Source organism: Thalassospira marina (assembly GCF_002844375.1).
Classification (GTDB): Bacteria; Pseudomonadota; Alphaproteobacteria; order Rhodospirillales; family Thalassospiraceae; genus Thalassospira; species Thalassospira marina.
Map to the genome: position 1 here is coordinate 1,007,350 of NZ_CP024199.1, position 57,671 is coordinate 1,065,020.

At 56.0% G+C, this 57,671-nt stretch carries 45 protein-coding genes (2 of these 45 only partly in view); 19 read left to right on the top strand and 26 right to left on the bottom strand.

Going from position 1 to position 57,671, the window contains the following annotated elements:
- The 3 genes from CSC3H3_RS04475 to CSC3H3_RS04485 all read left to right on the top strand — a co-directional run.
- On the top strand, nt 1-730 hold the final stretch of the coding sequence (locus CSC3H3_RS04475) for a WecB/TagA/CpsF family glycosyltransferase (RefSeq protein WP_101283977.1). It extends 1,034 nt beyond the left edge of the window; only the last 730 of its 1,764 coding nucleotides appear in the window; its start codon lies beyond the left edge, outside the window; the stop codon is at nt 728-730.
- A 92-nt stretch (nt 731-822) separates the two neighbouring features.
- Entirely contained in the window at nt 823-3,192 is a 2,370-nt protein-coding gene (locus tag CSC3H3_RS04480; RefSeq protein ID WP_157831826.1) for a GumC family protein, read from the top strand.
- Nucleotides 3,192-3,677: a hypothetical protein gene (locus CSC3H3_RS04485; RefSeq protein WP_101283981.1), complete on the top strand. Its 486-nt coding sequence runs from the start codon at nt 3,192-3,194 to the stop codon at nt 3,675-3,677. Before CSC3H3_RS04480 ends, CSC3H3_RS04485 begins: the two co-directional genes overlap by 1 nt.
- Here the strand turns inward: CSC3H3_RS04485 and CSC3H3_RS04490 are convergent.
- The gene (locus tag CSC3H3_RS04490; protein ID WP_101283983.1) at nt 3,652-4,977 is read right to left on the bottom strand and encodes an O-antigen ligase family protein; all 1,326 of its coding nucleotides are present in this window, start codon (nt 4,975-4,977) and stop codon (nt 3,652-3,654) included. The two genes, CSC3H3_RS04485 and CSC3H3_RS04490, sit on opposite strands and share 26 nt — an antisense overlap.
- A 268-nt stretch (nt 4,978-5,245) precedes the next feature.
- Between CSC3H3_RS04490 and CSC3H3_RS04495 the strand changes: the two genes are divergently transcribed.
- From CSC3H3_RS04495 to CSC3H3_RS04515, 6 genes are all read left to right on the top strand, one after another.
- Nucleotides 5,246-6,310, top strand: a complete 1,065-nt coding sequence (locus CSC3H3_RS04495) for an O-antigen ligase domain-containing protein (RefSeq protein WP_157831827.1) — start codon at nt 5,246-5,248, stop codon at nt 6,308-6,310.
- Nucleotides 6,303-7,523 (top strand): prenyltransferase/squalene oxidase repeat-containing protein, encoded by a 1,221-nt coding sequence (locus tag CSC3H3_RS04500; RefSeq protein ID WP_245881267.1) that lies wholly within the window; start codon nt 6,303-6,305, stop codon nt 7,521-7,523. The genes CSC3H3_RS04495 and CSC3H3_RS04500 overlap by 8 nt, the downstream gene beginning before the upstream one ends.
- Nucleotides 7,523-7,762: a hypothetical protein gene (locus CSC3H3_RS24965; protein WP_245881268.1), complete on the top strand. Its 240-nt coding sequence runs from the start codon at nt 7,523-7,525 to the stop codon at nt 7,760-7,762. Before CSC3H3_RS04500 ends, CSC3H3_RS24965 begins: the two co-directional genes overlap by 1 nt.
- Before the next feature lie 96 nt (nt 7,763-7,858).
- Complete coding sequence (gene hrpB / locus CSC3H3_RS04505) at nt 7,859-10,378, top strand: ATP-dependent helicase HrpB (protein ID WP_101283987.1); 2,520 nt, start codon at nt 7,859-7,861, stop codon at nt 10,376-10,378.
- Nucleotides 10,379-10,544: 166 nt separating this feature from the next.
- Entirely contained in the window at nt 10,545-11,228 is a 684-nt protein-coding gene (locus tag CSC3H3_RS04510) for a VIT1/CCC1 transporter family protein (RefSeq protein WP_425444972.1), read from the top strand.
- Nucleotides 11,229-11,417: 189 nt separating this feature from the next.
- Nucleotides 11,418-11,867 carry a VOC family protein gene (locus CSC3H3_RS04515; RefSeq protein ID WP_101283991.1) on the top strand — a complete coding sequence of 150 codons (450 nt, stop codon included), beginning with the start codon at nt 11,418-11,420 and terminating at the stop codon, nt 11,865-11,867.
- A gap of 62 nt (nt 11,868-11,929) precedes the next feature.
- On the opposite strand, the gene greB is transcribed toward CSC3H3_RS04515, so the two are convergent.
- The 7 genes from greB to CSC3H3_RS04550 form a co-directional block, all read right to left on the bottom strand.
- On the bottom strand, nt 11,930-12,406 hold the full coding sequence (gene greB / locus CSC3H3_RS04520; RefSeq protein WP_101283993.1) for a transcription elongation factor GreB: 477 nt from the start codon (nt 12,404-12,406) through the stop codon (nt 11,930-11,932).
- A gap of 130 nt (nt 12,407-12,536) precedes the next feature.
- Entirely contained in the window at nt 12,537-13,781 is a 1,245-nt protein-coding gene (locus CSC3H3_RS04525; protein WP_101263984.1) for an MFS transporter, read from the bottom strand.
- Nucleotides 13,782-13,871: 90 nt separating this feature from the next.
- Entirely contained in the window at nt 13,872-14,813 is a 942-nt protein-coding gene (locus tag CSC3H3_RS04530) for a LysR family transcriptional regulator (RefSeq protein WP_101283995.1), read from the bottom strand.
- Nucleotides 14,814-14,970: 157 nt separating this feature from the next.
- Nucleotides 14,971-16,131 (bottom strand): DUF3095 domain-containing protein, encoded by a 1,161-nt coding sequence (locus tag CSC3H3_RS04535; RefSeq protein ID WP_101283997.1) that lies wholly within the window; start codon nt 16,129-16,131, stop codon nt 14,971-14,973.
- A gap of 54 nt (nt 16,132-16,185) precedes the next feature.
- Nucleotides 16,186-16,404: a SlyX family protein gene (locus CSC3H3_RS04540; RefSeq protein ID WP_101286093.1), complete on the bottom strand. Its 219-nt coding sequence runs from the start codon at nt 16,402-16,404 to the stop codon at nt 16,186-16,188.
- Between the two features lie 195 nt (nt 16,405-16,599).
- Entirely contained in the window at nt 16,600-17,550 is a 951-nt protein-coding gene (locus CSC3H3_RS04545) for an NAD(P)-dependent oxidoreductase (RefSeq protein ID WP_101286094.1), read from the bottom strand.
- Between the two features lie 144 nt (nt 17,551-17,694).
- Nucleotides 17,695-18,108, bottom strand: coding sequence for a tellurite resistance TerB family protein (locus CSC3H3_RS04550; protein WP_101263988.1), 414 nt, complete (start codon nt 18,106-18,108; stop codon nt 17,695-17,697).
- 466 nt (nt 18,109-18,574) lie between these two features.
- Between CSC3H3_RS04550 and CSC3H3_RS04555 the strand changes: the two genes are divergently transcribed.
- A complete protein-coding gene (locus tag CSC3H3_RS04555) occupies nt 18,575-21,586 on the top strand; it encodes a sensor domain-containing protein (protein WP_245881369.1) in 3,012 nt (1,003 codons plus the stop codon).
- Between the two features lie 84 nt (nt 21,587-21,670).
- Here the strand turns inward: CSC3H3_RS04555 and CSC3H3_RS04560 are convergent, their stop codons facing one another.
- The 4 genes from CSC3H3_RS04560 to CSC3H3_RS04575 all read right to left on the bottom strand — a co-directional run bounded on the left by CSC3H3_RS04560 (nt 21,671) and on the right by CSC3H3_RS04575 (nt 25,948).
- The gene (locus tag CSC3H3_RS04560) at nt 21,671-22,330 is read right to left on the bottom strand and encodes a Crp/Fnr family transcriptional regulator (protein WP_101263990.1); all 660 of its coding nucleotides are present in this window, start codon (nt 22,328-22,330) and stop codon (nt 21,671-21,673) included.
- A gap of 59 nt (nt 22,331-22,389) precedes the next feature.
- Entirely contained in the window at nt 22,390-23,772 is a 1,383-nt protein-coding gene (locus CSC3H3_RS04565) for a PepSY-associated TM helix domain-containing protein (RefSeq protein WP_101284001.1), read from the bottom strand.
- Between the two features lie 690 nt (nt 23,773-24,462).
- A complete protein-coding gene (locus CSC3H3_RS04570) occupies nt 24,463-24,909 on the bottom strand; it encodes a DUF2946 family protein (protein WP_245881270.1) in 447 nt (148 codons plus the stop codon).
- 121 nt (nt 24,910-25,030) lie between these two features.
- Nucleotides 25,031-25,948 carry an SMP-30/gluconolactonase/LRE family protein gene (locus CSC3H3_RS04575; protein ID WP_101284003.1) on the bottom strand — a complete coding sequence of 306 codons (918 nt, stop codon included), beginning with the start codon at nt 25,946-25,948 and terminating at the stop codon, nt 25,031-25,033.
- Between the two features lie 241 nt (nt 25,949-26,189).
- Between CSC3H3_RS04575 and CSC3H3_RS04580 the strand changes: the two genes are divergently transcribed.
- Complete coding sequence (locus CSC3H3_RS04580) at nt 26,190-27,944, top strand: YaaW family protein (RefSeq protein WP_101284005.1); 1,755 nt, start codon at nt 26,190-26,192, stop codon at nt 27,942-27,944.
- 80 nt (nt 27,945-28,024) lie between these two features.
- Here CSC3H3_RS04580 and CSC3H3_RS04585 read toward each other — a convergent pair whose 3' ends face one another.
- Entirely contained in the window at nt 28,025-29,266 is a 1,242-nt protein-coding gene (locus tag CSC3H3_RS04585) for a hypothetical protein (RefSeq protein ID WP_101284007.1), read from the bottom strand.
- An 86-nt stretch (nt 29,267-29,352) separates the two neighbouring features.
- Nucleotides 29,353-31,068, bottom strand: coding sequence for an ABC transporter ATP-binding protein/permease (locus CSC3H3_RS04590; RefSeq protein WP_101284009.1), 1,716 nt, complete (start codon nt 31,066-31,068; stop codon nt 29,353-29,355).
- Nucleotides 31,069-31,163: 95 nt separating this feature from the next.
- On the opposite strand from CSC3H3_RS04590, the gene fhuF reads away from it, so the two are divergent.
- Together fhuF and CSC3H3_RS04600 are read left to right on the top strand one after the other, a co-directional pair.
- Complete coding sequence (gene fhuF, locus CSC3H3_RS04595; RefSeq protein WP_245881271.1) at nt 31,164-31,958, top strand: siderophore-iron reductase FhuF; 795 nt, start codon at nt 31,164-31,166, stop codon at nt 31,956-31,958.
- 228 nt (nt 31,959-32,186) lie between these two features.
- Nucleotides 32,187-34,265, top strand: coding sequence for a TonB-dependent receptor (locus CSC3H3_RS04600; protein WP_101284011.1), 2,079 nt, complete (start codon nt 32,187-32,189; stop codon nt 34,263-34,265).
- A 137-nt stretch (nt 34,266-34,402) separates the two neighbouring features.
- Here CSC3H3_RS04600 and CSC3H3_RS04605 read toward each other — a convergent pair whose 3' ends face one another.
- Nucleotides 34,403-37,207 carry an ATP-dependent DNA helicase gene (locus tag CSC3H3_RS04605; protein WP_101284013.1) on the bottom strand — a complete coding sequence of 935 codons (2,805 nt, stop codon included), beginning with the start codon at nt 37,205-37,207 and terminating at the stop codon, nt 34,403-34,405.
- A gap of 455 nt (nt 37,208-37,662) precedes the next feature.
- On the opposite strand from CSC3H3_RS04605, the gene CSC3H3_RS04610 reads away from it, so the two are divergent.
- Both CSC3H3_RS04610 and CSC3H3_RS04615 read left to right on the top strand, forming a co-directional pair.
- Nucleotides 37,663-39,042 carry an MATE family efflux transporter gene (locus CSC3H3_RS04610; RefSeq protein WP_101284015.1) on the top strand — a complete coding sequence of 460 codons (1,380 nt, stop codon included), beginning with the start codon at nt 37,663-37,665 and terminating at the stop codon, nt 39,040-39,042.
- Between the two features lie 147 nt (nt 39,043-39,189).
- Complete coding sequence (locus tag CSC3H3_RS04615; protein WP_101284017.1) at nt 39,190-40,086, top strand: AraC family transcriptional regulator; 897 nt, start codon at nt 39,190-39,192, stop codon at nt 40,084-40,086.
- 66 nt (nt 40,087-40,152) lie between these two features.
- On the opposite strand, the gene CSC3H3_RS04620 is transcribed toward CSC3H3_RS04615, so the two are convergent.
- The 3 genes from CSC3H3_RS04620 to CSC3H3_RS04630 all read right to left on the bottom strand — a co-directional run bounded on the left by CSC3H3_RS04620 (nt 40,153) and on the right by CSC3H3_RS04630 (nt 43,154).
- On the bottom strand, nt 40,153-40,752 hold the full coding sequence (locus tag CSC3H3_RS04620; RefSeq protein ID WP_101264001.1) for a LysE family translocator: 600 nt from the start codon (nt 40,750-40,752) through the stop codon (nt 40,153-40,155).
- Between the two features lie 180 nt (nt 40,753-40,932).
- Complete coding sequence (locus CSC3H3_RS04625) at nt 40,933-41,916, bottom strand: alpha/beta fold hydrolase (RefSeq protein ID WP_101284019.1); 984 nt, start codon at nt 41,914-41,916, stop codon at nt 40,933-40,935.
- 32 nt (nt 41,917-41,948) lie between these two features.
- A complete protein-coding gene (locus tag CSC3H3_RS04630) occupies nt 41,949-43,154 on the bottom strand; it encodes an MFS transporter (RefSeq protein ID WP_101264003.1) in 1,206 nt (401 codons plus the stop codon).
- A gap of 104 nt (nt 43,155-43,258) precedes the next feature.
- On the opposite strand from CSC3H3_RS04630, the gene CSC3H3_RS04635 reads away from it, so the two are divergent.
- Complete coding sequence (locus tag CSC3H3_RS04635; RefSeq protein WP_101284021.1) at nt 43,259-43,858, top strand: TetR/AcrR family transcriptional regulator; 600 nt, start codon at nt 43,259-43,261, stop codon at nt 43,856-43,858.
- Between the two features lie 61 nt (nt 43,859-43,919).
- On the opposite strand, the gene CSC3H3_RS04640 is transcribed toward CSC3H3_RS04635, so the two are convergent.
- From CSC3H3_RS04640 to CSC3H3_RS04655, 4 genes are all read right to left on the bottom strand, one after another.
- Nucleotides 43,920-44,390, bottom strand: coding sequence for a YqaA family protein (locus tag CSC3H3_RS04640; protein ID WP_245881370.1), 471 nt, complete (start codon nt 44,388-44,390; stop codon nt 43,920-43,922).
- A gap of 69 nt (nt 44,391-44,459) precedes the next feature.
- Complete coding sequence (locus tag CSC3H3_RS04645; RefSeq protein WP_101284025.1) at nt 44,460-45,206, bottom strand: Fic family protein; 747 nt, start codon at nt 45,204-45,206, stop codon at nt 44,460-44,462.
- A 239-nt stretch (nt 45,207-45,445) separates the two neighbouring features.
- Nucleotides 45,446-45,871 carry an organic hydroperoxide resistance protein gene (locus CSC3H3_RS04650; protein WP_101264006.1) on the bottom strand — a complete coding sequence of 142 codons (426 nt, stop codon included), beginning with the start codon at nt 45,869-45,871 and terminating at the stop codon, nt 45,446-45,448.
- A 103-nt stretch (nt 45,872-45,974) separates the two neighbouring features.
- On the bottom strand, nt 45,975-47,009 hold the full coding sequence (locus CSC3H3_RS04655) for an alpha/beta hydrolase (protein ID WP_101284027.1): 1,035 nt from the start codon (nt 47,007-47,009) through the stop codon (nt 45,975-45,977).
- A gap of 180 nt (nt 47,010-47,189) precedes the next feature.
- Here CSC3H3_RS04655 and CSC3H3_RS04660 point away from each other — a divergent pair, with 180 nt between their 5' ends.
- Nucleotides 47,190-47,633 (top strand): MarR family winged helix-turn-helix transcriptional regulator, encoded by a 444-nt coding sequence (locus CSC3H3_RS04660; protein ID WP_101284029.1) that lies wholly within the window; start codon nt 47,190-47,192, stop codon nt 47,631-47,633.
- Nucleotides 47,634-47,834: 201 nt separating this feature from the next.
- Here the strand turns inward: CSC3H3_RS04660 and CSC3H3_RS04670 are convergent, their stop codons facing one another.
- The 4 genes from CSC3H3_RS04670 to CSC3H3_RS04685 all read right to left on the bottom strand — a co-directional run bounded on the left by CSC3H3_RS04670 (nt 47,835) and on the right by CSC3H3_RS04685 (nt 54,261).
- Nucleotides 47,835-48,221, bottom strand: coding sequence for an MAPEG family protein (locus tag CSC3H3_RS04670; RefSeq protein WP_101284033.1), 387 nt, complete (start codon nt 48,219-48,221; stop codon nt 47,835-47,837).
- A 246-nt stretch (nt 48,222-48,467) separates the two neighbouring features.
- Nucleotides 48,468-50,543 carry a methyl-accepting chemotaxis protein gene (locus CSC3H3_RS04675; protein ID WP_101284035.1) on the bottom strand — a complete coding sequence of 692 codons (2,076 nt, stop codon included), beginning with the start codon at nt 50,541-50,543 and terminating at the stop codon, nt 48,468-48,470.
- Nucleotides 50,544-50,710: 167 nt separating this feature from the next.
- A complete protein-coding gene (locus tag CSC3H3_RS04680) occupies nt 50,711-53,197 on the bottom strand; it encodes an EAL domain-containing protein (RefSeq protein WP_101284037.1) in 2,487 nt (828 codons plus the stop codon).
- Nucleotides 53,194-54,261 carry a sensor histidine kinase gene (locus tag CSC3H3_RS04685; RefSeq protein ID WP_101284039.1) on the bottom strand — a complete coding sequence of 356 codons (1,068 nt, stop codon included), beginning with the start codon at nt 54,259-54,261 and terminating at the stop codon, nt 53,194-53,196. Before CSC3H3_RS04685 ends, CSC3H3_RS04680 begins: the two co-directional genes overlap by 4 nt.
- 500 nt (nt 54,262-54,761) lie before the next feature.
- Between CSC3H3_RS04685 and CSC3H3_RS04695 the strand changes: the two genes are divergently transcribed.
- Nucleotides 54,762-57,353, top strand: coding sequence for a methyl-accepting chemotaxis protein (locus tag CSC3H3_RS04695; protein ID WP_101284043.1), 2,592 nt, complete (start codon nt 54,762-54,764; stop codon nt 57,351-57,353).
- 160 nt (nt 57,354-57,513) lie between these two features.
- On the top strand, nt 57,514-57,671 hold the beginning of the coding sequence (locus tag CSC3H3_RS04700; protein WP_157831828.1) for an HNH endonuclease. The gene runs 235 nt beyond the window's last position; the window shows 158 of its 393 coding nt (coding positions 1-158); the start codon lies at nt 57,514-57,516; its stop codon lies beyond the right edge, outside the window.

The following is a 57,671-nucleotide window of genomic DNA, read 5'->3' on the forward strand; positions in this document are numbered from 1 at the left end:
GGCGGAAAAACAGGCGGTTAAAGGTGATGGCGGGGAACTGGCAAAAACCGCAGCGGGCATTGTTGCTGGTTTTTTGGGCGGGCTGGTGCAAATCACCCATCCCGGCCCGTTGCCAGCCATGGATGGGCAAACGCTGACATCGGTATTGGCGGCCTTTTTTGGCCAAAACCAGAAAGCCGAAAACGACGAATGGCAACGGGAAAATACCACAATTGATAGGGCGCAAAGCCCGGCAGGCGACGCATTTGGCGATGGTGAAAATGCCATTGCGGCGGGTGATACGGCTGTTTCGCGGCAGCAAATCGCCATTCGCATTATGTCAACGCTGGAACAAACATTCGCAGGCCTTCTGGTGCAGCAATTTATCCCCGCCACATTGATGGGCGGGTTGCAGGGCTTGCTGGCAAATGCCCTGTTAATTGCGATTTTGCGCTATGGTGATGGCGGCGGGGACCCGGCACGCCTGGCATTTCAATATGCACCGGGTTTGTCTGCTGCGGCCTTTGGCGATACCGGCGACGGGTTTGACCGTTATTCGCCGGTATTGTCCCCGGTTGATACTGTTGTGAATGAAGGTGTTTTTGCCAGGCCCGGCGTGGTGACGCAGGTTTTTGCCGCGCCCGAGGCCGGGGACCACGACATTCCACCACCCTTTGCACCAGAAACGCCCGTTGTGCAAAACCCCAACGGAAATGATGACTGGTGGCCCGATGATGCCAGCCCGCGATAAGGATGGTTTCCATCGTGCCTAACCATGTTTCCCCGTTTTTCCGGTATGCCGGATCATTCCATGGCGATGATGTTGAGATTTGATTGGGTATCATGACGCAGCGTTTTTCCGAAAACCGGGCAGGCGGGCAGCCTGTGACGCTGGCGGATCTGGTGCCGGTCATCTGGCGGCGGCGGGGTGTCGCCCTGCTGGTTCTGGCCCTGTTACTGGCGGTGCTGGGTGTGGTGGTGCCATTATGGCAGCCTGATTATCAGGCGCGTGCGCAAATCGGTTTTCTGCCTGCTGCGCCCGCGCCACTTGCCAGCCGTGAAAACGCCCAGCCAGCGGCAGGCTTTCAGATTTCCGATCTTGATACGGAAATGGCGGTTTTGCGCGGAACGGCGGTGCTATCAGCGGCCCGGTCGGTTTTGCAGGGCGAAGGGGTGGATTTTGACCCCAAACCATCCAGACTGGCCCAATGGTTCGGGGCGGAGCGCGCAGTGCGACCCGCTGCCCCAGCCGGAAGTTTCCCGGCAGAAAGTGTGGAAACAATACGCGAAGCACGCGATATCGCGATTTTGCGCGGGAAAATCAAAACCGCGCAAATCGATAATGCCCGCGTGATTGAAATTTCCCTGTTTGACCCGGACCCGGTTTTGGCCCGCCAGATGCTGGATGCCGTGGTGAACAGTTATGTCTGGAAACGGCAAAATGATTTGCGCCAGAAACTGGCCGACCAATATGCCGAAACCCGGCGCCAGCATGAAGCGGCCCTGACCAACCAACAGCAGCACCAGCAGGCCCTGCTGGACTGGCAGGACGACCATCCCCTTGCCACAGGCACCATCAATGGCGCGGTTGGGCCGGGCCGGGGCGATGATGGAACGGGTCGCAACCTTGAAACCATTCGCCAGCAACGCGAAGCCGCCCGGATCGATTTTGTAACCCTGCAATCGCGCCAGCAGGCCATTGCGGATGCGCAAGGCAATATGGGCGCGCTTTTGCGTCTGCCGGAAATTGCCAATACTGAAAGTGTGCGTGAACTTAATTTACGCTTGGCCGATTTGCGCAGCAAAGCCGCCGATCTGGCCCGGCGCTATGGCGCGCGCCACCCGCTGGTATTGGCAAATGACGCCCAAATTGCCGAGGCATTGGCCGACCTTGATAGTGCCATTACCGCACAGATTGCAGCCGTTAACCGTGATTTTGAAAATGCCCGGACCCGTATTGAAATTTATGACGGGGAATATCGCCGCATCATGGATGAAATGGCAGGCAATAACCGGGACCGTCTGGGGTTTGCACAATTGCAGCGCGCGCTGGACCGTTCCAGCGACGAAGTCGCCCTGCTGGCCGACCGGGCACGATTGATGCAATCCCAACTGGCCGCCCTGCGCCCGGATGTTGAAATTTTGCAATCCCCGGAATTACCCGGAAAACCGGTATTTCCATCGCGCCGGCATATTGCAATGATCGGGGGCTTTTTTGCCATTCTGCTGGCGATGGCCGCCGCCGTTTTGCGCGAATATTTTGACCGTGCCCTGCACCGCGCCAGCGATGCCGAAGCCCTGACCGGCCTGCCGATATTTGCCGTGTTGCCGCATGTGGCATATGGCGATGGTAAAGGCCGGGCGACGGACGAAGAAAACGAAGCTATCGGCCATTTGCAAACCATCATCCGGCTGCGCAGCGAGGCAGGTCAGACCGGTGCGGATGGGGACATGCCGGGGGCCACATCCTCCCAACCCCAACCCCAACCCCAACCCCAACCCCAACCTCATCCCATTTCCAATACGGGTGCCGATGCCGCAACCCCAAAGGATGCAGGCCGCGTCATTTGCGTAACCTCGCCAATGCCCGGCGAGGGTAAAAGCCGCCTTGCACGTATAATTGCCGCCCGTTTCGCCCGCAATGGTCAGCGTGTTTTGCTGCTTGATGGCGATTTGCGAAGGCCAGCCCTGGTGATGGATGGTGCCTTCGCCCGCCAAAGGGCCGTGCGGAAGGGGGCCTCGGTTGAGGGACAGGAGGCAGCGGAAAATATGCCCGATTTGCAACTGGTTCTGCAGGGCGATTGTGCCTTTTCCAATGCGGTATTTCCGGTTCATGCGCCTGAATTGGCAGAAGGCGAAACCGGCACTCACCCGGGATACGATTTTCTGGGGGCGGAAAACCCGGTTTCATCGGCATTGGCCGGGCAATTGATGGCCGAAAAACTGGGCCATGTGATTGCGGTCCTGAAAGCCAAATACGATTTTATCATTCTTGATGCGCCGCCGGTCCTGGCCGTGGCCGATGCGATATGGCTGATGCGCGCAGCAGATGACCGGTTATTGTTGCTTCGGGCGGGTAAAAGCCGCCGGGATGACATTGTCGATGCCTGTAATCGCCTGGCGCAGGCGGGCTGTGCGGCGGATGGCATTGTCTTTAGCGGTGTGTCACGGCGCGGGGCCTATTATGGCAGCCGCAAAAGGCGCAGGGCGTAATGGCAGGGGAACGCCGTTTTTTCCGCCTCAATCTGCGGAACCGGGCAGGCAGGCAGTTGGCGGGCATCGCTGCCATCACGCTTTCCCTGCTGGGGCTGGCAACGGCCCGTTTATGGCAGGATGGCCTTGCTTTTGCTTATGCGCCAGACCAGCAGGAAACCCTAAAGGCGGGCGATGGTATTGTGCCCGCATCTTTGCGCCAGAAAATCAATTACGCCCTGGCAAAGCAGGATTATGCCGCCGCCAGCGCCGCCATGGCCGATTTGCGGGGGCTTTATCCCAATGATGTGCATATTGGTTTGCGCGATCTTGAAATCCGGATCGGGCTATTGCGTGGCCAGCACCAGTTAAATGCCGATAAACGGGCTGATCTGGCCGGTGAAATCCGCCATCTTATGGTCCGTGCAGGCAATGACCAATTGTTGCAGCAACGTGCGCAAACCCTGCTGGCAGAACTGATTATTGCGGGGCATTCGGGGCAATAGCTGTATTTGATGCCTGTTTTTGGCCTGGGGCCAGACAGCCCAGCAAAATAACAAGCGGCATGATAACGGCTGGCAGTGCACCAATGCCATCAAGGCCCGATTGCACCAGAAATGCCACCAAAACGGCCATGAACAGGGCGCGTTTGGCAGGTGTTGTGTCGTGATGGATGCTACGTAAAACCGCAAGGCCCCCCTTAACCAGAAATGCCAGCACCAACAGAAATACCGGCAGGCCCAGCACCAGGACCATATCAAGCCACAGATTATGGCTGCTGACCCAGCGCACTGCATCATTCATGCCCGGCGTGGCGGCATATTGCAGGGCAGGGGCAATGCCCTGTGCGCCATAGCCGGTATAGGGGCGGGCGATAATGGCGTTTAGCGCACTTTGCCAGACATCATCACGTTGCAGCCAGTCCGGCCGGGAAAGCCCGGCAAAACGGGCCAGCAGATCGGGGGTTAGCAGGATAGCAACAATCATGGCCGCAAGGGCAAGAAAGGCCGTGATCAGACGGATGCTAAATGCATGGCCCCCCGCAAGCTCGGCACGCCCGCCCGCGTGCAGGATAAAAACAAATGTTCCCGCCATAAGGGCCAGCATCCCGGCGCGCGAATGGCTGCCAAGGGCGGCGATAAACAGCAAAATTGCCAAAGCCAGCCAGCCGCCATGCGGGTCAATTTTCTCGCGAAAACTGCTACCGGGGCGCTGCCACATGTAAAGGCAGGCGAAAAAGCCGGCTGTTATAAAGGCACAAAAGGCATTGCGGTTGGCAAATGTGCCGGTGAAATCACTGATATGTGCGGTTTTGACAAACCATAAGGTCGATGGGATTGCCGCAACATCAAGGATCATGGCAATTGCCGTCTGCAATGCGGCACTGGCCGCCAATGCCCGGCACAGGGGCGTTATTTCGTTGCCTGCTTCGCTTTGAAGGGCGGATAAAGCCAGCATGGCAGCCAGCCATAACAGATAAAGCACCTGATCGGGAAGCTGTGCCGGGGCAAGGGCAAGGCTGCTGCCACTAAAGGGCGCGATCATGGATTGCGGCCAAACAGGCAGGGCCTGAGCAATCAGCCAAAGGATTGCCAAAATCAGCGCAAGGAAAAAGGGCGAAAGCGCGCTTAAACGCCCTTCCGTTTGCCCTGTGCCCTGCTGTTGCGCCTTAAAAAAGGCAATCGGCAATGCCAGGGCAAGGGGCAGCGCCAATATTGCCAAGGCCCATGGTCGCCCCCCGCCCAGCAGCAGGGGGGCGGCAAAAATTTCAAAAATCAGGGCCCAGCGGGCGCAGGTGGCAATCATGACGGGATTTGACCCAAAAGGATGCAATGCCTAAGTCTTATCGCGCTATACCCTGGAATAAGCCAGACGCCGTGTCATGGTTTTTTGAAAATGAGCATGAATGATTTTCCCTTCCGGCCCTGATCACTCGCCCGAACCCGCCAGATCGCCGGACAAAACCGCCCGCACTGAAAGTGTGCATTCCCGTGCTCCTGCCCCGTTACTGCCTCAAACTCCGCGTTCTTTCGGCCCGCTTTCGCTTTTGGGCTCCCTCTTTGGGATGGGTCTTTTGGGGCTTTCGCTGTGGCTGTTGCCAATGGGCGGGACGCTCAGTAAAGCCATTATCGTTCTGTGGGCGGTTCTGGGTATTTTGCCGCTACTGGGCCAGCGTGGTTTTGCTGTGGATGGGATATTGGCGTTTCTGCTGTGGCTGGCTTTGCTGTTCTGGGTGCTGGTGGTGGGGCATTTGGGAACGGCCGCCTGGCGGCTGGCAGGCAATCTGGCAATTTTGCCACTGGGGCTGATGCTGGGCAGGATGCAGGGGCGGGCGGTCCTGGCACCCATCATGGTGCCGGTTCTGGTTTACGTGCTGGTCGATAGTGAATTTCAACTGACCAGCGAGGGTTGGCGCCTGAACAACCCGTTTTTGTTTTTATCCCTGTTCGTGCTGGCAATGGTGGCCTGGCAAAATGTGCGTAAGCCACAACCAAATGCTCCATTGTATCCGCGTTCCGCCCAGCCGGTGATGAATGCTGTATTGCCCGTTCTGATCGCCGGTATTGGCATGGCCGGGGTTGTCGCCAGTCAGACGCGTATTGCCATTCTGGCGATGGGGTTGGTGGCAATAACGCGCATTCCGGCTACCCGCGCATGGGTTTGGCTTATCGGGCTACCGCTGGCCGGGGGCAGCCTCTGGCTGATCGCGGATTATCTGCCGCGCATCCTGTTTACCCATGCCAGCGGCAGGCTGGCCTATTGGCAGATGTTCTGGCAGCAATGGCAGGACGGCAGCAACAGCGAACAGTGGTTTGGCTTTGGCGTGGGGGCGATTGAAGCGCAGCTTTTAAAAATGCAATCCGCCGTATCCTTCGGGGCCTTGCATAATGACCATTTTCATATGCTTTATGAAACCGGCCTGATCGGGGCCGGGTTATGGATGGCAGGATGGGGGATAATGGTCTGGCTGGTTCGGCATTCGGCGCTGGCGGTGGGCATATTGCTGGCGGTGATGGTAACGATGGTAACGGATAACACCCTGTCTTACGGGCATTATCTGCTGGCAAGTGGCGTTGCCGCCGGTGTGGCCTGGCATCGGCGGATGGTGGAAAATACCCCGGCGGTGGATGATGTTTGACCCGGTCCCTTCCACCCCCATATTAACCCCGGCGGAACGGGAAGCGTTGCGCGATATCCTTAACCGCGTATGGCAGCATATGGCCCGTCATGATTATGCCGGGGCGGACCCGTTTGACGGGCTGGAAAGCCGGCTTTTTACGCTAAGCCCCCTTACCTCATCGCGCCTCGCCCGGCTGGCCTGGTTACAGGCGATGAAACATGCCCCGCATATATTGCGCAATTGCGCTTTTATTCCTGCCCGGCAAAATCCCAAAACACTGGCCCTGTTGCTTGGTGCCGGGGCGGGGGTGCCTGTTTGTGACTGGCAATCAGACCCTGCCGGGATTGATGGCAAGGTATTGGCGCAGGATTTAACCCGGCAGGTGTTGGCACTGCAAAATGACGATGGCGGCTGGGGATATCCCTTTGCCTGGCAGGCACGCGCCTTTTATGCCGGGCGTGGGCAATCCAATGCCATTGTTACCTGTTTTGTTATTGATGGCCTGTTGCGTGGCGGCAAATTGCCATCCCATCACCCGGCCTTACAGGCAGGTGCAACATTTTTAAAACGCGATCTTTGGCGGGAGCAAGGGCAGGAACAGGAACAGGAACAGGGCGCGGCGGCTGATACGGGCTTTTTTGCCTATATCGCGCAAAGTGCTGCGGAAATTCATAATGTCAGCCTATGGTGCGCCTGGATTTTGCAGCAATTGCAGCCAGGTAATGACGTAACTGCCCCCGCCTTGCAGCGCGTAATCAACCAGCAACAGCCAGATGGCAGTTGGGCCTATGGCCTGCGCCCGCATCACCGGTTTGTTGATGGTTTTCATACCGGCTATATCCTTGATTTGCTGCATCGCTTTCATGGTTCAGGCAACTGCCCGGTTGATGTAACAGCGGCGATGGATCGGGGCTGGCAATTTTACCGGCGATCCTGCTTTGATGATGATGGCATCCCGCGCAGTTTTGCAGGCAAAGGCGGCTATCTTGACAGCCATGCGGTGGCACAGGCCATGGCGACGCTGCATCGTTTTGGCGATGGGGCGGGGGCGGCTCGCGTTGCGCGCTTTGCCATCAACCGGCTTTTTGATGAAAAGCGCGGTGTTTTTTATGCCGGCATTGGCCTATGGCGGCGGGACAAACGGGTTTTCATGCGCTGGACGCAGGCATGGATGGTGTGGGCCTTCTCGATTATGCTGGCGGCGGACACGGATAATAGCGGCAGGGTGTGATGGTGGATTTCGATGTGCTGAGTTTTGATCATCCCGCCTCGGATCGGGCACAAAAGGAAGCCTTCTTGCGCGATTTATCGCAGCAGGATTTTATCGCACTTTATCAAACTACCCGCACTGCCGCCCGTAATGCCCGGCAAAGCAGCGATATGGAACGGCTTTATGGGCTGACACGCGGGCTTAAGACCCTGCAACGCATCAGTGGTGAACGTGGCTTTTCGCTTGATGCACGATCCTGACCATACCCAGGACCTAATCTGTCCGGGGGCTTGTCATGTGGCGTGGAATAGCCAATAACTCGCACAGCCTGATTTACCGGTATGTTACGGGGTTTTATGCGTTCCGATTTTCCCAGTTTGCCGATCAATGCCGTTCTGGCCGATGTAAAAGCCGCACTTGATGGCGGCACCAACGCGGTTTTGCAGGCCCCGCCCGGTGCGGGTAAAACAACGATGGTGCCCCTGGCCCTGCTGGGTGAAAACTGGCTGGCAGGCCGTAAAATCGTGATGCTCGAACCCCGCCGCCTGGCGGCACGCGCCAGTGCCCGGCGCATGGCGCAATTGCTGGGCGAAAAGGTGGGCGAAACCGTGGGCTATCGCGTGCGGTTTGAAAACCGCGTCTCCGCCCAAACCCGGATCGAGGTGGTGACAGAAGGTATTCTGGTCCGCCAGATTCAGGATGACCCCGAATTAACCGGCATTGCCGCCCTGATATTTGACGAATTTCACGAACGATCACTTGATGCCGATCTGGGGCTGGCCCTGGCACTGGAAAGTCAGGCGGCCTTGCGCGATGATTTGCGCCTTCTGGTCATGTCGGCAACGCTGGATGGCGAACCAATCGCCGGGCTGATGGGCAATTGCCCGGTCATTACCAGCGAAGGCCGCGCCTATCCGGTTGAAACCACCTATATGCCCCCCAAACCGCAGGAACGGATTGAACCGGCAATGGTGGCCGCCATTCGCGATGCGCTGGCAAACCAGAAGGGCTCAATCCTGGCCTTTTTGCCGGGGCAGGGCGAAATTACGCGGGTCGAGGGGCTGTTAAAATCGGCCTTATCGGCAGAGGACCGCGTCATTATCGCCCCGCTTTATGGCGCGATGGATGCCAAGGCCCAGGATCTTGCCATTCAACCCGCCCCCGATGGTTTTCGCAAGGTGGTGCTGGCCACCGCGATTGCCGAAACCAGCCTGACGATTGATGGCATTCGCGTGGTGGTGGATTGCGGGTTGCAACGCCTGCCAAGGTTTGACCCGGCATCGGGCATGACGCGGCTGGTAACGGTAAAATCATCCCAGGCCAGCGCCGAACAGCGGCGTGGTCGCGCCGGGCGATTGGAACCGGGGATTTGTTACCGCCTGTGGGGCGAGGCCGAACATCGCGCCCGCCCGCAATTTAGTGCGCCCGAAATTGCCGAGGCCGATTTGGCCCCGCTAACCCTGGAACTGGCGCGCTGGGGTGTTGCCGATGTAACCAGCCTGCCCTGGCTTGATGTGCCCGATGCAGCCAAAATTGATCAGGCCCGTGATGTGTTGCGCCGGTTGGAGGCATTGGATGATGCCGGGCGCATCACGGCGATGGGGCAGGCGATGGCAAGCCTGCCGGTGCATCCGCGTTTGGCACATATGATGGTGCGCGGGCAGGAATTGGGGCTGGCCGATGCGGCCTGTGCGCTGGCAGCCCTGTTGTCGGACCGGGATTTTATGCGCAATGCCGGGGCGGATCTGCGCCAGCGGTTGGAGGCAATGGAGCGTGGTCGCGCACCGGGCATGATGATGGAGGCCAAACGCCAGCTTTCCCGCCGTTTGGCACAAGCAGCAAAGGAACTGGCCTTTGGTGGCGGGCGCGGCAATGGGGACCAGCCCAAACAGCCCGATTTTGCCGATCAGGCCGGGTTGCTGGTTGCCTTTGCCTACCCGGACCGCATTGGCGAACGTCGGCGCGGGGGCGAGGCCCGCTATCGCCTGTCAGGCGGGCGCGGCGGTGTTTTACCGCGTGAAGACCGGCTGGCAAATGAACAATGGCTTGCCGTGGCAGAGCTTGACGGCCAATCGCGCGAGGCAAAAATTTATCTGGCAGCCCCCCTGTCGCAGGCCACGCTGGAAGAATTTTTTGCCAGCCAGATCACCACCGGGACCGAGGTTTTCTGGGACACCCAGAACGATATGGTGGTGGCCCGGTTCCAAAGGCGAATTGGGGCCCTGGTACTGGAAGAAAAACCGGTCCATGACGCCGTCGCGCCCGACAAACTGGCCCAGGCGATGACGGACGGTATTCGCAAAATGGGCCTGTCCTGCCTGCCCTGGGACAAGGAAAGCGAACATCTGCGCGCCCGCCTTGCCTTCTTGCACGGCCAGGAGCCGGAAACCTGGCCGGATATGAGCGATGCCGGGTTGCTGGACCACCTTGAAGACTGGCTGATGCCCTATCTTTCCGGCATTGTGCGCAAAACCCAGTTGCGGCAGGTAAATTTAAGCGAAGCACTGGTTTCCACCATCGACTGGAACCAGCAACAGCAAATTGCCAAACTGGCCCCCAGCCATTGGACCGTACCGACCGGGTCCCACATCCGTATTGATTACCGGCCCGAAGGCCCTGCCTTGCCGGTGCGCCTGCAGGAAATGTTTGGCGCAACCGAAACGCCGAAAATCGCCAACGGTAAAGTGGCTGTCACATTGCATTTGCTTTCCCCCGCTCAACGCCCGTTGCAGGTAACATCCGATCTGGTCGGGTTCTGGCAAGGGTCCTATGCGCAGGTAAAGGCGGAAATGAAAGGGCGTTACCCCAAACATTACTGGCCCGACGACCCCTTGCAGGCCGAACCAACAAGGCGGGTGAAACGGCCCAATCATTAACCCGGTTTGAGATTGCGCAGATGCAAGGTTTCGGTGATGGCGTAATTTGCGGTGGGGCATTGCATATGCCTGCCCGCCGGGCACTGTGATGTGGTGCTGATACAAATTTGATTTCAAGCTGATACATATTTGAATAACAAATGGTGCAAAAAGCATGAAGCAGCGCGTGAAAGAAAAACATCTGGTCGAGCGGGTGGGCTGGTTACGCGCGGCAATCATGGGGGCCAATGATGGCATCGTTTCAATCGCCAGTCTGGTGGTGGGGGTTGCGGCCGCCAACCCTGCGCGGGGCGATGTGCTGCTGGCGGGTATTGCCGGGTTGATGGCCGGTGCCATGTCGATGGCAGCGGGGGAATATGTATCGGTCAGTTCGCAGGCCGATACCGAAAAGGCCGATCTGGCCCGTGAACGCCATGAACACGAAATTGACCCGGAAGGTGAGCTGATCGAACTTGCGGGCATTTATCAAAGCCGGGGCCTTGAAGCGAAACTTGCCATGGATGTTGCCCGGCAGATGATGGCAAAGGACGGCATTGCTGCCCATGCCCGCGATGAACTGGGCTTGTCGCCCGTCAATATCGCACAGCCCCTGCAGGCGGCGGCGACTTCGGCACTGATGTTTGCATTGGGGGCGGCGTTGCCGCTGTTGGCCGTTTTATGGGCGCCGGTAAATGCCATGATCCCGGCTGTTGGGGCGGCTGCATTGCTGGCACTGGCGATTTTGGGGGGCTTTGGTGCCCATATTGGCGGGGCGCCCAAGGTACGCGCCATCACCCGCGTGGTGTTTTGGGGTGTTGTGGCGATGGTGGCCACTGCCCTGATTGGCCGGCTGGTGGGGGCGGTTGTTTAAACCTGCTTTCCGGCGCAAAAGGATTTGCCGTGTGATGGTGATCGCCGGGCATGATAAGTCATTATCATGCTTGATCTGGGGCGGATGTTGGTTGCCCGGAAATGGCAAGAGAATGCGAACCGCCATGGTTTTGCCCGCTATTTTCTGGCAGCATAAAAGTTGTGTTTCACAAACCCGTCAGGCGAATACATGCCCCTTGCCGCGACCCCGTTATTAAGCGTTGCCAGTTTAAAACAAAGCATCGCCTTTTATCGCTGCCTTGGTTTCAGGGTGGTGGCACAAACCGTCGATGAAACCAGCGAAGAGCCGGTTTGGGCGATGCTGGAAAGTGCCAGCGAAAAGACAGGGAATAATGATGGCAACGCACAGCCAGAAACGCCTGAACCCGTTCGCCTGATGCTGGCCGCCCATGGGGGCGTATCGCACGAAGAACGCAAAATGCGCCCGTCTTTTAGTGGCATGGTGTGGTTTCTGGAATGCGATGATTTGCGCACCCTTTATGATGCGCTGGCCGGGCAGGGATATGGACCAGAGCCGATAATGGCGATTGATGACGCCAAAGGGCAGTTTTTCGTACGCGACCCGGATGGTTATGAAATTGCGATAAACGGCCAAGATAGCCGGGATTGGGCGGATTAGGCATTCCAGTCCTGCCCCGTCTCACCTCAGCCCGCTTAATGACATGGCAGCTTTAAAACCGGTTACGGATAGCGGATTGCCAGAACTTCCAGCTCATCCTCGCCCGCCGGGGTCTTAAGCGTAACAACGTCTCCGACCTGGCATTTCATCAGCCCGCGTGCGACCGGTGATACCCAGCTTATTTTGCCCTTCAGGCTTTCGGCTTCGTCCTCGCCAACGATGCGAATGGTTTTTTCTTCATCCCGCGCATTTACATAGGTGACTTCGGCACCAAAAAAGATACGGGAATGATCGGGCTGGTCTTCGGATCGGACAACAACGGCATCCTCGATGCGTTTGCGCAAATAGCGCACCCGGCGGTCAATTTCACGCAGGCGTTTTTTGCCGTAAATGTAATCGCCATTTTCACTGCGATCACCATTGCCAGCCGCCCATGACACAACAGCAACGGTTTCGGGCCGTTCCTTTTTCCAAAGGTGGTCCAGTTCGTTGCGCAGGGCATCAAGGCCTTCGGGGGTGATATATATCGGTTTGTCCATGCCCGGGTTTTTATCGCAAAGATCGGAAAACGAAAAGAGGGTTCAGATACGTAAACGGACGGCGTTTGGGGTAAACGCCGTCCGGTGAAAAAGGTTCTGTTGGGCAGGGCTTTAAAGTTTCAGGTTGGCATTATGCCTTGCTGGTTGCGCCATGTTCGCTGCGAAGGGCAGTGTCGTTGATGGGCAGGTGTACAAGGGCTGCGAAAATGCCAAGGGCGATGGACATGATCCAGACGGCATCGAAACTGCCGGTCATGTCATAAAGCAGGCCGCCAAGCCAGGCGCCGAAAAACGCCCCGATCTGATGGCTGAGCATCACCAGGCCAAACAGGGTTGCCATATAGCGCGGGCCGAAAACCTGGGCGACGATGCCGCTGGTAAGCGGTACGGTCGAAAGCCAGAGTGCACCCATCAGGGCCGAGAACAGCCAGATGGTTTCGGCGGTTTTGGGCGAGATCAGGAAAATGAAGATCACCAGCGCGCGGGTGCCGTAAATCAGCGACAGTCCCCATTTTTTGCGCCAGCGCCCGCCAAACCAGCCCGCCGCCAGCGTACCGACAATGTTAAACAGGCCAATAATGGCAAGCCCGCTGGACGCAACCGATGCCGGAAGCCCGCAAAGCTGGGTAAAGGTTGGCAGGTGGGTGGCGATAACCGCGATATGAAAGCCACACACAAAGAAACCGGCATTCAAAAGCAGGAAACCACGATGTTTGCGCGCCTCGTGAAAGGCATCAATCAGGCTGGTCGGGCCAAGGTCAACCGCCGCGGTTGCACCACCAGCACTGTGGTCGGCACGGCCGGTCAGGGCGAAGGCAGCGGGCATAATGATCAGGCTGATCAGGGCGATCATGGCAAGCGCGCCAACATATCCCAGCCCGGAATTCAGGGCCTGGGTTGTAGGGGCCATCACAAACTGGCCCAGCGACCCACCCGCACTGGCAAGGCCAAGAACAAAGCTGCGGCGATGGGGCGGGAAAACCCGGCTGATGGCGGCAAGCACCACGGCAAAGCTTGAGGCCCCAACACCAATACCAATCATAAGGCCCGCCGTTGCATAAAGGGCAGCGGGCGAGGATGACTGACCCATCAGATACAGGCCCAGGGCATAAAAAACCGTGCCGCCAATGAGGGTGCGGGTGGTGCCGAAACGATCGGCCAGGGCACCCGCGATGGGCGCGGAAATCCCCCACAGCAGGTTTTGAATGGCAAAGGCAAGGCCAAATACAGAGGCGCTCCAGCCGGTTGCGGTTAGCATGTCGGGAATAAAAAGCCCAAGGGCAGGACGAATGCCCAGATTGACCGCCAGAACCAGCCCGCCGCTAAGCAGGACCAGCCAGGGGAACCATTTGGCTGTTTTGATGGAAGGGGACATGGTGCCTCGTTTATTGGAATGATTTGGATATGTCGGGCACTATGCCAAGCAAATTTTCATGCGTCCAATTCATTGGGTTCATGTGGTCGATTACTTTTGTGCATCATTTATGATGGCCGGTTTGCCGGTGGCCGAACAGGCAACGATATTGGCAAAGCAATCAAGCACGGTATGGATATCGGGGCTGGTGACCCGGCGCACCATCACCACCTTCATCGGCCAGCTTGCATCGGCAATATCCAGAAGGGCAAGGTCCGGGGCGGAACGGCTGAGCTTGCAATAGCGTTCCGCCGTGATGCCATAACCAACTCCGGCCGCGACCATTTCAATTTGCAAATCAAGGGCGGAAACTTCGAGGATGGAATGAAAGGCAACGCCCTGGCGCTGTGCCAGCAAATTGCCCATGGCGCGAAAGGAACAGCCTTCGGGCAGCAGCACGATGGGGCGCTGGGCCAGTTCGGCAATGCTTTGGGGCGGGTTCGGGTCGTTGGCGGGGCCAATCGGAATGATCCTGTCATCAAACAGGGCATCAACCTGAATGGATTTGGGGAAATCGGTGCTGGCAACGCCGCCAATGCCGGTTTGCGGGTCGTCTAGCGATAATAATGCATCAATTTCGCCCCGACGCAAAAGCGGCAGCATTTCGCTGGCCCAACCCGATCGCAGGCTAAGCTGGCTTTTGGGGAAGCCGACATGAAGCTGGCGGATGGTTTCGGCCGTAACCAGGGGCGCAACCCCGTGTGAGACGCCAATTTTAACCGGGCCTTGGGGCGATGTGCCGGTTTTGACGATTTCGGTAAAACCGGCAAGACGGCGCAACAGGTCGCGGGCCTCGGCCAGGGCGCGCTGCCCGGCGGGGGTCGGGCGCAATGGTTTCACGGTGCGGTCAAAAAGGGCGCAGCCAGTGCGGGTTTCAAGGCGCTGGACACGGCGGGTAACAGCGGGTTGGGTTAGCCCCAGGCGGCTGGCCGCCCCGTGAAAGGACTGTTCCTCGGCAACGGCGATCAGGGTTTGTAATTCGCGGGTATCCATTACCTACTCCGTTTATCCGTAAAACCGGCAGTCATGGGCAATGATGCAGCAAACTGATCGGTGTTCGCAATATGATTAAATTTGGTAATGGGTTGTTGGTGTGGCGTTAATGCAAGTACCTGATCAAAGGCAAAAAGCCTTAGGAATACGCGCTGCGTTATGCCGTATCGCCCTGCGCCTTGCGCTTGGCTTTGTAGGCGGCGGCTGCGGCGGTATAGCCCCCTTCGCCGCCATCCAGAAAATGGAAATGCGCGTCATGCACGGCCGAGGGGACAATGCAGGTCATGATCGCGGTTTTTTGCTGATGCAGGCCAAATTGGATATGACCGCTGGCTTCGTTTCGCGTCAGGATTTCGCGCAATTGTACCAGTTGCGCTGCGCTGCAACTGACCGTCATGAAAAGGGCGTCGCCGAATTTGCGATAATCGGTGTTTAGCGCGGTATAGCGGCGATAATGCGCCGGATCAAAGGTGCCCAGTTTCCAGCCGGTTTTATCAAGCACAAAGGCAAGGGCCGCCGTCAGAAACACCTTGGCGCGTGCCCCGAAAAGCGAGCCATCCTTGGGCCGGTTCGCGCGGGCTTCAAGGTTCAGTCCTTCGGGGGGAAAGCGAAAAAGCGGGCCGTTTTCGCCCACGGGATGGGCATGGCGCGGATCTTCATCAAGCAGAAACAGGATATCGCGGACTGCGGCATCAAATGCATCGCGATCTTCCATCGGCAGAACGATCAGCGAAACGATCGAGCCATTTTCAGAAGCCGCAATGGGTGACCAGCGGCAGGACAGCCCGGTAAGGTCCGGCTGGGTGCCGGGCGGGGCGGAATCAACATGGTGGTCATTGTGGGTTTTCATCTGGTTTTCGGCCCACTGAATGCCGCGCCCATTAAACATGGCATAGCTGACGGCATCGGAAACGGCATAGCGCGCCACACGAACATCGCGCCCGGCAGCGCGGATTTCAGCCATTTCAAACAGGGCGACACGCAATTCAAGCCCCAGATTTTCGCGGGTCCAGCGCCGGGTGGCCGCCATGGCAACGCGAATTTCATCCATCTGTTCGGGCGCGCAGGCAAAGCTGGCCCCATCGCCACCAAACATGAACGGATAGGCCGAATGCCCCAAAACATTGCTGACCGCTGCAATGACCGCAGCCCCCGCCATATTGACTTCCTTATAGCGCCCCTGTGCAATCGCCTCGGTCGAGGCGACGATATCGGCAATCCCAACATACCAGTTATCGGGCAGGGGGTGATAACTGCCGGGATCAAGGATATTGGCAAAGTCGCTAAAGGTCGGAATGGCAAGATATGAATTGGGCACGGCTTTCTCGTATCAGCGAAAAACAGGGGCATTCAGTGCCCGCTTTGCCCCTGATCAATAATGGGGCGGCGGCACGTCATCTTCGGGGGCGGTCGTTATGAATGAATTCATGCGTTTTATATCTTCACTAAGCAGATGATTACGCCGTTCAAGAATATCAATCCGGTCCCACTGCTGTTTGATCATCATCGACATGTCATTCATCGCGATATCAAAGTGCGACAGGCGGGTTTCAAGTTCAATGATGCGGGCTTCGAGATCTGAATCTGACATGGCGGGTATTTTATCATCCTGCAGGGTGAAACGGGGTGTTGGCCGGTGGTTTAACATGCCTGCCAACAGGGTAAAGTCAAATAGCGGTGAAAGCCGCCTTTAACAGTGCCCTTTGTTATATGGGGGCAAACACAAACCCCCGGCAAGGGCCGGGGGTGCAAAGGGCATTAGTTGCCTGGGTGACCGGCCTTTGGCCTAGTCTTCCTCGTAAACGCGGATCAGGGCGGAATGGTCCAGATGGCCTTCGCCCATATCGATCAGTTCTTCGTAAAGTTCCATTGAAAGACGGGTCATGGGCAGTTCAAGGCCCAGTTCGCTTTCGGAAAATTCAAGCGCCTGATAAAGGTCTTTGCGCTGGGTGGTGGCCTTGCCGCCCGGTTCAAAATTGCGTTCGATCATGCGTTTGCCATGCTGCTGCAAAACGGTGGAATCGGCAAAGCCGCCCGTCAGGGCATCGCGCAGTTTGGCAATATCAACCCCGGCTTCTTCGGCCATGGAAAAGGATTCCGCCACGGCAGCAATGGTGATGCCGACAATCATCTGGTTGGCGGCCTTGGCGATTTGCCCGGCACCGGCCTGTCCGACATGGGTAACACGGTTGCCCAGCACCTTGAAAATACGGTCCACACGCTGGAAAATATCGGCTTCCCCGCCCACCATGATCGACAGGCTGCCATTTTGCGCGCCCAGCGTGCCGCCTGATACAGGGGCATCAAGCCATTCACCGCCCGCATCCTCGACGGCATCGGCAAAGCGGCGGGTCGCATCAACGGCGGTGGTGCCCATATCAATGACGATGGTGTCTTCTTCCAGGCCATCAAGAACGCCGTCTTCACCCATCAGCACATTTTCAACCGCTTCGGTATCGGCCACGCAGATAATGACGATATCGGCATTGGCAACGGCATCGGCCGGGGTGGGCGCGGTTTCAACCCCCAGATCCTCGAACATGTTCAGCGTTTCGGGGTTGCGGGTGGTGACAGTCAGCTTCGCACCTGCCTTTTCCAGATTAAGCGCCATATGGCGCCCCATAAGCCCCAGTCCGATGAAGGCTATGTTTTCGCCTGCCAGTGCAGTCATGACGGTCGTTTCCCTTTGTCGTGCAGTCGTTAGCAATGACGGTATGCCGCGTAAAACACGGCACATGAAATTCACAGCAGCCCGGCGCAAAGAAACCGGACCCGCCACCGGGCCCGGCATATGCGTTGGAAAAAGATGCTGCCAGCTTACGGTTTAATGTGGCAAATCAGCGTCGAAATCCGTGGTTTCCTGCGGCAATGAAAATTGCCATCAGACATCGGCGGGGCGCAGATAACGGGCGGCCATGGCCCGTTCAATAGCAGCGCCAACCAGGCGGTCGATATCCAGACGGTGACGGATCAGTTCGAGAATGCGTAATTCTTCCTGGCTGATTTCACCATCCGACAGGACGATTTCACAGGCAAAAACATAGGCCGTTTCACGCAGCTTTTTGGGCAGGGCATCGCGGATCAGAATCAGGGTGTTATCAAGGCCATCATCTTCGGCCAGCCGTGCGGCACAGTCACGCGTGACCTCGGTCAGGCGTTCGCTGTCGAAACCGGCGAAAATGGGAAGATAACGCACCCGTCGTGCCATTGCGGAAAGTTCGGCATCGGTGATGTCATTGTCTGCAGCCGAGACCATAACCATCGTGTAGATCAAAGCGTCCTGATGGGAAATCACCGTTGTTCTCCTCGATATTCCGGGTTTGACAAGGGCGTGCCTGCCAATCGGCGTGAAGCCTGATCGCTTTTTCAGGGTAGAACGCCAGCCGGTTGCCCGCAACTGTTTAAGGGGGCCACGCGATGAAAATTTTGCACATGGCGGATTTTTACAGTTTTGTTGCCAAAGGGATTTTCGGGATTGGCGCGAAAAATGGCGTAAAACTGCGCTTATCGGCTGTATTGATAAGAAATTTCTAAAATAAGTAAATGTGAAAGTATGAGGAATGCGGGGAATTGCCCAGTAATGCAAAAAGCCCTTTGCAGGGTGTTTGTGAAAAGCTATGTTCGCGCAGCTATAACAAAAACCGATGAACATAGCTGGGTAAATGGGAGCCAATATTTCAACTGACGCCGCTTCGACAGTCGCGGCCCTGATTGCCTGTGACCGAGTGCCAGCGGCAGTCATTGCTCCTGACCGGCAAGAAATGCTGGTGAATGCAGCATGGGCCGGCGTGTTTGACGTGCCCGTGAGCGACAATACCCAGTGGCTGCCAATTGGCGATTGTGTTCGTATTTCCGGTATTATTGACCAGGCGCGCGCATGCAGCGATCGGGTGGAACCCCAGGGCGAGACATTTGTCCTGCCCGTGGCCGAGCGCGACCATAGCTATTTTCTGGGCTGGTGGCTGCCTGCTGATGGCGGAAATCTGATCCGGGTTGTGATGCTGACCCAGGAAGACCGGCTTGTTTCATCGGGTTTGATGATTTCGCCTTTGCCGGTACTGGTATTGGGCCAGCAGGGCGAATTTCGCCATGGCAATGCGGCGGCCGAACTGATTGCGCTAGAGGTGGGATTGCCCAATGTGGCGGCACTGGCAACACCCAATGGCCAGCGTCCCCTGAGCGGCCCGCCCGAAGAAGGCGAACATCTGCGTTCCGTGCATTACGGGCAGCGCATATTCCAGTGGCGACGGACATTTCTGGTTGATAATTGCGGAATTGCGCTGTTCGGGCGTGATTGCACCCGCGAAGAAAGTTATCGCCGGGCATTGGAACATGCGGTGCAGGGGATTGTCGACCTGGCACCGGACGGGCGAATGACATCGGTAAGCGATGCGGTGGCATCGCTGTTTGGCTATGACAATGCAGGTGCGGTCAAGCGCGCCTATCTTGCCAATCCCGAAAGTTTTTATGCCCGCGATGATGACCTGGTTGACCTGCGCCAGCATTTGCGTCGCGGCAACGGCTTTAGTGGCCGCGAAATTGAAATGCGCCGGCACGATGGCAGCCAGGTTTGGGTGCGCATGAATGCCACCGTCATTCATGGCGAAGGCGGCATTTTGCTGGGTTACAGCATTACCCTGATTGACGTGACCAAAAACCGCCAGGCCGAACATGACCTGCGCCGCCGTCAGGAACGTTACCGTGCGCTGGTACAGACGGCAGGCAGCGTGATCATGTTCCTCGATACCGAAGGGCGTATTCTGGAATATAACCGCGAAAGCGAATGGACATTTGGCTATTCGTGGATGGAGGCTGCGGGCCGCAACTTTTTTGATCTGCTGGTGGTAGAACGCGAAAGACGCGCGGTTGCCCAGCGTATCAACCGCATGATCGCCGGTGAAATCATCAAGGACGAAGTGGTTTCGATTTGCCGCAAGGATGGCGAAATCCGGCTTCTGCAATGGAACGTGCGCGCCCATTTTGCCGAAAATGGCAATGTCGCCGGTGTAATTTGCATCGGTCAGGATGTAACCGAGAAAACCGCGGTTGAACGCGCCCTGCGTCTGGCCGAAGAAAAATATCGCGGCATTTTTGAAAACTCGGCCGAAGGGCTATATCAGGCAAAGCCATTGGGGCCGTTACTGTCGGCCAACCCGGCCTTTGTTTCGATCATGGGTTATCGCGATGAACGCGACCTTGTTTTGAAAGAAAAGGCGGTTCGCGACGGGTTTTACCTGCAACCGGGCACGCGCCTGCAATTTACCGGGCGCCTGTTGCGCGATGGATATGTCCAGGGTTTTGAAGCCGAACTGCGCCGGGGTGATGGCAAGATCATCTGGATCGAGGAAAATGCCCGCCTGGTGCGCGATGATCGTGGTGTGCCGGTTCTGATCGAAGGGTCGATCACTGATATTACCGATCGTAAACGTTCGGAAGCACGCATCCAGTTTCTGGCCCATCATGACGGGTTAACGGGCCTGCCAAACCGCACGCTGTTTCAGGAACGGCTGGCTGCCGCTGTTGCGCGGGGCAAACGCGAACATAGCAGTTTTGTCCTGATGCTGTTTGACCTTGATAATTTCAAGGACATCAACGACACGCTGGGCCACCCGATTGGTGATTTGCTGTTGCAGGGTGTGGGCGAACGGATGCGCGTTCGTCTGCGCAACGAGGATGTAGTGGCACGCCTGGGCGGCGATGAATTTGCAGTTTTGCTACATGACCCCGGTTCACCAGAGGAAATAGCCCTGGTCGCACAGCGCCTGATTGAGCGCGTGAGCGAGCGTTTCATGCTGGAAGGCAATGAAGTGCTGGTTTCGACATCGGTGGGGATTTGCGTTTATCCCAAGGATGGACGCGATGAGAAGGACCTGCTGCGCAATGTCGATCTGGCGCTTTATTGTTCCAAGGCCGAAGGGCGCAACCGGTATCATTTCTTTGAAACGCGATTGCAGCTTGAAGTGCAGGAACGCAAAGCCCTGGAACGCGACCTGTCGCGTGCGATTGCCAATAATGAATTCGAACTGTTTTACCAGCCGATCATTGATGTGAAGGATCACCGCATTGTCGGGATGGAGGCGCTGGTGCGCTGGTTCCATCCGTCACGCGGGCTGGTCAGCCCGGTTGATTTTATTCCCGTTGCCGAACGCATGGGCATCATTGCCGAAGTGGGCAAATGGGTGCTGAACAATGCCTGTTTGCAAACCCGCGAATGGAATAATGCCGGGCTGGGCAAGCTTCTGATTTCGGTTAATCTTTCACCGCTTGAACTGGCCCGCCATGAAGACTTGATCGAAAGTGTCGGCGATGCCCTGCAAAAAACGGGGCTGGACCCGCACCAGTTGCAGTTTGAAGTAACCGAAGGGGCAATGATGGATAACCCGCGCGAAGCGGCCATCACGCTGGGCATGTTGCGCAATCAGGGCATTCGTATCGCGATTGACGATTTCGGCACCGGTTATTCGTCGCTGGCCTACCTGAAACGCTTCCCGGTGGATAAACTGAAGATTGACCGGTCATTCATCATCGATCTGGATCAGGAAGATGGTAATTCGGCCATTGTGCGCGCCGTCGTCTTTATGGCGCGGTCCTTTGGCATGTCGGTTAATGTCGAGGGCATCGAAACCGAAAAGCAGTTGGACCGTATCCGGGCCGAAGGTGTGGATGAATTGCAGGGCTTTTTCTTTAGCAAACCTCTGCCTGCCCCGGAAATGGAAGCATTATTGCAAAAACAGATTGGCGCGGGCCTGGTGCCGGGCATGACCACGCATTAAAACCGGGGCAAGGGCTTTAAGCGCCATAGAAAATGCGAAAGGCGGCAAACGGGCCGCCTTTTTTGTGTTTAAGGACAAAGGGTTTTACGCAGCGCGGTCATCCCAGAATTCGCCAGCATGATGAAGCAGTTCCTGCCGGTTGATACGCATTTGAATGCGATGCGGGTTTTCGGGCGGGGTCAGGCACCCCTGTCGGCGCAGGCTGGCAATGGTGCGGCTGGCGGTTTCGGTGGTAACCGAAACGATGCTGCCCAGTTTGTCACGCGGCGGGACAATGCAATGGTCGCGATAGGCCACCCACAATAAAAACCGGCAAATGCGGCGAATGGCCGTGCCGGTGCCGATATTGATTTTCCAGTAATGGCTGGCGATAACTTCGCGGCCCAGCAAATGCGAAATGGCGCGTGCCACCTGCAGGCTGATGGATTGCTGCTGGCGCAGGCGAAACAGCGGAATACGCAAAAGCCGGCTTTCGGCCAACGTTTCGCTGATCAGCGGTGGGCTGGTGGGCGATGACACGGCATCAAGCGCTTCAAGGCCGATAATATCGCCGGGGCGATAAACACGGCAGATTTCGCGTTCCCCATTACGGTTGTAATACCCCTGAAGCACCAGCCCGTCCTTTAACAGATAGGCATGGTTCAGGGTTTCCTGTGCCGGTTCCAAAATGTGGCTGGCAGGCAGGGTTTGGGCTTTGTCATCGGCATAAGGCAGGATTTGGCGCAGGGCGTCGTCCGTGTTCATGGCCGGATCCTTTTGTTTGCGGGAAAGGCGCACGACAGGGCCGTGCGCCCAAACAATGATCAGGCGTTGCGAAGCTGCAGACGCGGACGAACAACCAGCAACATATCAAGTGCCAGAATGATGATCATGGACAGGCCCACCAGCGGGAAAATGATGCCACCAACCGCCAGAATGGCGGTAACGCCGTAAACCTTGCGCATGTCACGCGGCAGGGGCGGAACACCCATCTGGCCGCTGGGGCGGCGTTTCCACCACATCACACCGGCCGAAACCGCCATGAAAATCAGGGATGCACAAATGGCGAGCATGAAAAGCTGGTTCGCCAGGCCAAATTCCTGGCCCATATGCACATTGATCCCCCATTCCATTGCCTTGCCCAGCGGGCCGTAATCGGCATAGGTCATATCGATCAGCGGTTTACCCGAATATTGATCAAGATGGATGACATGCTGAAGCGACAGGTCGTCGGGATAAACCGATGCGCTGTAAACACCGCGCTCGCCCGATGGCATGCTCACCGCATAGCCCGGCACCATGCCCAGCGCATTGAAGGTCGATGTGGCGGCATCAATGCCAATGGCCTGGGCAGCGGTATCGACGGATTGGGGCAGGGGGGCGTTTTCGGTGGTCCAGCCGGTTTGTCCAAACGCATCAATCATGGGGATGGTTGATAGCGGTACATCAACGCGCACACCGGACGGATAGCCCGTTGGGGTGCCATTGGCGAACTGGTTGGCATATTTGCCCCAGAAAACCGACCAGGGCATACCGGTTGTGGCAAGAAAAACAATAAAGAAACCGGCAAACAGCCCGACGATGGCGTGGCTGTCGCGCCACCAGCGGCGATTGGCCGGTTTGCCGCGAATGGCCAGGCGGGACGAACCATCGGTCCGTTTGGGCCACCACAGATAAATGCCCGTTGCCACCAGAAGAATGGTCCAGCCCCCGACAATTTCGATCAATGCATTGGTGAAGGTGCCAAATTCCGCCAGGCTGTGCAGGCGGCGAATGGTCCACATGATGGTATCGCGATCACCCAGTTCACCCAGCGCCTGCCCCGTATAGGGGTTTACATAAACCGCATGGCGGGCACCGCTGGCATCCGCAATGGTGACTTCGGTGCTGGCGGTGGGGGAAATCGGCGTGGTCAGTTTAACAACCTTGCCATCCTGCAGGGCCAGCGCATTGGTGATTTGCGCGCTATAGGGCAGTGGCGTTTCAGCCGTGGGCGTGACCTGTTTTAAATCGGCATAAACGAAATTGTCGATTTCATCGCGAAACAGATAGGCCCCGCCGGTAATGGCCAGCAAAACAATAAAGGGCAGCACAAACAGCCCGGCATAAAAATGCCAGCGCCAGACCGCGCGATAAAACCCGTTTGTCCCCTTCGCCCCGTTTGCGCCGTTCTGGCGCTCGGTGGCTTTTGATGATGAATTTGGCATGGTTGTCCCCTGTGCCAGGCACGCCTGCCAATGCCATCGGGCATGACGGCAGTGCCAATGGATATGAAATGCGAAAACCTGCAACAGGTGCGCAGCCCACACCGGACAAAGCCGGTGAAACAGTTCAGGGCCACAGCGCGCCATGTGTTAAAGGCGGGCGTTGCAGGGAAAGGCGACAGGGCAGCATAACCAACCGACAGACAGGGCACGGTGATTGCCACGAAACACATGCAGGACAACGAACCATGCAACGGTTTAGGGGCAAATATGCCAGTGCGCGCATCATGGAAATCATGATGCAGGCGCGATCCCACGCCATGGGGAAACCCGGTTTCACAGGGCCGCACGCATTGCCAAACCGCCATGAAAAACACGGTCAACGGCAATTAAGCGACACCTGCTTGGGGCAGCCGGGGATGTTTCGAAACAGCAGGGCAGGCGGGGAAATGGCGTTTCATTGTTGCCACAACCCTATCAAACAGGATGCTATCCCGGTTGAAACAGGCCCGCATGATGCACCAGAACCCGCTGCCCAAACCCGTTACGGATGATGGTGCAGGCGTTACCGGGCATTCATTGCCTGATTGATCCTGTAATATCCCTATAGATTCCAAAGGAACCCAGCTAAGCCCAACTAATCCCGGCTAATCCCGGCTAACCCCGGATTATTCCGGCGTGGATCGCGGTTGATTATGCCACAAAGGACAGCGGTGGCGCACGGGCAGGGCCCGCATGGGGATAAAATTCGGGCGAATGCGCCGTAATGTGAAGGGCGGTTACCGCATTGGAAAGCAGGATACGGTGAATTTCGGGAATTTCCAGTGTCGCGGTGGGGGCCATGGCATGCATGCCAATGCCGCACAGCGCACATTGATAGGCTTCGTAACTGTCATAGCGGCCCGAAGATTCCGTCGTGGCCTTGCCATCGGTCGGATCAGTGGGCAGGCGAATGGCCTGAATACCGTTTGATGTACAGATAAGAAGCGGAATATAGCCATCGCCACTGGCATCGGCGCGGGCGGCCAGCGGGGCGTGCATGAAGCCGAACAGAACCGTATTGATCAGCAAAATGCAGGCGACCACCGTTGTAATGGTGACCCGCAGATCGGATGCTGATGAGGCCCGGTTGGCGCGCACGGCAATATTCCAAATTCGCGATAATAAGGATTTGGGATATAACGTTTTCTGGAGGCTGTCAAAACTTACTGGCCCCCGTTTCAGGATGTGCCCGCTGGGTGTTTGTCGCCTGATGGATGTATCAGAAAGTTTTTGCACCTGTGGTTGGCAGCAACACCGCATATAGCGATGTGGTAGCGGTAATAAACAGCCGGTTATGGCGCGCCCCGCCAAAACAGACATTTGATACCCGTTCGGGCAGCAATATTTTGCCAATCAATGCCCCGTCCTGATTAAGGCAGTGCACGCCATCAGCCGCCGATGACCAGATACGCCCCTGTTCATCAAGGCGGAAACCATCAAACAGGCCATTGCTGCATTGGGCAAACACTTCACCGCCTGAAAGGCCGCCATTTTCCTTTACGTCAAAAACGCGAATATGGCGTTCATTGGTTGGATAATGCGATGCGCCGGTATCGGCAATGTAAAGGCGGGTTTCATCGGGCGAAAAGGCAAGGCCGTTGGGGCGTTTGAAATCGCTTGCGACAATGCGGGTTTTGCCGGTTTTGGGGTCCAGGCAATAAACGTGGTCGCCATCCTGTTCGCGGTCGGCCTTGAACCCTTCGTAATTGGAATCAATGCCATAACAGGGATCCGTAAACCATATGGTGCCGTCGGATTTAACCACCACATCATTGGGGCTGTTCAGGCGTTTGCCCTGAAACTGATCCACCAGAACGGTCAGTCGGCCATCATGTTCGGTACGAGTAACGCACCGGCGGCCATGTTCACAACTGATCAAACGGCCCTGCCGGTCAATGGTGTTGCCATTGGTGAAATGGCCAAGGCCGCCACGCAAAACACCACAGGCCCCGGTTGTTTCATTCCAGCACATCAGCCGGTCATTGGGGATATCGGAAAAAACCAGCGACCGCAGGGCCGGAAACCACGCCGGTCCTTCGGTCCAGCGCGCCCCGGTCCAAAGCTGTTCGACCTGGGCGCTGGTTTTAACGCTGGTGGCAAATGATGTGTCGATAATTTCAAATTCATGGTCGGCCATGGCCGCAATCCTCGCCTGATATATCGTCACGTTTTATGCTGTTCTGAGTGTGAGGGGTTTAGTTGCCTTTGCAAGTTTAAATTATGAATGGCTCTTTGTTTTGTGTTGTGAATGTTTTTATTTGAGGGTGAAGATTTTAGATTTTTAGATTTTTAGACTTGTCGTTTTAAGTTTTTAGTGCTGTTTTGGTGGTGAGTTTTTCGCATCGTTTAGTTTTTCACGGTGAATTTTCGGGGGGAGTATGAGTAGATTTGATCGGGTTGAAAGTGGAGATTTGTACGCGCTGTTAAGTGTTTGTACAAAAGAGGATTTGGATCCGATAGTTCAGATCATCCTAAAGAAAGTATCAAACTTTCTATCAACTGATGAGAAATATAAAAAGTACAGTCCGGACCATACCAAATACCATAAACTGATAGGTGATGAACTTCGGTTATTTGGAGGGAATTCACTGAGTAACGTTTTTCGCGGCCAAGGACCAGGTTACGATGAGATAGTTTTTGACGTTTGCAAAAAATTGGATGTTCCCTGTCAGGAAGGGAGAATTGTTGAAAATGAAGCCAATTTGTTGGATTTGTTCGCAGCTCCACGTTGGGCGGCAATGTCGGAAGAAGAAAAGAAAGCGATAGCAGAGGATGTTAGAGAGGGGGCGTTAGAAGGATATTCCGGTGTGTCCGGTGTCATCGGAAGTGTTGGAGGGGCCGCTTTAACCGCGAGCCTCATTTCAGGGCCAGCGGGCTGGGCTGCACTTGGTATGAGCCTTATGAGTTCATCTTTTAAGGTAACTATTCCATGTGTGTTGCACATTGCATATTTGCGGCGCCGTTATTTGGAGAAATCGGAAAATATCAAGCAAAACTTCAGAAAATCATCTGCTTCTTTACAGGGATCATCGAGAATTCAAAAATTTGAATTTGATAAGCAATTCATTCTTGAAGAGGAATCAGGAAAAGAGCTGTTGTCATTGAAGACTTTAAAAAACTATTCGCAAGACAGGTCTGTGGGGTTTTCTCGTGATAAGGATGCAATTGCCAAGTTCAATGAATTGCTGCTAGCGGTTCCATCTCTGGTCACGACTCTCGAGTTGCAGAATCACAATTATATGCTGGTTGAAGCCAACGGGCAATTGGTTAAGGCCACAGGCGGAGGGTTTCGGGGACTTGTTGTTGATTCGGCTAATAAAGTTAAAGAGCATGCCAGATTGTTTGAAGCGGACACTTTGTCCACTTTGGTCAATAGTACTGCAATCATAACTTTGGCATCAACTTTGCTCGCTCAGAAGCATTTGGCTGATATTAGCCGAAAGCTCTCGGATATTAAGCAAGAGATCGATAACATTCGCACATTTCAAAAAAATGAACGAAGAGCATTGGTTTCTGGGACAGTTCATTATTTGGAGCAGTTAGCTGTTGCTGTTTTTGATGGGCTAACTAGTTCAACTTTCCTCTCGCAGATAGAACGCAGCGAATTGGATATGTTGCGTGTTCAGTATCATATTTTGGCTGACGTTCGTGAATTGGAAAACGATATCAAAAAAGCTGAGCCTAAAAAAGTGACCGGCGTCGATGGCATTAACGAAATTTCGACGTACCAACAGGACTTGACCGCACTTTACTCAGAGCTCGTGATTTGTGTGAGGGCGAGAGCTTGTGCTCTGCAATTATTGAGTAAATTCCCAGATTCAAGCTTTATCCTGAAGAACCGTCAAAAAGACATCCTGGCCGCAATCGACGAAATATCAGGATCGACAGAAATTTATCAAACTTTGCGTGCATTATTTCATGAAGCAAGCGGGTTTTGGAAGGGGGATGTCAACCAAATTAAATTGAGTTTGAAGCGAGAGAATGAAGTGTTGATGGACTCGATGCAGCAAATGAAAGATGAAGTGCGTTCGACGATAGAAGCTATTACCTATTCAGCTCAGGCAGCAGAGAAAGGCATGCGTTTCATCGTAAAAATTAAAAATGGCACCCCTGTTGCAGCACAGCTCCTATAAACTTTAACAACTGTTCGTATTTAGGCAGCAGCAATTAGCAATGTGAAAGAAATATTGCTGCTGCACTGATTTATAGTTGGTCATTTGGTTTCCAGATAGTCGGTTTTGTTGTCCTTGTAGTGGATATCGGCCATGGTGATACGGCCCTGGATGCCGGAATTTTTATCAACCCGGATGCCGGCGCGCGGGCTGTTTTCGATCCAGCTATCGCTGATATCAAGATTGCCGCCGTCATAGATATTGGCTTTGAAATAGCCATCGCCGCCGCCATCGGCGATGCGGACATATTTCCAGATATTCTGATCACTTTTGGAATTCAGGACAATGCCGCTCCAGGAGCCGGGCGTGGTGCTGACCCCGTGAATGGTGATGGGCTTGTCTTCGGTGCCAATGGCTTTAAGCGATGCGTTATCATCGATGCTCAGCATGGCATCATTGCCCATCTGGATTTCGACACCGGGTTGCAGTTCAAGATTGGCAGCAATGGTTTCGCTGTAATGCCAGATATAGGGCACACCGGCATCCACCCAGCTTGCATCGTGGTTAAGCGCGCCAAGGGCGACAAGGTCGATCTGGTTTTTTGTGCTGTCGCTAAAGGTGCTGTTGGCGTCGATCATGCCAACGGCATCGGGTTGCAGGCGTGCCGGGATATCGGTGTGGTCGATTTTATTGGTACTAAAACCACGCAGCGCACCTAAAACCTCGATCCCGTAGCCGGTAATGTTGGTGATATGGGTGTTTTCCATGCGAAGGGATGCGCCTTCATCGACCATCACGGCCCGGGTTGGCGGTTTCGGGTCGCCAATGGCACGTTTCATGACCGATCCGCTTGTGCCCTTCTGATTGCCACCGGCATAGGAAATATTGGTGTATATCAGCCGGTTTTTGCTGCTGTTGGAACTGAAATAAAGCCCGTACCAGTAACCCGGTGTTTCATCATCGGCGGTAAAGGTGACGGGCTGATCGCTGGTGCCCTGTGCATCCAGCGCCCCGCCATTTTGAATATCCAGCCCGGCATTTTCCTTGAATTTCAGGATGGTGCCCGGTGCGATGGTGACCTTGTCGAAAATATCGATTTTGTCGGTCACGATGTGGCAGCCCGACCATGTGACCGGCTTGCGGATTTCGCGGGACGATTCCTGCATCAATGCCAGGCGTTCGGCATCGGTCATGGTGGTATCGGTAAACAGTTTCTGCATATCAAGCGGCGGGATCAAAGGCGGGCAGGCATCATCTTCGGCCCATGCCGGGGCGGCTGCCGCCAGCGTGAATGTCAGCAAAAGGGCGCAGCCCGCTAAGCTCCGGCGCGATGCAGAGACCATGATTGTTCCTTCCAGGTCGGATTGGCAGTCAGGACAGGGTTCCTACCTTCGGGATCAATATGGCGAAAATTTGATGCAGGGCTATTTCAGGTTGAAACTGTAAGTGCCTGCTGCGGGGCTGTGGCAGAGGGACTGGACGTGTCGAGATCAAGGATTTGCGAATGAAAGCGATCCAGTGACGGGCGGTGCCCGATGCTGACCAGAATGGTTTCGGGGAGTTCTTCTTTCAGAAGGCGATAACACAGGGTTTCGCTTTTTTCATCGAGGGCGGATGTGCTTTCGTCGAGAAACAGGATTTGCGGTTTGTGCAGCAGGACACGAACGAAGGCACAGCGTTGCTGTTCACCGATGCTGAGCTTTTTGGACCAGTCGGTTTCCTGATCCAGTTGGGAGGTGAGATGGCCCAGTCCAAATTTTTGCAGGGCATGGGCAAGCATGGCGTCTTTTGTGCGGTTGGCGATTTGTGGATACCACAGAATGTCGCGCAGATTGCCAAGCGGGAAATAGGGTTTTTGCGCAAGGACAAGGGCGTTTTCGGTGTCGTATGCTGCACTGCCCGATGCATGTTGCCAAAGGCCGAAAATGGCTCGCACCATTGTTGATTTGCCAAAGCCGGACGGTGCACGGACAAGCAGACTTTCGCCAGGGGCAATGTTCACTGAAAAATCGCGCAATATTGTTTTGCCGCTGTCGGGAAGCCAGAGATTGAGTTTGGAGATCGCAAGGGATCGCGGTTGATGCCGGATTTTAACGCCGTTATCGGATGAAATGGCATTCAGCCGGTTCTGAAAACCTGTCAGGCGATCAATCACCGCTTTCCATTCGGCAATTTGGGGGAAGGCCTTGACCAGATAGGCCATGGCTTCGTGAACTTCACCAAAGGCCGCGCTGATCTGGGTAAGGCGACCGAGCGGAAATACCCCGGCAAAAAATTGGGGTGCCATGATAAACATTGGGATCACGGTTGCGGTGCGCATGTAAAATGTGGAGTAACCGAGCACGATTTTCTGCTTTTTCACCAACTGCCAGAAGTTTTGCAGTGCGGCTTCCAGCCGGGTCGTGAACGTTTGCATTTCAGCTTTTTCGCCACGATATTGCGCAATAGATTCAGCATGTTCACGCAGGCGCATCAGGGAAAAGCGAAAGTCGGCCTCTCGGCGCTGCTGCAGAAAATTCAATCGCGGCAGGGCGCGACCAAGCCAGAATGCCCCCCCCGTGCCCGCGATTGAATAAAGCAGCGCAATCCAGACAAGCAGCCCCGGAATGACCAGACCTTCGGCCCCGATGGGGAGGGAAACAAGGCTGGAGGCCTGCCAGAGGATATTGAGAAACGAGAAAAGCGAAACCAGTGCCGTCATGACGCCCAGCCCAAGTTTGAGCGAGATGACAATGAACATATCAATATCGTCGGCAACGCGCTGGTCGGGGTTATCAGTTTCAGGGCCGTTTAGCTGCATTAACAGATACCGCTGGTTTTTCAGCCAGTCCTGCAGGGTGTTTGTTATTTCCCAGCGCATCCATTTGATGGTCAGTTTTTGCTGAAAATGAAAGGCGGCAACGGTGAAACCGGTAAGGGCTGCCTGCAAAAGAATGAATTCAATGCCGCCGATCAGGAAGGCGTCGTAATCGAGCGCTTGCAGGGCATTGTAAAAATGCAGGTTCCAGAAATTGTTGAGGATATTGACCCCGACAAGTCCGAGATTCATTAAAATGGTTGCCAGAAGAAGCATGAGGGCAGGGATTTTTTCGGAAGACGTCCAGAACGGGCGGGCAAGTTGCCAGAAACCCTGCAATGTTTTCATGATGCCTCGGCTAGCGGAAATAAATCCTGTTGAGTTTATAGGGGGGCATCATTACTATCAATGTTAATGATAGTCATTGTCGTTATCATTTTCATTTGAAGGCGCGTATCATAGAACTCCCTGACTGGCTGCGCCAAGCATGGCCGCCGCTGAAACACATCATTCGCACCGATGAAGGCGGTTTTTCATCTGTCGGGCTGGTAAAGCTTGCAGATAAAGGTGTTCTTTTTCCGATGCTTGAGCAATTCGCCCGTTCTTATCCTGCGGTAAAGCGGCCGCCTGTGGCATCGCAATGGTCGATGAATTATCTGAGTGTGCTGTTCCCGGCCTTATTGGCAGGTACCCTGGGCCGAAACCGGGAAATACCGGTATGGGAAGCAGGAATTGCCCTGTTACATGACGAGGCCAGGCCTGCAGCGCTGCGCATGGATGGCGGCTTTTGGGCTCTGCCCGCCCAGCCAGTTGACGATTATTGGCAGCAGGTTGTCAGCCGTCATTTAGAACCGTTATTTGCGACGTTATCGCAGTGGGGTGGTGTATCGCCCAAGGTTTTATGGGGCAATGTGATTGCTGTCTGGGATGGGGCGTTTGATCGTTTAAGCGGCGGCATGGACCCGGATATGCATTTTGCTGCCTATCAATGGATTGATCATACGATTGTTTTGGATGGCCGACTGAGATTGCGGGACCAGCAGCGCATGGTTGTTTCACCTGCGCCAGACATTTGTGCGCAAATCCCGCTAAGAAAGCACTGCTGCCTGCATTACATGCTTCATGCACCAGTTATTGATCAACCAGAAGTGCTGTGCGAGGCGTGTCCTAGATTACACCGGCAGCCACCGGGTTCACAGGAAAACTATTTGCGATCCATCCGCCTTGGGCATGGTTGAGCCCGGAATTGCTGGAGTTTCAGCCGAAAACGGCCGAATTTTCCGGCGGAATGGTGTGAATATGATCGTATTTTTTCGCGAATAATAACTATTGTCATTTGCAATTGACCATGCTTATTCGACGCCGACAGATGTTTCTGGGGTCGGGCAGGCAGTGGAATGGTGTGGGACCATCTGACTTCTCTACCGCGAAGCTTGAAAAAACGTGGATATGAATGGGAAGTAGATATGCGTGTTTTAAGTAAAAACTCGTTGGCAATAGCGGTCGCTTCAAGTGCATTGGGCATGACGCCCGCTTTGGCGGATGAAGAAGTGCCGCAAAAAACAATCCAGCTTGAAGAAGTGATTGTTACGGGTGAAAAAATCAGCCGGAGCGAAGACAGCACCCTATCAAGCGTTGCCGTGACCACAAGCGAGGATATTCGCAAGGAAGGGGCGCGGAACCTTCAGGATGTTCTAGGCACAACGCCAGGCGTTTATACCCAGTCAGGAAACGAAAACTGGGGTATTCGTGGTATTCCCGTTCAGGGGTTTGACGAGCAGGGGCCCGCAGCCTTGAACGGTGCCATTTCGGTTTATGTCGATGACGCGGTTCAAAGCAACAGCCTGCTGACGGCCAATCCGCTGTCACTGTGGGATGTGGAACAGGTCGAAGTTTATCGTGGGGCGCAATCAACCACCCAGGGCCGAAATTCGCTGGCCGGGGCGGTTGTCATTAAAACCAAGGACCCGACATTTACCCCCGAATTTGCCGTGCAGGGAAATGTCGGCCGATTTGGTGAACGCGGGTCATCTGCGCTGGCCAACGGGACGCTGGTGGATAACCGGCTGGCCGGGCGACTGGCCGTGGATTACCAGGCAGAAGATGGTTACATCACCAACCAGACGCTGGGTGAAGATGCCAATCCGTTGCGTTCGGCGAATGTGCGCGGGAAACTGCTGTTTTTGCCGTCTGATGATGTCGATCTGCTTTTGACATTTTCGCATAACAGCCAGCGTGCAGGCCTTAACGCGGTTTCGGCAACAGGTGGTGTTCCGGATTATTTCAATGTTTATGAAAACACCGAAACCTATCACAAGCTCGATCAGAACGCGGCAAGCGCCAAGCTGGACTGGTATCTGGATGATGAATGGACGCTGACCAGCATCAGTTCGGCAACCTTTGTTGAAAATCATACGGTCCTTGATTTTGACAGGCTTGCAACCAGCACACAGGCGGCCTTGCGCCATCATGAACAAACCATTGCCAGTCAGGAAGTCCGGCTTGGTTATGATTATGACCAGCTAACCGGGTTCTTTGGCGCCTATCTGGGCCGCACGACCGGCGATATTGACGACCAGCTGGCCGTTAGCGGCACCCCGGTTATGGATGAACAGGGCCGGGTGCAGATTAACAATTACGCCCTGTTTGGCGAAGCAAACTGGGAATTTGTCGAGGACTGGACCCTGATTTCCGGCCTGCGCTGGGATTACGAGGAAAACCACACCCGGATCAATTACACGCTTGATACGCTGGGTTTGGCGACCGATCCATCGGCGGATGAAAATATCAGTTCCAATGTGTTACTGCCGAAGGTGGGCCTAAGCTATAATCTGACCGAAGATCAGCTTGTGGGCGTGACCTGGCAGCGTGGCTATCGCAGTGGCGGTGTGAATTTGCGCGCACTTGCCCAGCACACAACCTATGACCCGGAATTTACCGATACCTACGAACTGGCGTGGCGTGGTAACTGGCTGAACCGCCGTTTGCGGACCAATGCCAACCTTTATTATACCGACTGGACCGACCAGCAGGTGACCTTCCGCGATGGCAGTGGCAACCGCCAGATCGCCAATGCGGCAAGCAGCCGGATGGCGGGTATGGAAATGTCGGCCGAATATCTGGTGACGTCGCAATTGGCCGTAAATGCCGGTGCATCCTATAGCGATACAAAATATGATTCCTTTGTATCGGATGGCATTGATTATAGCGGCCATGATTTTCTGTATGCGCCGAAATACCAGGCATCGGTCGGGGCGAATTACACGTTTGAAAACGGGTTCCTGATTGGCGGCAATGTTGTTTATCAGGGTGATAGCGTTTCAAACTTCATTACCAACGGGTCCAATCAGATTGTTGGCGAACGCCACAGTGACCCGGTTGCGCTGGTTAACCTGAATGCCGAATATGCGATCGGAAATGCGACCTTTAGTGGTTATGTCAAAAACCTGTTTAACGAGCGCTATATTACCAACAATCAAAGCGATACGGTGATGGATGTGGGCGCACCGCTGACTTTTGGCGTTGCTGCGCGTTACGCGTTTTAAGGTATCCAGGCGGACCGGCATTTTGGCAGGGCCCGCCTGATTTACCTGTCGGCGTGAAGCGGGCATCGGGGCTGTTATGCCACCCGATGCCTGCTTTTTGCATCATATGGCAAATGACACGGTATTATCTGATTGGATTAAAACGGCAATTCGTCGTTAAATCCGTCTGGCTCACTGGGCTGGCCGGGATTGAGGAATAGGCGGGTTTGTTCGATGGCTTCTTTTAGGCCGACGCGCTGGACATTGACGTCATCGGGGAAGGCACCAAGCAGGCGCGAGGGCATGCGGTTATCAAGCAACACAAAAACCCCGCGGTCTTCGGCGCGGCGCACCAGGCGGCCAAAGGCCTGTTTCATGCGCAGGCGCGTGATCATGTCGTCATAACGCGCACCGTGGAATGCCGCCTTGCGCGCGCGGTGCAAAATATCGGGCCGGGGCCAGGGCACGCGGTCAAACACGATCAGGCGCAGGCTGTCGCCCGGCACATCGACCCCGTCGCGAATGGCATCTGTGCCCAAAAGGCAGGCATCGCGTTCAACCCGGAAAATATCGATCAGGGTGGAAACATCCATGCCATCAATATGCTGGGCAAGAAGCTGCAAGCCTGCTTCATCCAGCGGGCCGGTTAGCCGTTCATAAACCGCACGCAGGCGGGTAATTGCGGTAAACAGGCCCAAAGCCCCCCCGTTGGAGGCCAAAAACAGTTCGCGATAGGCCGCCGCGATCTGGTCGGCATTGTCGCGCGCAATGTCATTAACGATGAAAACGCGGGTTTGTTCGCGGTAATTATAGGGGCTTTTCATTGCCGCGCGCACCGCAGGCAGGGGCATGTGGGATGCGCCGGTGCGGTCCTCGGCCACGGCCCAGTCAAACATTTCGTCCCCGGTGCCATCGCGCAATGTGGCCGATGTTACCACCATGCCATGCGTGGTCGGGGCGAGTGCTGCGGTAAGCGGCAGGGTCGGGTCAATATAATGGCGGTGCATGCCAATATCAAAATCACGGCCAAACTGGCGTTCGATGGCAAACCAGTCAACAAATTCGGCCGGTGTGGCATCAACCAATGATTCCAGCATCCCGCGCCAGGCCGCAACCTGCATGATGGCGCGCCGTTCCAAGGATCGGATGGCGGCATCAAGGCGCTGGCGTTCGGCGGAATCAAGCTCGTCGGCTTTTTCATCAAGCATATGGGCGATGATTTTGATCAGCGCCTTGGCCGGTTTTTCCAGCGAGGCCAGCGCACGGTCAAGGTCGGCCGCACTTGCAAGAACCTCGGTCACGGCGGGTTTGCAATCGGTCTCGATGGAATAGCCACGGTCCTTTTCCGCCGCACGCGCCATGACCTGCGCCTTGACATGGGCCAGGAAAATTTCCGCCGGGCCGGTGGCATGTTCCACACCATCCTGCAGGCGCATCAACCAGCCCTGATCGGGCAGGCACTGGGCCGCAACAATCACGGCATTTACCGCATCGCGCAGTTCTTCGCGGTCGTGGATCAGGCTTTCAAGGCGCTGTTTAAGGCCGCGTGCGCGTGAACTGCCCTTGTTTTCCGCCCCCAAAAGCCAGCGGCGCAATTCCGCCCCTTCCTGTCCGGTCAGGTGGGCGGAAAAGGCCTTGTCGGCGGCATCAAACAGGTGGTGCCCCTCGTCAAAGACATAGCGGGTCGGCATTAACGTATCATCCAGCCCGCCCAAGGCTGCCTGCACCATGACAAGGGCATGGTTCGCCACCACAATTTCGGCGGATCGCGCCCGGCGCACGGTCTTTTCGACAAAACAGCGTGAATAATGCGGGCAGGCGGCATAAATACATTCGCCGCGCTGATCGGCCAGGGCGGATGTAAAACGTGTGCCGATCAGCTCGGTCAGCCAGGCGGGGAAATCGCCGCCAACCATATCGCCATCGCGGGTCGCCGCCGCCCAGCGCGCCATCAGGCCAAGCGGAATGGCCTGGCGCGGTTGCTGGGCCAGGGGGCGCTGGGCTTCTTCAAAATTCAGAAGGCACAGGTAATTTTCCCGGCCCTTGCGCACCACGGCCTTGCGGCGTTTGTCGCGCGCATCGGGATAAAGGCGGTTAAGTTCGCTGTCGATCTGGCGTTGCAAATTGCGGGTATAGGTGGAAATCCAAACCGCACCTTCGTTTTTTTCCGCCCACACCGATGCCGGGGCAACGTAACCCAGTGTTTTGCCTGTGCCCGTGCCTGCTTCGGCCAAAACAATGTTTGGTGTGCCGTCCGCCGTGCGCGGGGAAAAGGCCGAACATACGGCGGATGAATAATCCGCCTGTTGCGGGCGTTCTTCGGCCCCTTCGCCAAGCAGCTTTAACAGCCGTTCGCGGGCCTCGCTGGGTTCAACCGGGTTGTTGCCTGGCGGCGGTGGCGGTGCATGTTCGGACCATTCCCCCAGCTTTTTCCAAACTTTAAGCCCTTCATAAACCGCAAAGCGATGCGGCCCATCGCCATCCGCGCCAAGTGCGGCCAGCACCGGCACTCCCCACGGCCATTGCCCGCGCGCCATCGGCCAGGCAATGGAAAGGGCACGTGCACGCCGTTCAGCCGGCAGAACAGCAAGTTCCTGTAACAGGCGTTTCATGGCTTCGGCCATGGCTTCGGCCTGGCCGATCAAATCATCGGCGGCTCGCTGGCCGGTGGCAAGGGCAATGCCGCGCGGGGTGGGCACACAAAATTGCGCCGGGCGCACAAAGGCAAACAGTTCCAGCAGGTCGTGGGCATGAAAACCATCCAGCCGCAGGCGTTTGGCGCTGGCGGGCATATGCACGACGATGGGCCGCTCATCGCGCGCACGCCTTGCGGCGGCGGCAAGCTGCATTTCCTCGATTTCGCCATCAGGTGTCAAAAAGACAGCATGACGCAAACCGGCAACCATGACCGGTGCGTTGGGGGGCAAAAAACGGGGCCTGGTATCGGAACGATCATCGAACATTTGGGGGACTATAGGGATTCCGGTGCGGCGGCGCTACTGTCGAAAACAGGTTTTTACGGCTGTTTGCAAAATCGCCCTAAAACCCGATAGGGGCTGCCGGTTTTGCGGGGGGATCGCCGTGAAAACCATACCCGCATATCGCCGGGCGCACACCTGCCGGATCACACATGCAATCTGGCCTGCCCATTGACGGCAAAATGCACGATGGGTATAGAAAGCCAAGGTTCCCGGCACCTGCCGCTCGCATGGTTTGATGGTTAAACATCAGATCCGTGGTGAAGCCCGGGCGATTTTGTGAAACAGACTGTTTTTACCCTGTTTTCACCCTGTTTGATCCTGTGTTCACCCTGCATTCCGCGCAGGTGGCAATGCGAGCATCCATTTTGCCCGTCACGCACACCCCAAAGGGGCACCGTGCCGGACCATTGCGGGATGCCAAAAGACAGGAGAACGGGATGTCAGAAAATGATGTTTCCCAAAGTTCCTTTGTGACGGCGCCGCTTGGCCGGGTCTTTGCCAAAACGGCACTGCCTATCATTTTTGTGATGGGAATGAACGGCACGCTGGCAATTGTGGATGCCGTATTTTTGGGGATTTATGCCGGGCCTGGTGCGGTGGCGGCGGTGACCCTGATATTTCCTTTTGTAATGGTCATGAATGCCCTGGCGACCCTGGTGGGAAGTGGCATGTCAAGCGTGCTGGCGCGCCATTTGGGCGCAGGAAACGCGATGCAGGCCCGCGCCGTCTTTGCAGGGGCGCATGGATTTTCCCTAATGATGGCGGCGGGCCTGTGGGGCCTGTTTGCCCTGTTTGGTGCGCCTTTGACAATTCGGTTGGCAGATGGGGATGTTGCGCTGGCAGGGGCGGGGTATCAATATCTGGCCGTGCTGGTGGCGGGTGTGCCAGTGATGTTTTTGCTGGCCGTCAATGGCGATGCCCTTCGTAATGAAGGGCGGGCAGCCATGATGGCCGGGTTAAGCCTGCTGGTCAGCATCGGCAATATGGGGCTGAACTACATCCTGATTGCGCAAATGGATATGGGGGTGGTTGGTTCGGCGCTGGCGACCCTGGCAGCACAGGTTTCTGGCCTGGTCCTGGTTGTGATCTATCGCCATCGGGATGGTGCCATGTTGCGGTTTGACCGGCATATGATGCCCCATTTGGGCCGTGGCTGGCGCGATATTGCGATGCTGGGTGTACCGCAATGTTTGGGGATGCTGGGCATTGCATTGGGCGCAGGGGCCGTAATTGCCGCCTTGCAAATGACGCTGAAGGGGCTAGGCGATTATGCCCTGACCATTACCGCCTTTGGCATTGTCACACGTATTACCAGCTTTGTGTTTTTGCCGGTTTTGGGGCTGGCACAGGCGTTTCAATCCCTTGCCGGGCATAATTACGGGGCGGGAAATGCAGGCCGGGTACGGCAAAGTCTGAAACTGGCGATGCTGGTGGCACTGGCATATTGCACCTTGGCAGAACTGCTTTTGGCAGGTTTTGCCAGCGTGCTGGGAAGTGCATTTGTTGATGATGGCCAGGTGCAGGGCGAAATTGGCCGCATATTGCCCATGGTGATGATGGCGTTTTTCACCGTCGGCCCGATGATGATGGTGGCGACCTATTTTCAGGCCATCGGCAATGCCGGGCGGGCCGCGTTGCTGGGGCTGGCAAAGCCGTATCTGTTTGCCTTGCCCGCCACATTTTTATTGCCGTTATGGCTGGGGGAAAATGGCATCTGGCTGGCAAGGCCGGTGGCGGATATTTCGCTGGTGCTGCTGACCGGGCTGGTCGTGATGCGATGGGCCAGCGGTTTTAACATGGTCGGCCGTCCCGGCTAAGCAAATGGCCCGATCGGGCAGCGCGTGGTGGCGTGAGTACCGGGACAGCAGCGTGATCATGGTGTATGGTTACGCTGCCCGGCCTGCCTGATGTGGTGCAGATTGCGGCCTGGCATTGGCCGTTCGGGCAGGAAATGGATGGGATATATGACGGCGAAACCGCAGCAAAGTGGCAGTAACCAGCGTTTTTGGCACGATACGGACGTTCCCTTCATCGAGGCGCGTTTTGTGCGCGAAGGGCGGGATATCCGATCGGACAAGCATACCCATGATACCTTTTCCATCGGCGCGATTTTGGGCGGGGCGAGTGCCTGCCACATGCGCCGCGCCAAGCATGAATTAAGTACGGGCACAGTGATTTTCATCAACCCGGAAGATGTTCATGATTGCCACCCGCTGGTCGAACGGGGTTGGGCCTTTCAGATGTTATATGTCGATACCGACTGGCTTTTGGATGTGCAGGCGCAAAATGATGCCGACGCGAACGGAAAATTTGCCGCCTATGACCCGGTATTAAGCCAGGATCCGGTGATTTTTGCCCAACTAACCCGGTTGGGCAGGATTTTGGCAGACCACGATATTCCGGCATTGGGTAAAGAAGAAGCCGCAACCGCATTTTTCAGCCTGCTGGCAGAACGCACCGGGCGGGGCAAAACACGGTTATATGCCATGGGGCAAGGTGGCGTGGGCCGTATTGCGGGGATGCAGGGCGAAAAGCCTGAAGGGGGCAAAGGCGTTTTACGGGCGGCAGAATATATTCGCGCCCATTGTGAACAACCCCTGCGCCTGAATGGTATCAGCGCGCAGGCGGGCATGACACCTTCGGCACTGGTGCGGGCCTTTGGCCAGCAATATGGCATTACACCCCATGCCTATCTGATGAATTGCCGCATCCAGCGCGCCCGTCATGCCCTGAAACGGGGTGAGCGGATTGTTGATGTCGCACTGGCCTGCGGCTTTGCCGACCAGGCACATTTCCAGCGTATTTTCAAACGCCAGATGACGGCAACCCCGCGCCAATACGCCCATGTGATGAGCGCCTGAGCGCGAATTGCGCGGAATGGGCACGATTGGCGCGGTTGGTAAAAGCCTGAATAAGGGCAAAGGGCTTTAATGCAACAGCAGGTAAAGCGCACTTGCCAGCAGCAAAGCCGCCATGCAGCGATTAAAGCGCCGCACGAGAATATCGTTATGCAGGTAACGCCGCAAAAATGCCCCGGCCCCGGCCCAGCAGCTTACCGAGGCAAAGCAGATGACAAAATAAAGGGCGACAAACTGCCAGATCAGCACCGGGTCACCATCGGCAATAAAGGCCCCCATACCGGCGACAGAGGCCATCCATGCCTTGGGATTAAGCCATTGCAGGGTGGCACCGGTCAGGATGGAAGGGGCCTTGGCACCGCGATCAGTGTTGATTTTGCCGCTATCGATCGCAAGTTTGATTGCAAGATACCCCAGAAACGCCACCCCGGCCCATTTGATGAACAGGGTAACTTCGGGGATCTGGGTTAAAAGCTGATGCAGGCCAAGGCCGATCAGCAGCAAAAGCAGGCAGAAACCTGCTGTCGCGCCAAAAACCGGGCGCAGGGCAGGCTGAAAACCATATTTAACCGATGTGCCAAGCACCAGAATATTGACCGGCCCCGGCGTGATCGAGGCGACAAGGGCGAAACTTGCCATCGAAAGATAAAGACTAAGACTGCCAGACATTACGTTTCCTGCTTTTGCATTTGTTTTGATTTTTTGCAGGTAAGCCGATTGCGCAGCCGAATTATTGAAGAAAATTGTCCCTGATCGCGATTTTGATAAAAATTTTTACCATGCGCCAAAAGGCCGCCCGGTTGTGGCCGGGCGGCCCGAAGGTGGATAACGGGTTAACGGGGTCGCGGCTTAATCGGTCAGAAAATCAAGGACGGCATCGTTTAACGGTTTTGCGCATTCCTCAGGCAGCCAGTGGCCGCAATCGGGGATGACCAGCCCTTTGACATGGGTGCCATATTCACCAAGCTGGTCGGCTTCAAGCTGGCCCATGCCGCCATGTCCACCGCCGCCAATGGCCAGCACGGGCATGGAAAGTTTGTTTTTCGCCAGCGATTTGTTGCGGGCGGCGGTTTCGTTCAGGGCGCGGTAATATTCAAATGACGCATGAAGCGTGTGCGGCTTGGCATAGGACGCGCCGTAAAGGTCCAGCAGCTCATTGGTAAAGGCTGCGCGGTTGGTTGCATGTTCCTTGATGAAATGTTCAAGGAACATGCGTTCATGGCCGGTAACCAGGGTTTCGGCAAGGTTGTTACCCGCAGCAAAAAAGCTGAAATGCCAGACCAGTGATTCGCCTTCGGGGGTGAAAGCCGGGAAATCATAAAGGCGATGATCAGGGATCGGTGCCTCCATAAAAATCAGCTTGCGAATATCCTTCTGGTGGCTAACCGCCATGGGGTAGGTGTTCCAGATGCCAATGTCATGGGCGACCAGATCAAACGGGGCATCAGGGCTGAACTGTTTTGCCAGCCCATACAGGATAGGCGATATAACCTGCCCGACATAGGATTTGGGCACGGCAGATTGCCCCAAACCGGGCAGATCAACGGCAACAACGCTGTGCGTTTTGGCAAGCAGCGGCATTAGCTGGTGCCATTCATACCAGCTTTGCCCAAACCCATGCACCAGAAAGGCCAACGGCCCAGAACCGCCTTTGACATAATGAAGGCGAACGCCGTTGATTTCGGCATAGCTGCTTTCAAAGCCCGCAGGAACCGGGAATTCGGATTCTGGCTGGGATTGCGGCTTGGCCTTTGGTTGGGGCTGGGTTTGCGCGTGGGAATTGGCTGAAAAAAGGGCAGCAGAAAGCGCTACCGCAAGCAGCAGTTTACGCATTTTGGAAAACTCCGTTTATGGGATGGGGGATGTTAGTGCTGGCGCGCGCCAGCGGGGAAACCGTTGCGCCGGGCGCTAAACGCGATGAAAAGGCCAATCAGGATCAGGACCAAAACGACGGGTGGGAACGTTGCCGCGCCCCCTTTTTCCAGCAGGATGCCACCCACCATGCTGCCACCGGCAATCGCTGCATTCCAGATCACCACATTCATCGAAAGGGCAATATCGGCACCGGGGCCAGCAGTATCGGCCAGGGCGGTTTGAAGCTGGGTCGCGGCACCGCCAAAGGTAAGGCCCCATATGCCGGTCGCGATCATAAGAACCACCGGGTTTGCACCAACAATGCTAAGCACGACAAGGGTCAGGGCAAATGTTGCCAGGGCCACAAGAACCGAAAGGCGCAAGGCACGGTCAATAACCCGGCCCGTAACCCAGATGCCAACCAACGCCGCAACACCAAAAACCAGCAGAACCAGATCAACATGGTCGGCCAGCCCGGCCCGGGCCGAAAACGGCGCGATATAGGTGTAAAGAACGTTATGCGCCAGCATCCAGAACAGAACGACCGATAGAACGGCCCGCACGCCCGGCATGGCGGCAACACGAAACAGGCTGCCCTGTTTGCGGCCCTTTTGCCCCGGATAGTCCGGCACGGATGCCAGAATCCACACAATCAGCGCCAGTGTCATTGCCGACATGACCCAAAATGCCAGCCGCCAGCCAATGACCGACCCCAGCCAGGTGCCCAGCGGCACACCAACCGATAATGCAATGGGGGTGCCTACCATTGCCAGGGCCAGGGCGCGGCCCTGCTGGTGGGGTTCGACCATGCGCCGGGCGTAACCTGCAATCAGGCTCCAGGCAAGACCGGCCGAACAGCCCGCTAAAAAACGCGCCAGCATGGTCAGCCAGTAGCTGGTTGAAAAGGCGGTGGCCGAATTGAACAGGAAAAAACCAATCACGGTCAGCAGCAGGACCGACCGGCGCGGCCAGGTTTGCGTCAATAACGTAAGTGGAATTGCAGCAAGCAGCGACCCCACGGCATAGGCCGCAACCGATTGCCCGGCAAGCGATTGCGAAACAGCAAGCCCATCAGCCATTTGCGGCAAAAGGCCCGCTGGCAGGGTTTCGGTGGCGATGCAGATAAAGCCCGTCATGGCGAGCGCCAGAAGGGCCGCAACGGGAAGTTTTTCGCGATCAGGCGGGTGCCTGAACGGTTGTGAAGGGAAGTCTGACATGACGTCTTCCTAATTATGTACTGATCGATACGGAAGTATTGCGTCAGCCCATGCTTGTCAATGACTAATGTATCGACTATTTCATAAGTCAGGAGGACGACCGCATGGCACGTACAGGCAGACCAAGAGAATTTGACCGGCAAGCAGCCCTTGAAATGGCGCTGGTTTTGTTTTGGCAACAGGGGTTTGAACCCACATCGCTAAACCAGCTCAAGGAAGTGATGGGGGGAATATCGCCAACCAGCTTTTATGCGGCCTTCGGCTCAAAGGAGCAGCTGTTTCGCGAGGTTGTTGCGCTGTATCGCAGCCAGCAGGGGCAGGTGACCGATGTTTTGTTTGATGAAAACATTCCCCCCCGGCAGGCAATTGAACAATGCCTGCGCCAGTCGGTGCATATGCAAACCGATAAAACCCATCCGCTGGGGTGCCTGGTCACCATGGGCGCAACAAATTGCGGCCCGACGGGCGATGCCGTCGTGCAGCTTCTGCGGGACGAACGGTTAAAAAACTTTGGCGGCATCAAAAGGCAGCTTGAACGTGCCGTCACCAGCGGTGCATTGCCGTCAAACGCCGATATACCGGCACTTGCCGCGACGATAAATACCTTCCTGAATGGCATATCGCTTGCCGCACGCGACGGGGTGGGCGAAGACGACCTTCAGGCATCGGTTGGCAATATCATGCGCCTGTGGGACGCGGCCTGACAGTGGTTTTTGGGTGCCGGGCGGTGGGGAACCCGCTTTGCGCTGGTGTTTCCAGTGCGTTTTATGCCAGCCCGAAAACCCCGGCCAACCAGCCAGCAGCCCCGGCGACCATGGCATAGCGCGCGGCTTTGCCCAGGGTAACAAGAATGATGAAAGGCAGGAACCGCACGCGCATTGCCCCGGCAACAAGGGTAATGGGATCACCAATCACCGGCAGCCAGGCAAATAACAGCGCCCATAGGCCAAAACGGGAAAACCACGCACAGGCGCGCTGATAATCGCGTTCGGAAACGGGGAACCAGCGGGCATGGCGGAACCGTTCAATCGCAATGCCCAGCAGCCAGTTCACCAGCGACCCCGCAACATTGCCCAGGGTTGCCACCAGCACAAGCAGGCGCACATCATGGTTGCCCGCCCCGACAAGGGCAGCCAAAACCGCCTCGGAAGATCCGGGCAGCAGGGTGGCAGATGTGAAAGCGGATAAAAACAGCCCGCCATAAACCAGCATGGATGCGATCATATGGCAGGACATACCGTTCACTGGCGGATCGGTCTATGGGAATGTTTGCCGTGTTGCGGCTTGTGGCGCTGATGATACCGGTTAAGCCGGTTTTGCCGCTATAGGTGCGATCAGGCCAAGCGTCAGGTTGAATGTACGCAGGCAGGCCTGAATGATGAGGATCGCCAGTTCATCTGTTACCGGCGTTGTTTCTTTGCGTGCGAGGGCGGTGTTTAGGGCGGCGGCCTTGTTAAGGGCAGCGTCATAACGCTGCCTGTCATTAATATCGATAATGGCGGGCAGGTAGCGTGCCTGTGCCAGATCGTGATTTAGCAACAATCGGGCAAGGCGGCCATTTTGGCCGGGAAACGGCTGCTGGTTGATGAAAAGCGCGTGCCAGCGGGCCGCATGAATAAGCGGGTGTTGCCCGGATGGTGGGCGATGCTGCGCAACAAGATCGGCGATTTTGGCATCCTGATCGGGCGTGGTTCTGGCGCTTGGCGATAGGTGCCCGGTTTGCAGGATGGTATGGAGTTCCAATATGCCCTGCGCATCAAGCGGCCTGTTTTGGCGCGCCATTTTTTCCAGGTGATAAATGGCGTCGCGATGGCGGATGACCTCAAGATGTTCGGCAATTGATTTGCCGCCAACCGTGATGCCTTCGAGGATAACCTTTGTTTCGCGCAAGCTCAGCCCGTTTCCGGCAAGGGCGTTGGAATGATAGATCCAGTCAAGATGATGTTTTTCGCGCAGCGATGATGCCGTGTGGCGTGGCAGGGGCATGCAGCCAGCAAGCCGGGATTTTGCGTGATCGACCTGTTTTAGCAGGTCAGCAAGGTTGGCATTCATTGCAGATATTCCGGCAAACGGGGCGCACAGCACGGGCGGAGCCATGATTCTAGCACGACCGCACCCATGCAATGCATTTTTTGCGCAGATAGGGGCGTGATGTGAAGGGCCGGGTTTGCTGCGGATGCAGAAATTTGCGGGATAAAAAAGGGGAAGCCCGACACATGGGAGATGTGCCGGGCTGGAAATGGGCGGATCAGTTCTGGGGGAGTGAGCCGCCGCCCTGTAGACGTTTAAGATCAGACGATGTGAAGACGGACATCGACATTGCCGCGAAGGGCGTTGGAATAGGGGCAGATTTTATCGGCGGTTTCGACGAGCTTTTCGGCATCGGCGCGATCAAGACCCGGCAGGGAGATGTGCAGGTCAACATCAAGGCCAAAGCCACCGGCATCACGCGGGCCAATGCCAACGGTTGCCTTGATGGAAGCATCTTTCGGGGTTTTCGGTGCGCCCTGCGAGGAAGCAGCCTTCATTGCGCCGATAAAGCAGGCGGAATAACCCATTGCGAAAAGCTGTTCGGGATTGTTGCCTTCGCCGCCGGCACCACCGAGTTCTTTCGGCGTGGTCAGTTTGACTTCGATCGAGCCATCTTCGGTTTTGGCATGACCATCACGGCCACCGGTTGCAGAGCCAGAAGTACGGTACAGAACTTTAACAGACATTTTCATCATCCTTGGTTTTCAGTGTTTCAAGATCGATGCGCAATGATGCGCTAGACATGGGGTGCAGGGCGAAACCTGCAACCCCGTTTCGGGTTTGGTCGTCTTAGTTGGCGTGCAGGGCGTTTTTCAGGAAAGCGACACCCTGGTCGATAGCAGCACGGGCCGCCGGGGTTTCGGAAAGGGCGTTCAGCATGACAAAATCATGGATGGTGCCGTTGTATCGGGTTGAAGTCACGGTGACACCGGCCTGTGACAATTTACGGGCATAGGCTTCTCCTTCGTCGCGCAACACGTCGTTTTCATCCGTGATCACCAGGGCCGGTGCCTGACCGGCAAGCTGGTCGTGGCTGGCATGGATCGGCGTGATTTTCGGGTCATTACGGTCAACGTTTTCGGGCAGGTATGCGTTCCAGAACCATTTCATCGCATCGCGGGTCAACCACGGGCCATTGGCAAATTCGGTGTAGGAACCATTATCGAAATTGGCATCGGTTACCGGGTAATAAAGCAGCTGTGCGGTGATGGCCGGGCCTTTGCGTTCGTTTGCCAGCAGGGAAACAACCGCTGTCATGTTGCCACCAACACTGTCACCGGCAATGGCGAGGCGGGTGGGGTCGACATTAAGCTGTTCGGCGTGATCCGCGACATATTTGGTCACCGCGTAATCCTGTTCGATGGCGGTGGGATATTTGGCCTCGGGCGAACGTTCATAATCGACAAAGACCAGAACGGCATTGGCACCAACGGCGAGTTCGCGAACCAGACGGTCGTGGGTATCCGTACCGCCCATGACCCAGCCTGCACCGTGGAAATAAACAATAACCGGCAGGCGATCGGTGTTGCCTTTGGGGCGGAAGATGCGAACGCGGGTAGCACCGGTCGGTCCGACCGGCAGGGTGCGGTCTTCGGTATCAACGGCGGGGGCGGCAACCGGGCCAGCCTGTGCGCCGGAAAGAACGTTGCGGGCCTGATCAGGTGTCAGGGTGTAGATCGCCGGGGCATTGGCAGCGGCCAGGGCATTGATGAAGTTCTGGGTGGCCGGTTCGAGAACCGGGGCGTCTGCTTTGGCGTCGGTGGCGAAGGTTGCGGTGGCCAGTGCCAGTGCAGCGGCAGCAACGGTTGATTTCAGCTTGTTCATGACAGAGTCCTTTCCAAATTCTGGTGTGTGGCGGTGTATCGCCGTTCGGTGCATTTTGAATAGCACACGATTTAATCGTGCACGATCTAATTTTGAGAATGTCAGGTATGCGATAAAATCGCTTGATATTTAATCGTGCGCGACTTAATTGTTCGGGTTCGACATATTCAGGAGATGAAAATGGCAGACAAACAGAAGCTGACGCTTGATCAGCTATTGTGTTTTTCGGTCTATTCGACCGGGCATGCCTTTAACCGTATCTATAAGCCATTGCTGGACCGGGTCGGGCTGACTTACCCGCAATATCTGGTGATGGTGGTGCTGTGGCAGGAAGATGGCCAGACAGTACGCAGTATTGGCGGCAAGCTGTTTTTGGAAAGCAGCACGCTGACCCCGCTGATCAAGCGGCTGGAAAGTGCCGGTTTGCTGACCCGTGAACGCGACCGCGAAGATGAACGCCAGGTGCGTGTGGTTCTGACCCAGCAGGGCCGTGACTTGCAAAAAGAAGCCGAAAACGTACCCGATTGCGTTTTTGAAGCCTGCGGGATGCATCTGGACGAATTGATTGACCTGAACCAGAAGCTGGTGACGCTGCGCACCTCGCTGGAAAAGGCGGCGGAATAACGTTTTTCCGCGAGAATTGCCGCCGATGACGGCGCTGCGTGTGGCCCGTTTTGCCGATGAACCCGAAACCGTCCTGCAAGGATGGCCGGGGGCGTGGCATAAGTGCTGCGATGGAAGGGGTTTTGCAAATGCAATGCGCCTGCCAGCAGGGCCGGCAGGCGCAGAATGGGAATGGGTAAACGTGTCAAAAAGGCGTGTGCCTTAGACAAGGCCAGAGAGCAGCGCGACCGCGCCAACCAGCATGGCGACATGTTGCAGCAGCATGCCGATGGCTTGTGAACCGCCGGGAAGGCGCAGAACGCCAAGCGCGTGCAAGATGCGGGCAATGATAAAGGCCGCCACCAGACCCCAAAGGAACTGGGCCGGGATATAGCCGGTAATTTCCAGTGCCGCGCACAGCATGACCATGAGCGGGGCATTTTCGATGAAATTGCCATGCGCGCGAATACGGCGGCGCAGGGCGGAATCATCGGCATCGCCCAGTCCGACGCGAAGATCGCGGCGACGGAAAGATACATGCAGGCTGAGAATGATCAGAAGCAGGGTGAATATGCCGGTAAGAAAGGCTGTTGCCGGAATGTGCAGCATGGATCGTTTCCTGTGGTTTCAAGCCTTTTTTCCCTGATAAGGCCCGTTTGTTATTGCCTGCCCATCATTTGCACCCCGCCAATGCGCAGGGAATGTAATTTGAGGGCGAGAAAAGCCCGTGTTTGAGCACCCAAGGGCAGATTAGGCCCAAAACAGGATTTCGCAAATAGGGATAAGTGCCTTTGCACACAGCAAAAACGGCGATGAGGGTTTCATCGCCGTTTGCGTGGAAGGCTTGAGTACGGGTTAGATATTGCGCAACTGATCAAGGAAGTTTTTGACTTCAAGATCGAGATTGCGGGCCTGTTTGGCCAGTTCGGTGGCATCGGTTTGCACATCCGATGCGGCCTCGCCGGTTTGACCCGCCGTATTGCGGACAATGCCGATGGAAGATGAAACCTCGTTCGTGCCAGCCGCAGCCTGCTGGACATTGCCCGAAATTTCGGCGGTGGCGGCACCCTGCTGTTCGACTGCCGCTGCAATGGCCGATGCGATTTCGTTGATGCTGGAAATGGTTTGGGTGACCTTTTCAATGGCATCGACGGTGTTGTGGGTTTCGGACTGGATGGAGCCGATTTGCTGGGCGATTTCGTCGGTTGCCTTGGCCGTCTGATTGGCAAGGTTTTTAACTTCCTGTGCCACAACGGCAAAACCTTTGCCGGCTTCGCCTGCGCGGGCGGCCTCGATGGTGGCATTGAGGGCGAGAAGGTTGGTTTGTGCCGCAATATCGTTAATCAGATTGACCACCTCGCCAATGCGTTCGGCGGCTTCGGCCAGGCCGGTGACCATGGCATTGGCGCGCGAGGCTTCATCTACGGCGTTGCCGGCAATTTGCGATGACCGTGCCACCTGCGAGCTGATTTCCTGGATGGAGGCGGAAAGTTCCTCGCTGGCGGAAGCGACCGTTTGGACATTGGCGCTGGCCTCGGTTGCGGCTTCGGCAACGACGGTGGCCTGACGCGAGCTTTCATCCGCGGCCTTGCGCATCTGGCGCGAGAGTTTTTCCATGTTTTCGGCGCTGCCGGTAACATGGACAACAATGGACCCCACCGATTTTTCAAACTGATCGGCCATTTGCATGCGGGTGCGATTGCGGGTTTCGCTGGCCCGCTGTTCGGCCTGGAGTTTGTCGCGTTCGGCCCGTTGCATGCCTTCGGAGGCTTCCTTGAAGGCTTCGAGGGCCTTGGCAATGGCGCCGATTTCATCCGAGCGGTCAAGGTAGGGCACGGTGATGTTGAAATTGCCCTGTTGCAGATGGGAAATGACATCGGCGACGCTGGTCATGGGGCGGGCAACCATGCGGTTGGTGGAAAGCCAGATGACACCAATAACCACCAGCAGCAGGACAACCCCGCCAATAAGGGTGGCATTGCGCAGGGTATCGGCCGGTTCATAGACCGTTCCTAACGGCACATTGACAACCACACCCCACTGATTGGCGTAACCTTCAATGGCGATGGGAACAATGATGCGCATGAAGTTGCCATCGTTCAGATGGGTGGCTTCGCCCGATTTCATGGCCGCCAGAATGGCCGCCTGGGTTTTATCGGAAGGGTCAAGTTTTGTGCCGCGAATGGCGGGGTCTTCATGGGCGACCCAGGTGCCCTGGGCGGAAACAAGGTTAACCGTGCCCGTGCCGAAGGGGGATAGTTTGGCAAAGCGTTCGGACAGGGCGTTCAGTTCAAGGTCGGCCCCCAGAACACCGAGGAATTTACCGGCCTTGTCCTGAACCGGCACCACAAACGAGGTCAGAACAACGCTGCGCCCCTGAATGTCATAGGTGATGGCATCGGTGACGTAGGTTTTATTGGTGCGTTTGGGTTCGGTGTAATATTCGTTGATTTCGGGGTTATCAAGGCCGGTCAGATGATAGGCCGTGATGCCGTCGCCGAAATTATAATAATAGGTGACATATTTGCCGGTGCCGTCGCCAAAGGGTTCGCCTTCGTTTTTATAATCGGCGTCTTTGCCATCCAGCGCATTGGTTTCAAACCCGGCCCATGTCCCGGCAAGCTGGGGATTTTCCATCAGCGTGCGATTGAGGATTTCGTTATAGGTTTTGCGATCAGCCGTGCCCTGTTCGCGCGCGGCCCGGAAGGTCCCGGCAAGGTTTTTGGCAATCAGCATACCGGTATTCAGCACCCTGCCTGCCTGCGAGGCGTGATATTGGGCAACGGCCTGGGCCTCGCCAAGGGTGAGTTTTTCGGTTGTTTTGCCCGTTTGGGCCGTTTGCAGGAAAATGCCGATGATGAGACAAAAGGCGATGGCAAGGGCGCTGACGCAGGCCAGCTTGGTGCCGAGTGACAGGTTGGAAAAGCGCATCCCAGAATCCCCCTGTGAAAACCTATCCTTTTGGAAGGTTAGAAGGATGAACGGGGATCGGCAACCGAATTCAGATACTTAGATATGAAGGTTCGGTTGCAGTTTTGATGTGTCTATACTTTAGGATGGTTCCCTGTCTTGCGGCATTTTCAGCTAACGTAAAGGAATCATGACGTTTTAACGTTGATCGCGGGCAGGTTGAAAATTTGCGCCGCCGGAACCGGCCTGCAAAAATAGTATCCTTGGAAATCGGTGCAGTCGCGCTGCTGAAGGAATTCCAGTTGTGCCTGTTCTTCGACTCCTTCAACCGTGACGGCCATGCCAAGCTTGCGGCCCAGTGCAATGATGGCCTCGGTCAGGGCGGTATTGTCGCGGTCTTCGGGGATGCCACGCACAAAGGACTGGTCAATTTTGATGCGTTCAATCGGCAGGCTTTTGATTGACCCCAGGCAGGAAAAGCCGGTGCCGAAATCGTCGATTGCCAGGGAAACACCAAGTTTGCGCAAATCATGCAGCCGGGAAATGATGCGGGCATCATCCTGGATCATGCTTTCGGTGATTTCGAGTTCAAGTGATTGCGGCGGGATTTCCGTGAGGGCGAGGGCGGTGCGGACAACATCGACAAAATCATCGGAGCGAAGCTGGCGCACCGAGACATTGACGGCAACGCGCACACATTTATGGCCTTCATCGCGCCAGCGCATGGCCTGGGCGCAGGCTTCCTCGACGACCCACTGGCCGATTTCGTTGATCAGGCCGCTTTGTTCGGCGACGGGGATGATTTCGCCAGGGCCAAGCAGGCCTTCGGTCGGGTGGTTCCAGCGGATCAGAGCTTCCACACCAGACATTTTGCCGCTTTGGCGGCAATATTGCGGCTGATAGAACAGAACCAGTTCGCCATTTTCAAGGCCACGGCGCAATTCAAGGCTGCGGGTCATGAAATGGGAGGCATCCTCGGTCATGGCGGATTTATAGAAGGCAAAACCGTTACGCCCGCCATTTTTGGCGGCATACATGGCGGTGTCGGCCTGGCGGACCATGTCCTGGGCGCCAAGGGCGGTATCGGGAAACAGGCTGATGCCGATGCTGGCTGTTACGCTGATATCGCGGCTGGCGATGCTGGCGGGAATTTGCAGGCCCTTAAGCAGGCGGGCGGCCATGGCCGCAGCGGCATGTTCGTTTTTGATATCCTCGGCGGTGATTAAAAATTCATCCCCGCCCAGACGGGCAACCGTATCGGTGCTGTTGATCAGGGCCTTTAGGCGGCGCGACACCACAACGAGCAACTGGTCGCCTGCACCATGCCCCAGCGTATCATTGATGTTTTTGAAATTGTCGATATCGATGAACATGCAGGCCAGTGTGGTGCCCCGGTCGCTGGCGCGTTCAATGGCGCGGCCCAGCCTGTCAATCGCAAGCAGGCGGTTGGGCAGGCCGGTCAGGCCATCATAATGGGCCAGATATTGCAGTTCTTCTTCGGCGCGGCGAATGGCGGTTCGGTCGGAAATGATGGCAACGTAATGCGATACATCGCCATCGTCGCTATCGACCGCGATGATTTGCGCCATCAGGGTGATTTGTTCGCCATCGGCATTCAGGGTATCAATTTCGCGGTGCCAGTGTTTACGGCTTTCAAGGGATTTGAACATTTCGCGGTAAAAGGACAGGGGAAACGTTTCGCGCGAAATGACATGGGGACGGTGCCCCAGGGCTTCTTCAATGGGGATGCCGGTGATATTGGCATAGCTGCGATTGGCACTGGTGATGCGCAATTCCTGGTCAAGGATCAGGATGCCGTCCTGGGATGTTTCATAAACCGTGGTTGCCTGGCGCAAACGGTCGCCAGCCACGCGCTGATCGGTGATATCCTGGACCACACCAATGATACGGCGCGGGTTTTGGGGGGTGCCTTCAAATGTTTTACCCTGGGCGCGAAACCACGAAACCGATGATCCGCCTTCTTTGGCGCGAAAGATGACATCAAAAAAGTCACCTTTTTTAATGGCGGTTTCAAAGGCGCATTTAACGGAACGCTGGTCTTCGGGGGCGACACGTTCAAGGAATTTATCAAGATCGGCCGAAAGGCTTGCGGCATCGCCATCGGGATGGATGATGCCAATGGGATCGGCCGTTTCGATTTGCCGGGTTTTGATATCGATTTCCCAGCAGGTCATATTGGCCGCCTTCATTGCCAGATAAAGGCGTTCCTCGCTGCGTTTCAGGGCAAATTCAACCTTGCGGCGCTGTAGCGCCATTTGAATGGTGGCGTGCAGTTCGCGTTCGGAAAATGGCTTGATCAGATAACCATAGGGGTGGGTCAGTTTGGCGCGTTCAAGGGTTTGGTCCTCGGAATAGGCGGACAGATAAATGACGGGCACATGCATATAGGGCGGGATGCCCGCCGCCGTTTCAATGCCATCAATATCGCCATCGATATGGATATCCATCAGGATCAGGTCCGGGGTATCGGACAGGATGGCTTCAAGGGCTTTGGCCCCGGCGCTGTATACGGTAACGCGGCCATATCCCAGTCGGGTAAGCTGCTGGCGCAAATGCAGGGCGACGATGCGTTCATCCTCGACAATCATGATGTGAATATCGGGATTGGCGGGGGGGATGGTGCTATCGCCTTTTTGGGGTGGTGTGCCGGTCATGACGCCTCCGTTGCAGGAAATTCGACCGACAGGCAGGTCGGATTGGCGTGGTTTACAGAAATGGTGCCGTGAAGCTGGTCAACGAGCATGTAAACAAGTTGCAGCCCCAGGCTGGTGGAATTTTCGACATCAAGTTTTTCAGGCAGGCCAACGCCGTTATCCGAGACGTCGATGCGAATGGTGTTGGCATCGGATTTGCCGACAAAGACATCGATTTTGCCTTCGCGGCCACCGGGAAAGGCGTGTTTCAGGGCATTTGAAAGCAGTTCGTTGGCGATCAGCCCGCAGGGCACGGCACTGCCGATGGGCAGGAACACCTGTGAAATATTGGTATTGATGGCGATGCGGCTGCTATCGACCACATAGGATGCGTGCAGCGATCTTAGAAGGTCGTCAAAGAAATGGCCCAGTTCGACCTGCGAGACATCTTCGCTTTGATAAAGAGTCTGATGGACTTGCGCCATGGAGCGCACGCGGTTGCAACTGTCGCGCAGCATTTCACGAATGCCGGGATCCTCGATTTGGGCACTTTGCAAATCAAGCAGGCTATAGACAATTTGCAGGTTGTTTTTAACCCGGTGGTGGACTTCGGCCAGCAGCAGTTCCTTTTCACGGAGTGAACGTTCGAGGTGTTGCTGGCGTGTTTTACGGTCCGAAATATCGACAATCGCGGCAAGGATATGCATTTGATCGCCAATCGGGATGGGGTTAAGCCCGATTTCAACGGCAAATTCGCTGCCATCCTTGCGCAGGGCATATAGATCGCGGCCGGGGCCCATGGGGCGCGGGCCGGGGTTAAGAACAAAGCTGCCGCGCAGGCCCGAATGATGGTGACGGAACCGTTCGGGCACCAGCATTTCAATGGCCTGACCCAGTAGTTCTTCACGGCGATAACCAAAAACCTTTTCGGTTTCGGCATTGACCATGGTGATGATGCCGCGCGGATCGGTCAGGATCATGGCGTTGGGGGCATATTCAACCACGCGGCCGAAACGGTCGTCATCCACGCCGGGGAAAAGCGCCGGGGCGGCTGGCGATAGCACAGGATGATCCGTTTCAGTCATTTGTTCCCCCGAAAGTCAGTAAGGTTTTCGGTATTCAGGACAGTATTTCAGATTAATTTTATGTTTGATCGCGACGGCCGGTTTTGAAGGACTGGTCGATCGTGATATTTGGTATAAGTCGGTTAAGGTTAATCTATATTTTGGTTTAGGTTATCTGTTCGATGGTCTATGTTTTTGGCTTGGTAATTTTCGTCCCTTGCAGGCAAAGTTGTCAACCTTGGGATTTGTCGGGTTAATAAATTTCTTGTTTTAAGTGTTGAAATTTCAGGAGGTTTTCGCTGACTCCTGAGGGCGGCTTTGTGATTTTGTTCACATTTTCAGGTTGCCAGGTCGGCATTTAATGCCACCAAATTGCGGTTTTATGCGACGGAGATAATGTTTAAGTATTTGAATTAAAATGTTTTTAAGGGTCATTAAAACTTAACCGAAGCGTTGCTGCGTTTTTGCCCGGCGGGGACTAATTTCGTGCGGTTGATGCACTGCACAAGGATTAGGTGAAAATGCGGTCGAAACCAGGCAAAGGCAAAACGGGAATCAAGGCCAAGATGCTGCTGGCATTTGGGGTGATTGCGTTGGTGCCCTGTATTGCGGCTTCGATCGGGTGGCTTTCCTATCGGGCGGTGCGCGGACATGTGACCGATATCACCCAGTCACAGGTGCCGTTGCTGGAAACAGCACACGGGCTTGCAACAACGGCGGCGGGCATTCTGGCGTTGGGGCCGCGCATTGATGCGGCCAATGATGCAGGCGAACTGGCCGAACTTGCCAAAGAAAGTGCCAGCCAGCAGCAATTGATGACCCGTGCGGTAGATACATTGTCGCAAAACCATCTTGATGATGGCACGGCAAGCGACATGGCGCAAAAGGTGACAGCCCTTAATTCCAGCCTGAACAAGCTGGTGGCGGCAACACGCACCCGCCTTGACCAGAAGGCACAGCGCGTTGCGCGCCTGAGCGAACTGGAACAGCAGCATGATACCCTGCTGGCACAGCTTAAACCGGCGATGGAACAATCGCAAAAGGCGCTGGCGACCAGCATCGAGGGCCTGACCGAGGCGACAACAACGGCATCAAGTTCGATCAGTGATGATTTGTCCCAGCGGATTGTGCCGATGTTCCAGTTGCGCGGGGCGACGGCGGCATTGACCAAATCCTTATTGCTGGGGGCGTATGAAACCGAACCATCCAAGGTGATGTCGCGATCAACCGATTTTGATTCAGCCCTTGCCAATATCCAGGGGGCGTTGCGCCCGCTTGCCAAGGACCCGGCGGCGAAAATGGTGCTGGGCGCGATTGATAAACTGGCGGCCTTTGGTGGGGATGACAAAAACATTTATATGTTGCGCATCGGGCAGCTTCGCGCCGAACCGGGTTCGGAAAAGGCGGAAAAACTGACGGCCGAACTGGCGCAATATGTGGATGAGATCGTTGCCCTTGATGGCGATATCAGCAATTTCCTGCTGCCCATGATGCTGAATTTCAGGACCCATATTGCCGGTTCCGGCCAGCAGATTGCCGAGCAGACCAAGGAACTGGCCGGTGTGCAGGTGCCTGATGCACAGGAAAGCTATATCCGGTTAAGTACGCTTCTGGCGGATGTGAATTTGCTGGTGGGGCGCCTGGCAGAGGCCGGAAATGCCGCCAGTGCCGCACAGCTTGCCAATTTGCGTGACAGCCTGAAACAGGTTGCCAAACAGATTGGCAGCGAAGCCGGGCAACTTGATGCCGATGACAAGGTGATTACCGGCCTGATCGACAAATTGCTGGCAACCGGATTTGGCGATGAGGGCATTCTGGCCCTGCGCGGGCAGGAACTTGATACCCTTGCGGCCAACAGCGCGTTGATGCAGGAAAACCGCAAGGCGGCAACGCAGCTTGCCGATGATGTGGCGACGATTGTTGCCGTGGCCGAACAATCGGCGGCGGACGGGGCCGGGGAAACGCAGGATGCGCTGGACCAGACCAATCTGTTGCAGATTTCGCTGGCGGCGGCAGGTGTTGTTTTTTCCATTCTGGTGGTTTGGCTTTATGTCGGGCGGCGGATTGTCAAACGGCTGGAAAACCTGGCCCAGGCCATGCGCCGCGCGGCAGATGGCGACCGGCAGGTGGCGCTGCGCAATGATGGCAGCGATGAAATCAGCGAAATGGTCAATGCGCTGGAAGTGTTTATTGGCAATGCCAAAGCCATGGATGATGCCCGTGAACAGATGGAAGTTTCGCGCCGTGAAGCATCCGAACAGCGCAAGCTGGGCCGGATTGCGGTTGCCGAGCAGTTTGAACGTGATGTGTTAAGCATTGTGCAGGCACTGGTTGGTGCCGCCCAAACCATGACGGACCGTGCCCGCGCACTTAATACCATTGCCGATCAGGTCAGTGTGCGGGCCAATGCCGCGCTGGAAATTTCAACCCAGATGGCGGCCGGTATCCAGCAGGTGGCATCGGCGGCCAGTGAAATTTCAACATCGATTTCGCATATCAACCAGCGTACCGGCGAAACCGCCAAGGTGATTGGCGATACGGCCGCCGGGGCCGAGCAGGTGAAAACCACCATTGCCGGGCTGGCGCAGGCGACCACGGAAATTGGCAATGTTGTTGGCCTGATCGAAGGGCTGGCGGGGCAGACCAACCTTCTGGCCCTGAATGCGCATATCGAGGCCAGCCGCGCGGGGGATGCGGGCAAGGGATTTGCCGTGGTTGCCAACGAGGTGAAACATCTTGCCGGGGAAACAGCACGTTCAACTGGCGATATTTCCCGCCAGATCGCGGCAACGCAGGATGCCTCGCGCGAGACGGCATCGGTGGTGGCGCTGATGACGGATGGGGTGCAGAAAATCCAGGGTAATTCATCGGCGATTGCAGCCGCGGTTGGCGAACAGGCCCGCCTGACGCAATCGATTGTCGATCGGTCCCAGGAAGTTGCCGTTGGCACCCAGCGCGCCAATGAAGATGTGCAGGTGCTTTCCGAAGCCGCCGCCACCGTGCGCCAGGATGTGGGGGATGTTTTGCATATTGCTGAAGGATTGCTGCGCGAAGCGGCCAGCCTGGGCAATGCGGTGAATGGTTTCCTGCGCGAAATTCGCGAGGCATCTTAAGTGCTATTGTGGTTTTGCCCGTACCGGGGATAGGGTAAGAAAGGAAATTATCTGTTCTACCCCAATGACCCTCCAGCTTTTTGCGCCTGCACTTCGCTATGTGCGCTGGTTTGATGTGGATCGGGTACACAGGCGAAATGGCCAAGGATTTGGAGGTTTCATGACCCGTGCACCGGGAGCCCGCAAAATTTGCAAAGCGCATTATCCCTATATGTGCTGCTCCATTTGCGGACTATCGATGGAAGCCGTTCTTGATGTTGCGCATCTGGATCAGGACCCATCGAATAATAACCCTGATAATTTGGCGTGGTTATGCAA

Coding starts and splice junctions, on each gene's coding strand:
- CSC3H3_RS04480 (WP_157831826.1), top strand. CDS start 823: ATGACGCAGCGTTTTTCCGAAAACCGGGCAGGCGGGCAGCCTGTGACG.
- CSC3H3_RS04485 (WP_101283981.1), top strand. CDS start 3,192: ATGGCAGGGGAACGCCGTTTTTTCCGCCTCAATCTGCGGAACCGGGCA.
- CSC3H3_RS04490 (WP_101283983.1), bottom strand. CDS start 4,977: ATGATTGCCACCTGCGCCCGCTGGGCCCTGATTTTTGAAATTTTTGCC.
- CSC3H3_RS04500 (WP_245881267.1), top strand. CDS start 6,303: ATGTTTGACCCGGTCCCTTCCACCCCCATATTAACCCCGGCGGAACGG.
- CSC3H3_RS24965 (WP_245881268.1), top strand. CDS start 7,523: ATGGTGGATTTCGATGTGCTGAGTTTTGATCATCCCGCCTCGGATCGG.
- hrpB (WP_101283987.1), top strand. CDS start 7,859: ATGCGTTCCGATTTTCCCAGTTTGCCGATCAATGCCGTTCTGGCCGAT.
- CSC3H3_RS04515 (WP_101283991.1), top strand. CDS start 11,418: ATGCCCCTTGCCGCGACCCCGTTATTAAGCGTTGCCAGTTTAAAACAA.
- greB (WP_101283993.1), bottom strand. CDS start 12,406: ATGGACAAACCGATATATATCACCCCCGAAGGCCTTGATGCCCTGCGC.
- CSC3H3_RS04525 (WP_101263984.1), bottom strand. CDS start 13,781: ATGTCCCCTTCCATCAAAACAGCCAAATGGTTCCCCTGGCTGGTCCTG.
- CSC3H3_RS04530 (WP_101283995.1), bottom strand. CDS start 14,813: ATGGATACCCGCGAATTACAAACCCTGATCGCCGTTGCCGAGGAACAG.
- CSC3H3_RS04540 (WP_101286093.1), bottom strand. CDS start 16,404: ATGTCAGATTCAGATCTCGAAGCCCGCATCATTGAACTTGAAACCCGC.
- CSC3H3_RS04545 (WP_101286094.1), bottom strand. CDS start 17,550: ATGTGCCGTGTTTTACGCGGCATACCGTCATTGCTAACGACTGCACGA.
- CSC3H3_RS04555 (WP_245881369.1), top strand. CDS start 18,575: ATGCTGGTGAATGCAGCATGGGCCGGCGTGTTTGACGTGCCCGTGAGC.
- CSC3H3_RS04560 (WP_101263990.1), bottom strand. CDS start 22,330: ATGAACACGGACGACGCCCTGCGCCAAATCCTGCCTTATGCCGATGAC.
- CSC3H3_RS04565 (WP_101284001.1), bottom strand. CDS start 23,772: ATGCCAAATTCATCATCAAAAGCCACCGAGCGCCAGAACGGCGCAAAC.
- CSC3H3_RS04575 (WP_101284003.1), bottom strand. CDS start 25,948: ATGGCCGACCATGAATTTGAAATTATCGACACATCATTTGCCACCAGC.
- CSC3H3_RS04580 (WP_101284005.1), top strand. CDS start 26,190: ATGAGTAGATTTGATCGGGTTGAAAGTGGAGATTTGTACGCGCTGTTA.
- CSC3H3_RS04585 (WP_101284007.1), bottom strand. CDS start 29,266: ATGGTCTCTGCATCGCGCCGGAGCTTAGCGGGCTGCGCCCTTTTGCTG.
- CSC3H3_RS04590 (WP_101284009.1), bottom strand. CDS start 31,068: ATGAAAACATTGCAGGGTTTCTGGCAACTTGCCCGCCCGTTCTGGACG.
- CSC3H3_RS04600 (WP_101284011.1), top strand. CDS start 32,187: ATGCGTGTTTTAAGTAAAAACTCGTTGGCAATAGCGGTCGCTTCAAGT.
- CSC3H3_RS04605 (WP_101284013.1), bottom strand. CDS start 37,207: ATGTTCGATGATCGTTCCGATACCAGGCCCCGTTTTTTGCCCCCCAAC.
- CSC3H3_RS04610 (WP_101284015.1), top strand. CDS start 37,663: ATGTCAGAAAATGATGTTTCCCAAAGTTCCTTTGTGACGGCGCCGCTT.
- CSC3H3_RS04615 (WP_101284017.1), top strand. CDS start 39,190: ATGACGGCGAAACCGCAGCAAAGTGGCAGTAACCAGCGTTTTTGGCAC.
- CSC3H3_RS04620 (WP_101264001.1), bottom strand. CDS start 40,752: ATGTCTGGCAGTCTTAGTCTTTATCTTTCGATGGCAAGTTTCGCCCTT.
- CSC3H3_RS04625 (WP_101284019.1), bottom strand. CDS start 41,916: ATGCGTAAACTGCTGCTTGCGGTAGCGCTTTCTGCTGCCCTTTTTTCA.
- CSC3H3_RS04630 (WP_101264003.1), bottom strand. CDS start 43,154: ATGTCAGACTTCCCTTCACAACCGTTCAGGCACCCGCCTGATCGCGAA.
- CSC3H3_RS04635 (WP_101284021.1), top strand. CDS start 43,259: ATGGCACGTACAGGCAGACCAAGAGAATTTGACCGGCAAGCAGCCCTT.
- CSC3H3_RS04640 (WP_245881370.1), bottom strand. CDS start 44,390: ATGTCCTGCCATATGATCGCATCCATGCTGGTTTATGGCGGGCTGTTT.
- CSC3H3_RS04645 (WP_101284025.1), bottom strand. CDS start 45,206: ATGAATGCCAACCTTGCTGACCTGCTAAAACAGGTCGATCACGCAAAA.
- CSC3H3_RS04650 (WP_101264006.1), bottom strand. CDS start 45,871: ATGTCTGTTAAAGTTCTGTACCGTACTTCTGGCTCTGCAACCGGTGGC.
- CSC3H3_RS04655 (WP_101284027.1), bottom strand. CDS start 47,009: ATGAACAAGCTGAAATCAACCGTTGCTGCCGCTGCACTGGCACTGGCC.
- CSC3H3_RS04660 (WP_101284029.1), top strand. CDS start 47,190: ATGGCAGACAAACAGAAGCTGACGCTTGATCAGCTATTGTGTTTTTCG.
- CSC3H3_RS04670 (WP_101284033.1), bottom strand. CDS start 48,221: ATGCTGCACATTCCGGCAACAGCCTTTCTTACCGGCATATTCACCCTG.
- CSC3H3_RS04675 (WP_101284035.1), bottom strand. CDS start 50,543: ATGCGCTTTTCCAACCTGTCACTCGGCACCAAGCTGGCCTGCGTCAGC.
- CSC3H3_RS04680 (WP_101284037.1), bottom strand. CDS start 53,197: ATGACCGGCACACCACCCCAAAAAGGCGATAGCACCATCCCCCCCGCC.
- CSC3H3_RS04685 (WP_101284039.1), bottom strand. CDS start 54,261: ATGACTGAAACGGATCATCCTGTGCTATCGCCAGCCGCCCCGGCGCTT.
- CSC3H3_RS04695 (WP_101284043.1), top strand. CDS start 54,762: ATGCGGTCGAAACCAGGCAAAGGCAAAACGGGAATCAAGGCCAAGATG.